General features: G+C 62.3%; 56 protein-coding genes and 1 riboswitch (2 of these 57 only partly in view). Of the genes, 27 read left to right on the forward strand and 29 right to left on the reverse strand.

What is annotated here, in order from left to right; genetic code table 11:
* The 3 genes from cobN to cobU all read right to left on the reverse strand — a co-directional run.
* Positions 1-2343, reverse strand: the 5' portion of a protein-coding gene (gene cobN / locus ASD52_RS30175; protein ID WP_057208739.1) for a cobaltochelatase subunit CobN. 1434 nt of this gene lie to the left of the window's left edge; the window shows 2343 of its 3777 coding nt (coding positions 1-2343); the start codon lies at positions 2341-2343; the stop codon falls past the left edge of the window.
* A 71-nt stretch (positions 2344-2414) separates the two neighbouring features.
* Complete coding sequence (cobW, locus tag ASD52_RS30180; protein ID WP_025427375.1) at positions 2415-3479, reverse strand: cobalamin biosynthesis protein CobW; 1065 nt, start codon at positions 3477-3479, stop codon at positions 2415-2417.
* Between the two features lie 3 nt (positions 3480-3482).
* Positions 3483-4007 carry a bifunctional adenosylcobinamide kinase/adenosylcobinamide-phosphate guanylyltransferase gene (gene cobU, locus ASD52_RS30185; RefSeq protein WP_025427376.1) on the reverse strand — a complete coding sequence of 175 codons (525 nt, stop codon included), beginning with the start codon at positions 4005-4007 and terminating at the stop codon, positions 3483-3485.
* A gap of 137 nt (positions 4008-4144) precedes the next feature.
* Positions 4145-4551, reverse strand: a riboswitch (cobalamin riboswitch).
* A gap of 309 nt (positions 4552-4860) precedes the next feature.
* On the opposite strand from cobU, the gene ASD52_RS30190 reads away from it, so the two are divergent.
* Positions 4861-7089, forward strand: a complete 2229-nt coding sequence (locus tag ASD52_RS30190; RefSeq protein WP_057226416.1) for an adenylate/guanylate cyclase domain-containing protein — start codon at positions 4861-4863, stop codon at positions 7087-7089.
* 25 nt (positions 7090-7114) lie between these two features.
* Here the strand turns inward: ASD52_RS30190 and ASD52_RS30195 are convergent, their stop codons facing one another.
* Both ASD52_RS30195 and ASD52_RS30200 read right to left on the reverse strand, forming a co-directional pair.
* Positions 7115-7738 (reverse strand): class I SAM-dependent methyltransferase, encoded by a 624-nt coding sequence (locus ASD52_RS30195; RefSeq protein WP_025427378.1) that lies wholly within the window; start codon positions 7736-7738, stop codon positions 7115-7117.
* Positions 7739-7862: 124 nt separating this feature from the next.
* On the reverse strand, positions 7863-9320 hold the full coding sequence (locus ASD52_RS30200; protein ID WP_025427379.1) for a cobyric acid synthase: 1458 nt from the start codon (positions 9318-9320) through the stop codon (positions 7863-7865).
* A gap of 250 nt (positions 9321-9570) precedes the next feature.
* Here ASD52_RS30200 and ASD52_RS39485 point away from each other — a divergent pair, with 250 nt between their 5' ends.
* The 4 genes from ASD52_RS39485 to ASD52_RS30220 all read left to right on the forward strand — a co-directional run bounded on the left by ASD52_RS39485 (position 9571) and on the right by ASD52_RS30220 (position 13814).
* Positions 9571-9714: a hypothetical protein gene (locus tag ASD52_RS39485; protein WP_107027614.1), complete on the forward strand. Its 144-nt coding sequence runs from the start codon at positions 9571-9573 to the stop codon at positions 9712-9714.
* Between the two features lie 867 nt (positions 9715-10581).
* Positions 10582-11580: an ABC transporter substrate-binding protein gene (locus tag ASD52_RS30210; protein WP_025427380.1), complete on the forward strand. Its 999-nt coding sequence runs from the start codon at positions 10582-10584 to the stop codon at positions 11578-11580.
* 283 nt (positions 11581-11863) lie between these two features.
* Positions 11864-12775, forward strand: a complete 912-nt coding sequence (locus ASD52_RS30215) for a proline/glycine betaine ABC transporter permease (RefSeq protein WP_025427381.1) — start codon at positions 11864-11866, stop codon at positions 12773-12775.
* A complete protein-coding gene (locus ASD52_RS30220; RefSeq protein ID WP_025427382.1) occupies positions 12768-13814 on the forward strand; it encodes a glycine betaine/L-proline ABC transporter ATP-binding protein in 1047 nt (348 codons plus the stop codon). The genes ASD52_RS30215 and ASD52_RS30220 overlap by 8 nt, the downstream gene beginning before the upstream one ends.
* A 235-nt stretch (positions 13815-14049) precedes the next feature.
* On the opposite strand, the gene ASD52_RS30225 is transcribed toward ASD52_RS30220, so the two are convergent.
* Both ASD52_RS30225 and ASD52_RS30230 read right to left on the reverse strand, forming a co-directional pair.
* Complete coding sequence (locus ASD52_RS30225; RefSeq protein WP_025427383.1) at positions 14050-14916, reverse strand: D-alanyl-D-alanine carboxypeptidase family protein; 867 nt, start codon at positions 14914-14916, stop codon at positions 14050-14052.
* A 201-nt stretch (positions 14917-15117) separates the two neighbouring features.
* Positions 15118-16233, reverse strand: coding sequence for an acyltransferase (locus ASD52_RS30230; RefSeq protein ID WP_158071734.1), 1116 nt, complete (start codon positions 16231-16233; stop codon positions 15118-15120).
* A gap of 375 nt (positions 16234-16608) precedes the next feature.
* On the opposite strand from ASD52_RS30230, the gene ASD52_RS30235 reads away from it, so the two are divergent.
* Complete coding sequence (locus ASD52_RS30235; RefSeq protein WP_082571913.1) at positions 16609-17994, forward strand: O-antigen ligase; 1386 nt, start codon at positions 16609-16611, stop codon at positions 17992-17994.
* A 46-nt stretch (positions 17995-18040) separates the two neighbouring features.
* Positions 18041-19057: a betaine--homocysteine S-methyltransferase gene (bmt, locus tag ASD52_RS30240; protein ID WP_025427386.1), complete on the forward strand. Its 1017-nt coding sequence runs from the start codon at positions 18041-18043 to the stop codon at positions 19055-19057.
* 137 nt (positions 19058-19194) lie between these two features.
* Here the strand turns inward: bmt and ASD52_RS30245 are convergent, their stop codons facing one another.
* On the reverse strand, positions 19195-20349 hold the full coding sequence (locus ASD52_RS30245; protein WP_025427387.1) for a pyridoxal phosphate-dependent aminotransferase: 1155 nt from the start codon (positions 20347-20349) through the stop codon (positions 19195-19197).
* Positions 20350-20407: 58 nt separating this feature from the next.
* Entirely contained in the window at positions 20408-21043 is a 636-nt protein-coding gene (locus ASD52_RS30250) for a PAS domain-containing protein (RefSeq protein WP_057226418.1), read from the reverse strand.
* 134 nt (positions 21044-21177) lie between these two features.
* Here ASD52_RS30250 and ASD52_RS30255 point away from each other — a divergent pair, with 134 nt between their 5' ends.
* Complete coding sequence (locus ASD52_RS30255) at positions 21178-21525, forward strand: hypothetical protein (protein ID WP_025427389.1); 348 nt, start codon at positions 21178-21180, stop codon at positions 21523-21525.
* Positions 21526-22026: 501 nt separating this feature from the next.
* Here the strand turns inward: ASD52_RS30255 and ASD52_RS30260 are convergent.
* The 5 genes from ASD52_RS30260 to ASD52_RS30285 all read right to left on the reverse strand — a co-directional run bounded on the left by ASD52_RS30260 (position 22027) and on the right by ASD52_RS30285 (position 27859).
* Positions 22027-24174, reverse strand: coding sequence for a VWA domain-containing protein (locus tag ASD52_RS30260; RefSeq protein WP_113567277.1), 2148 nt, complete (start codon positions 24172-24174; stop codon positions 22027-22029).
* A gap of 2 nt (positions 24175-24176) precedes the next feature.
* Positions 24177-24704 (reverse strand): RNA polymerase sigma factor, encoded by a 528-nt coding sequence (locus tag ASD52_RS30265; RefSeq protein ID WP_025427391.1) that lies wholly within the window; start codon positions 24702-24704, stop codon positions 24177-24179.
* A 99-nt stretch (positions 24705-24803) separates the two neighbouring features.
* Positions 24804-25553: a phosphodiester glycosidase family protein gene (locus tag ASD52_RS30270; RefSeq protein WP_025427392.1), complete on the reverse strand. Its 750-nt coding sequence runs from the start codon at positions 25551-25553 to the stop codon at positions 24804-24806.
* 407 nt (positions 25554-25960) lie between these two features.
* Positions 25961-26512, reverse strand: a complete 552-nt coding sequence (locus ASD52_RS30280; RefSeq protein WP_025427394.1) for a hypothetical protein — start codon at positions 26510-26512, stop codon at positions 25961-25963.
* A gap of 369 nt (positions 26513-26881) precedes the next feature.
* A complete protein-coding gene (locus tag ASD52_RS30285; RefSeq protein WP_025427395.1) occupies positions 26882-27859 on the reverse strand; it encodes a transporter in 978 nt (325 codons plus the stop codon).
* Positions 27860-27953: 94 nt separating this feature from the next.
* On the opposite strand from ASD52_RS30285, the gene ASD52_RS40830 reads away from it, so the two are divergent.
* Together ASD52_RS40830 and ASD52_RS40835 are read left to right on the forward strand one after the other, a co-directional pair.
* Complete coding sequence (locus ASD52_RS40830; protein WP_025427396.1) at positions 27954-28184, forward strand: hypothetical protein; 231 nt, start codon at positions 27954-27956, stop codon at positions 28182-28184.
* A 50-nt stretch (positions 28185-28234) separates the two neighbouring features.
* A complete protein-coding gene (locus ASD52_RS40835; RefSeq protein ID WP_309239172.1) occupies positions 28235-28465 on the forward strand; it encodes a DUF1254 domain-containing protein in 231 nt (76 codons plus the stop codon).
* Between the two features lie 149 nt (positions 28466-28614).
* Here the strand turns inward: ASD52_RS40835 and ASD52_RS30295 are convergent, their stop codons facing one another.
* Together ASD52_RS30295 and ASD52_RS30300 are read right to left on the reverse strand one after the other, a co-directional pair.
* Positions 28615-29319 (reverse strand): 4Fe-4S dicluster domain-containing protein, encoded by a 705-nt coding sequence (locus ASD52_RS30295; RefSeq protein ID WP_025427397.1) that lies wholly within the window; start codon positions 29317-29319, stop codon positions 28615-28617.
* 107 nt (positions 29320-29426) lie between these two features.
* Positions 29427-31001, reverse strand: a complete 1575-nt coding sequence (locus tag ASD52_RS30300) for a trimethylamine methyltransferase family protein (RefSeq protein ID WP_025427398.1) — start codon at positions 30999-31001, stop codon at positions 29427-29429.
* A gap of 330 nt (positions 31002-31331) precedes the next feature.
* Here ASD52_RS30300 and ASD52_RS30305 point away from each other — a divergent pair, with 330 nt between their 5' ends.
* Positions 31332-32030 (forward strand): B12-binding domain-containing protein, encoded by a 699-nt coding sequence (locus ASD52_RS30305; protein ID WP_025427399.1) that lies wholly within the window; start codon positions 31332-31334, stop codon positions 32028-32030.
* A gap of 206 nt (positions 32031-32236) precedes the next feature.
* Here the strand turns inward: ASD52_RS30305 and ASD52_RS30310 are convergent, their stop codons facing one another.
* Positions 32237-32395: a hypothetical protein gene (locus tag ASD52_RS30310; RefSeq protein WP_025427400.1), complete on the reverse strand. Its 159-nt coding sequence runs from the start codon at positions 32393-32395 to the stop codon at positions 32237-32239.
* Between the two features lie 39 nt (positions 32396-32434).
* On the opposite strand from ASD52_RS30310, the gene ASD52_RS30315 reads away from it, so the two are divergent.
* From ASD52_RS30315 to ASD52_RS30365, 11 genes are all read left to right on the forward strand, one after another.
* The gene (locus ASD52_RS30315) at positions 32435-33055 is read left to right on the forward strand and encodes a DUF1638 domain-containing protein (RefSeq protein ID WP_025427401.1); all 621 of its coding nucleotides are present in this window, start codon (positions 32435-32437) and stop codon (positions 33053-33055) included.
* A 563-nt stretch (positions 33056-33618) separates the two neighbouring features.
* A partial coding sequence (locus ASD52_RS39625; RefSeq protein WP_156613061.1) for a hypothetical protein occupies positions 33619-33858 on the forward strand: 240 nt, incomplete at its 3' end.
* A gap of 213 nt (positions 33859-34071) precedes the next feature.
* Positions 34072-34194: a hypothetical protein gene (locus ASD52_RS40675; RefSeq protein WP_255753466.1), complete on the forward strand. Its 123-nt coding sequence runs from the start codon at positions 34072-34074 to the stop codon at positions 34192-34194.
* A 188-nt stretch (positions 34195-34382) separates the two neighbouring features.
* Positions 34383-34646 (forward strand): DUF1488 domain-containing protein, encoded by a 264-nt coding sequence (locus tag ASD52_RS30325; RefSeq protein ID WP_025427403.1) that lies wholly within the window; start codon positions 34383-34385, stop codon positions 34644-34646.
* 197 nt (positions 34647-34843) lie between these two features.
* The gene (locus ASD52_RS30330; protein ID WP_025427404.1) at positions 34844-35647 is read left to right on the forward strand and encodes a formyl transferase; all 804 of its coding nucleotides are present in this window, start codon (positions 34844-34846) and stop codon (positions 35645-35647) included.
* A 259-nt stretch (positions 35648-35906) separates the two neighbouring features.
* Positions 35907-36209, forward strand: a complete 303-nt coding sequence (locus ASD52_RS30335) for a virulence factor (protein ID WP_025427405.1) — start codon at positions 35907-35909, stop codon at positions 36207-36209.
* A complete protein-coding gene (locus ASD52_RS30340) occupies positions 36202-36810 on the forward strand; it encodes a methylenetetrahydrofolate reductase C-terminal domain-containing protein (RefSeq protein WP_057210906.1) in 609 nt (202 codons plus the stop codon). Before ASD52_RS30335 ends, ASD52_RS30340 begins: the two co-directional genes overlap by 8 nt.
* Complete coding sequence (locus ASD52_RS30345) at positions 36807-37898, forward strand: methylenetetrahydrofolate reductase (protein WP_025427407.1); 1092 nt, start codon at positions 36807-36809, stop codon at positions 37896-37898. Before ASD52_RS30340 ends, ASD52_RS30345 begins: the two co-directional genes overlap by 4 nt.
* 99 nt (positions 37899-37997) lie before the next feature.
* Positions 37998-38963 (forward strand): methyltetrahydrofolate cobalamin methyltransferase, encoded by a 966-nt coding sequence (locus tag ASD52_RS30350; RefSeq protein WP_025427408.1) that lies wholly within the window; start codon positions 37998-38000, stop codon positions 38961-38963.
* A 481-nt stretch (positions 38964-39444) separates the two neighbouring features.
* Entirely contained in the window at positions 39445-39792 is a 348-nt protein-coding gene (locus tag ASD52_RS30360; protein ID WP_025427410.1) for a hypothetical protein, read from the forward strand.
* A gap of 161 nt (positions 39793-39953) precedes the next feature.
* A complete protein-coding gene (locus ASD52_RS30365; RefSeq protein ID WP_025427411.1) occupies positions 39954-42026 on the forward strand; it encodes an ASKHA domain-containing protein in 2073 nt (690 codons plus the stop codon).
* A gap of 54 nt (positions 42027-42080) precedes the next feature.
* On the opposite strand, the gene ASD52_RS30370 is transcribed toward ASD52_RS30365, so the two are convergent.
* From ASD52_RS30370 to ASD52_RS30390, 5 genes are all read right to left on the reverse strand, one after another.
* A complete protein-coding gene (locus ASD52_RS30370) occupies positions 42081-42443 on the reverse strand; it encodes a hypothetical protein (protein WP_234907740.1) in 363 nt (120 codons plus the stop codon).
* Positions 42444-42689: 246 nt separating this feature from the next.
* Positions 42690-43157, reverse strand: a complete 468-nt coding sequence (locus tag ASD52_RS30375) for an SRPBCC family protein (protein WP_025427413.1) — start codon at positions 43155-43157, stop codon at positions 42690-42692.
* Between the two features lie 52 nt (positions 43158-43209).
* Positions 43210-43521 (reverse strand): metalloregulator ArsR/SmtB family transcription factor, encoded by a 312-nt coding sequence (locus tag ASD52_RS30380; RefSeq protein WP_057210908.1) that lies wholly within the window; start codon positions 43519-43521, stop codon positions 43210-43212.
* Positions 43522-43706: 185 nt separating this feature from the next.
* Complete coding sequence (locus ASD52_RS30385; protein WP_025427415.1) at positions 43707-44360, reverse strand: VIT1/CCC1 transporter family protein; 654 nt, start codon at positions 44358-44360, stop codon at positions 43707-43709.
* A 62-nt stretch (positions 44361-44422) separates the two neighbouring features.
* Positions 44423-45346 carry a LysR family transcriptional regulator gene (locus ASD52_RS30390; protein WP_025427416.1) on the reverse strand — a complete coding sequence of 308 codons (924 nt, stop codon included), beginning with the start codon at positions 45344-45346 and terminating at the stop codon, positions 44423-44425.
* A gap of 129 nt (positions 45347-45475) precedes the next feature.
* Between ASD52_RS30390 and ASD52_RS30395 the strand changes: the two genes are divergently transcribed.
* The 4 genes from ASD52_RS30395 (at position 45476) to ASD52_RS30415 (ending at position 48649) form a co-directional block, all read left to right on the forward strand.
* Positions 45476-45781, forward strand: coding sequence for a hypothetical protein (locus ASD52_RS30395; RefSeq protein ID WP_234907741.1), 306 nt, complete (start codon positions 45476-45478; stop codon positions 45779-45781).
* A gap of 97 nt (positions 45782-45878) precedes the next feature.
* Positions 45879-46082 (forward strand): hypothetical protein, encoded by a 204-nt coding sequence (locus ASD52_RS30400; RefSeq protein ID WP_025427418.1) that lies wholly within the window; start codon positions 45879-45881, stop codon positions 46080-46082.
* A 455-nt stretch (positions 46083-46537) separates the two neighbouring features.
* The gene (locus ASD52_RS30410; protein ID WP_057210910.1) at positions 46538-47542 is read left to right on the forward strand and encodes a GlxA family transcriptional regulator; all 1005 of its coding nucleotides are present in this window, start codon (positions 46538-46540) and stop codon (positions 47540-47542) included.
* Positions 47543-48049: 507 nt separating this feature from the next.
* Entirely contained in the window at positions 48050-48649 is a 600-nt protein-coding gene (locus tag ASD52_RS30415; RefSeq protein WP_025427422.1) for a YdeI/OmpD-associated family protein, read from the forward strand.
* A 56-nt stretch (positions 48650-48705) separates the two neighbouring features.
* On the opposite strand, the gene ASD52_RS30420 is transcribed toward ASD52_RS30415, so the two are convergent.
* The 4 genes from ASD52_RS30420 to ASD52_RS30440 form a co-directional block, all read right to left on the reverse strand.
* Positions 48706-49188, reverse strand: coding sequence for a VOC family protein (locus tag ASD52_RS30420; RefSeq protein WP_025427423.1), 483 nt, complete (start codon positions 49186-49188; stop codon positions 48706-48708).
* A gap of 172 nt (positions 49189-49360) precedes the next feature.
* On the reverse strand, positions 49361-50653 hold the full coding sequence (locus tag ASD52_RS30425) for a diguanylate cyclase (RefSeq protein ID WP_244445410.1): 1293 nt from the start codon (positions 50651-50653) through the stop codon (positions 49361-49363).
* A gap of 519 nt (positions 50654-51172) precedes the next feature.
* The gene (locus ASD52_RS30435; RefSeq protein WP_025427426.1) at positions 51173-52006 is read right to left on the reverse strand and encodes a response regulator; all 834 of its coding nucleotides are present in this window, start codon (positions 52004-52006) and stop codon (positions 51173-51175) included.
* A 142-nt stretch (positions 52007-52148) separates the two neighbouring features.
* Positions 52149-53216, reverse strand: a complete 1068-nt coding sequence (locus tag ASD52_RS30440; RefSeq protein WP_057210912.1) for a cyclic nucleotide-gated ion channel — start codon at positions 53214-53216, stop codon at positions 52149-52151.
* A gap of 211 nt (positions 53217-53427) precedes the next feature.
* On the opposite strand from ASD52_RS30440, the gene ASD52_RS30445 reads away from it, so the two are divergent.
* Entirely contained in the window at positions 53428-54837 is a 1410-nt protein-coding gene (locus tag ASD52_RS30445) for an adenylate/guanylate cyclase domain-containing protein (RefSeq protein WP_025427428.1), read from the forward strand.
* A 32-nt stretch (positions 54838-54869) separates the two neighbouring features.
* Here the strand turns inward: ASD52_RS30445 and ASD52_RS30450 are convergent, their stop codons facing one another.
* The 3 genes from ASD52_RS30450 to ASD52_RS30460 form a co-directional block, all read right to left on the reverse strand.
* Positions 54870-55076, reverse strand: coding sequence for a hypothetical protein (locus ASD52_RS30450; protein WP_025427429.1), 207 nt, complete (start codon positions 55074-55076; stop codon positions 54870-54872).
* Positions 55077-55401: 325 nt separating this feature from the next.
* Positions 55402-56070 carry a PQQ-binding-like beta-propeller repeat protein gene (locus ASD52_RS30455; protein WP_025427430.1) on the reverse strand — a complete coding sequence of 223 codons (669 nt, stop codon included), beginning with the start codon at positions 56068-56070 and terminating at the stop codon, positions 55402-55404.
* Between the two features lie 9 nt (positions 56071-56079).
* A protein-coding gene (locus tag ASD52_RS30460; protein ID WP_025427431.1) for a hypothetical protein crosses the window boundary here: on the reverse strand, positions 56080-56557 show its 3' end. It continues 743 nt past the right edge of the window; only the last 478 of its 1221 coding nucleotides appear in the window; its start codon lies off the right edge, out of view; it ends in the stop codon at positions 56080-56082.

Below are 56557 nucleotides of genomic sequence, written 5' to 3' on the forward strand. Positions count from 1 at the left end.
GCGCTCGACAGTATCGCCGGCCGTCCGCCACGGTGCATCGGAAATGGAGGAAAGCATGTCCGGCCGTGCGCCTTCCCAGGGATCGGACATCACGCAATCGAGCGGATCGAAGCCGAGCCCGGCATCCGCGGCCATCGCCCGCTGCAGGCTCTGGTCGGCGCCTTCGCCAAGGCTGCGCGGCACCCGCGCCAGCGCCACGGTCAGGTCGGTCAGCAACCGCCCCTCCGGTGCAACGCCAAAAATGTGCAGGCCATCGCGGATCTGCATTTCCTTGAGGTCGCAGAGATAGGCGTCGAGCTTCTCCAGCGCCTTGTCGTCGCTGTCGCCCTTGTCGATACCGGCATCGTGGTCGAGGCCGATGTCACGCACGAGGTCGAGGATCTGCCGGCTGAGCAGCCTGAGCCGGCGCGGATCGCCGCCGGCCGCGTCGTAATATTCGTCGACCAGCGCTTCGAGATCCTTCAGCGGCCCATAGGATTCCGCCCTCGTCAGCGGCGGCGTCAAATGGTCGATGATGACGGCGCTGGTGCGGCGCTTGGCTTGCGTGCCCTCGCCGGGATCGTTGACGATGAAGGGGTAGACATGCGGTAGCGGCCCAAAGATCGCCTCGGGATAACAGGTCTCCGACAGCGCTAAGGCCTTGCCGGGCAGCCATTCCAGATTGCCGTGCTTGCCCATATGCACAATGGCCTGCGCGCCGAACTGGTTGCGCAGGAAAGCGTAGAAGGCGAGATATCCGTGCGGCGGCACCAGATCCGGCGAATGGTAGCTTTCCTTCGGATCGATGTTGTAGCCGCGCGCCGGCTGGATGCCGACGACAATCTCGCCGAAGCGGGCAAGCGGCAGCGCGAAGGCGCCATCGAGGAAGAACGGGTCGGTTTCCGGCGCACCCCAGCGGTCGCTGACCTCATCCTGAATCTGTTTCGGAAGCGAATCGAAGAACGTATTGTAATCGCTGAACGAAAGAACTTCGCGGATCTCGCGATCGCGGCTCGCCGCGTTGGTCGGCCCAGCCATCAGGTAGCCGATCAGTGCATCGCCATCCTCAGGCACGCCGGCGACGGGATAACCTTCGCTCGCCATGGCGCGCAGCACTTCAACCGTGCCCGCCGGCGTATCGAGCCCGACGCCATTGCCGAGTCGGCCATCGCGATTGGGGTAATTGGCCATGATGATGGCGATCCGCCGTTCGGCCGGACGGGCGCGGCGCAGTTTTGCCCAATTGACCGCAAGCCTGGCGGCAAAGCGGACCCGGTCGGAAAGCGGTTCGTGCCCGACGATGTTGGCTTCGACCTTGGGATCGTAGATCGAGGCCGCCTTGAAGGAGACGGCGCGCGCCAGAATGCGGCCATCGACCTCCGGCAAGGCAACGTTCATGGCGAGATCGCGCGCCATCAGCCCCTGCGGCGAGGCCTGCCATTGCGCGCGCGACGATCCGGAGAAGATCACCTGCAGCACCGGCGCGCCGGTTGATTCCAACACGGTCGGCTGCCTGTCGGCACCGGGCGAGGAAACGGCAAAGCCGGTGGCGTTCATCACCACGTCGGGTGCCGCCTCGGAAAAAATCGATTGCAGCGTGCCGACCGAAACGGCATCCTTGAGGCTGGAGACAAACAGCGGCAACACGCGCATGCCTTCGGCGGCAAGCGCCTCGATCAGCGCTTCGACCGGCCGGGTCTCGCCGCTCTGGACCAGGGCGCGATAAAAGCAGATCCCGACTGTCGGGGGTTCGAATCCCTCCCCCGCGACCATCCGCTCTTGGACACGTGCCTTCCATTCGCTGACGCCGATGACGCCCGCGCCCGGCCACCAGATGCCGGCCTTGAGCAGCGGTTTTGCCGGCTGCGGCTTTTCCGCGTCTGAGATCAACGCCTCGGCGTAGTCGAGGAACAGGCCGGCATTGTCAGCGCCGCCCTCGGTGAAATAGGCCCAGAGGCGCTGGCGGTCGTCGGCCTCAACGGTCGAAAACGGCTCGAGGCCGGGATCGGGCTTGTCGTCGCCGGGCAGCACCGCGATCTGGAAGCGGTGGGTGACGGCGGCGGCATGCAATGCTTCCAGCACATAACGGAAATAGCTGGCGCCACCGAGCGGCCTGACCACGATGAGTTTTGCATGCCTTGCCGTGCGCTCGACATAGGTGTCGACCGACATCGGGTGCATCAGGTTCATCAGGCTGGCGATGCGCAGGCTCAGCTCCCCGTCGCGCCGGCCATGGGCCGCCGCGATCGACGAAAGCTCGGTGTCGGCGGCCGACAGGAAAAGCACGTCGGCCGGCGTTTGCCCCAGGTCGATCGCCTCGTTGCCGTCGGCGATCGTTCCTTTCTGGGCGAGAAGCAGATGCATGTTTCTGTCCGTTCGAGCAATTCCAGGAAAAGCGTGAAATGGCTTTCCTGGAATTGCGTTGCTTCAAGGAGTTAGGCGAGTGCGGTGATGGCGGCGCGCACCGCAGCTTCGTCCATGTCGTGCAGGCCGATGACGACGAGGCGCGTACCGCGCTTCTCGCCAGCCGCCCAGGCACGGTCGTAATACTGGTCGATGCGGGCGCCAACGGCCTGGATCAGCAGGCGCATCGGCTTGCCGGGCACGTCGGCAAAGCCCTTGAGGCGCAGCACGTCATGCTCTGATATCACGCCCTTGAGGCGATCGATGAAACCTGCCGGATCGGCAATCGCGCCGAGCTCGACGACGAAGCTGTCGAACTCGTCATGAGAGTGCTCCTCGCCGGCCTCATGTTCCATCTCGTGGTGAGACTTGCGGTTGGCGATATCGCTTTCCGTGCCGACGCCGAGGCCGAGCAGGATGGCAGCGGCAACTTCGCCGTTCTTCGCCTCGATCATTGTTGGCTTGCGGTTAGTGCGCGAAGCGACCTCGTCGCGCACGGCCTTGAGGCCGGAGGCGTCGATCAGATCGGTCTTGTTGAGCACGATCAGGTCGGCGGCGGTCAACTGGTCCTCGAACAGTTCCTCGATCGGGCTTTCGTGGTCGAGATTGTCGTCCTCGACACGCAACGCATCGACCTTGTCATGGTCGTCGGCAAAACGGCCGGCGGCAACGGCGGCACTGTCGACCACGGTGACGACGCCATCGACGGTGACTTCGCTGCGGATATCAGGCCAGTTGAAGGCGGCGATCAGCGGCTGCGGCAAAGCGAGGCCCGAGGTTTCAATGATGATATGGTCAGGACGATTTTCGCGCTCGAGCAGCTTGGTCATGGTCGGGATGAAATCATCGGCAACCGTGCAGCAGATGCAGCCATTGGTAAGCTCAATGATATCGTCTTCCGAGCAGGCTTCTGCGCCGCAGCCCTTCAGCACGTCGCCGTCGACGCCGAGATCGCCGAACTCGTTGATGATGAGCGCAATGCGCTTGCCATCGGCGTTCTGCAGCAGATTGCGGATCATCGTCGTCTTGCCGGCACCGAGGAAGCCGGTGATGACGGTCGCCGGGATCTTGCCCTGGTTGGCTCTGGCAGTGGTCATGGATCAACCCTTCATTTTCAGCGGCAATCCGGCCGCGACAAAGTAAACTTCCGCGGATTTCTCCGCAACGATCTGGTGAAGCCGGCCGGCATGGTCGCGGAAATCGCGGACCATGCGGTTCTCGGGCACGATGCCGAGGCCGACTTCGTTGGAAACAAGGATGAGGCGCGCCCGCGCCTCCGGCAGGAAAGCGGCAAGGGCCGCGAACTCTGCCGCCATGTCGCGCCCTTCCATCATCAGGTTGGTGACCCACAGCGTCAGGCAGTCGACGAGCACCACGCGGTTCTCGTCATCGATGCGCGTCAGCAGCGAAACGAGGTCGAGCGGCTCTTCATGCGTCGTCCAGCCTTCGCCGCGCCTTGCCCGGTGATGGTCGATGCGCTCGCGCATCTCGTCGTCCCAGGCACGGCCGGTCGCGACATAGTGCATGCCGAGCCCGGAGGCTTCGACGAGCCTTTCGGAAAAGCTGGATTTGCCGGAACGGGCACCGCCGAGGACCAGAACCGGCCCGGCATGGGAAATGCTCATGTGCGTTGCAGCCTCACGCGCTTGGTCGCGAATTCGAGCGGCAACAGGATTTCACCGCGCCGACGGCGCGTTCGGGAAACGATCGATGAGCCAAGACAACCTCCGTGATGGCGTGGGAAGCGGGCTTCCCTTCGGGCGGAATGCCCCTGTCGGACGGCAGGTCTCCTGGCTCACGGCGTCACGAGCCCACCACATCGCGCCCCGCGTGATCACGCGAAGACCGATGCTTGGGCCCGAACGGCCCGCCTCACCTTCCCGGCGTTTTCTGGTTTCGTGAAAGGCGGACGATTCGTAGAAGAAGAGGCGTCCAACCCGGCTGATCACGAAGCCACGCCAGTGGCTTTTCCGGCTGAATTCCAAACCGCCTTCGATTGCCCCATGCAATCGAAAGGAAGCCGGCTATCAGCCCGATGGCGAACCCTGACCGTTCTACAGTCGCGGGGTCGGCTGCGATAAGGATGCCCGATTTGGGTCCATCCGTCACATTCCCAATTATTCCCCCGCATCGCCACGATCCGGGGAAACCATCCAACGTCAGATGATTAGGAAGCGGGCGCCGCAAAGTCAATCGACGCGTGCGACACGCCACCCGTCGAGATGCGGCGCGCGACAATTTGCCGGCAGCAGGCCGCAAAGGCCACTCCTGCATGTTTTTATCCTTAGATGGTATTCGACCTAAGGATAAAAACATGCAGCAATTCAAAGTGTTACAGCGACCTTTGCGCGTCCAGTAAGACGCGCGGCGCTGTAGTCGACGTCGGAGCGGACGCTCCACGGCAACTGAACTTTATTTTAGCAACGTCAGATATTGCGATAGAGTAGCCGAAAGTCGTTTCGATTATCCGGAAGGCAGATGGAACGCAGGCTCACCGCCGTGATGATTGCCGACGTTTCCGGCTATGGACTGCTCACCCAAGCCGACGAAGAGGGTACGTGTGCCCGCTTTCAGGCCGATCTGCACGGCCTGTTCGAACAAAGGATTGCCGCACATCGCGGGCGGTTGATCAAGACCATGGGCGACGGGTTATTGGTCGAGTTCCAGAGTGTCGTCGAGGCGGTCCGTTGTGCGGTGGAGGTTCAGCGCGCGAAATCCGAAAGCCGCGGCTCCGATCAGGGTCGACTGGAATTCCGCATCGGCATCAATCTTGGCGACGTCATCGTTGAAGGCGACGACATTCACGGCGATGGAGTGATCATTGCCGAGCGCCTGCAGAGCCTCGCCGAACCGGGTGGGATCATCATCTCCGGCACCGCCTACGACCAGGTCGAGAAGCACCTCGATGTCGGCTTCGTCTTTCTCGGCGAACAACGCCTGAAGCATATCGAAAAGCCGGTGCGGACTTACCGGCTGGGGCTGAACGAAGCCCGCCCCGGCAGCGTAAAGGTCGCTGGGCGCCACGCGAAGCGCTGGGCGGCACTCGTTACGTCTGCTGTCGTGCTCGGCGCTGCTGCCGGCGTGGCCTGGTGGCGGCCCTGGGAGTCGCCTGTGGAAACGGTCCAGATACAACCACCGAACCTGACCGCGCCGGACAAGCCGTCGATCGCGGTGCTTCCGTTTGCCAACGTGAGCGACGATCCCAGGCAGGAGTATTTCGCCGATGGCATGACCGATGGCCTTGTCACCGAGCTGGCTCAGGTATCCGGCTTGTTCGTTATCGCGCGTAACTCGACCTTCACCTACAAGGGCAGGGCGGTGACACCCAGGCAGGTGTCCAAGGAACTCGGTGTCCGATACGTCCTCGAAGGCAGTGTGCAGCGTGCCGGAGAACAGCTACGGATCAATGCTCAGCTCATAGATTCTCTCAGCGGCGGCCACGTTTGGGCCGGCAAGTTCGACGGTTCACTTTCCGATGTCTTTGCGCTGCAGGACGAAGTGATGCGCGGCATTGCCGACGCGCTTGCGCTTCGGTTGAATCCTGACGAGCAGATGGCCTTCGGACGCAAGGAAACGACGGTCCCGGCGGCCTTCGATGCGTTCCTGCGCGGCTGGGAGCATCACCGGCGCACGACCCCCGAAGATTTTGCAAAGGCAGTGCCTTTTTTCGAGCAGGCGATTGCGCTCGATCCTGCCTATGGACGAGCCTATGCCGCCGCCGCCATGGTCTACGCGCGCGTCTACCTGTGGCGTTGGCATTATCGGCTTGATATCTCGCGGATCGAAGCTAGAGCCAAGGCGCTACAATTTCTAAGGACCGCGCAGAAACACAAAACAGCGCTCGCCTATCAGGCGGCCGCTCTCCTGTCCGAAGCGGCCTGGCAGCATGCCGATGCGCTCGCCGAACTCAAGGAAGCGATCGCGCTCGAACCCGGCGATTCCTGGAGCTACGCGCTGACGGCCTTCGTGCTGACCTCCGCCGGCCGCCCAGCGGAGGCCCTGCCCTATATCCGTACGGCCATGCGCCTCGATCCGCACTCTCCGTCCTTCTTCATTTACGTTCTTGGACTGACGCAGTTCAGCCTGGAGGATTTCGAGGCGTCGGTGGCTGCGGTGAAGCGCAGCATCGAACTCAATCCTCAGGATGACGGTTCTTTCCTTCTTCTCGCCTCCGCTTACGCGCACCTCGGCCGGAACACGGAAGCGCAGGCAGCGATCACTCGTTTCAACGCGCTTCGCCTCGCACGCGGTGGCACTGCCGCCACCATCTCGACCAGCCCGCCCATGGATCTGGCAAAGCTGGCGGATAGCGAGCTCTTCTACCGGGGACTGCGCCTGGCCGGCGTGCCTGAGACCTTGATGAACGCCGACTTCGTAGGCAGGAACAGACTGGAAGCCGACGAAGCCCGCTCACTATTCCTGGGGCATCGGCTGCATGGACGCATGCTGGACTCGGGCGAGGAACATGAGGCTGTCATTTCAACCGGGGGCGTGGCCACTCTGACAGGAGGCTGGGCTTCCCTCGGCGCTGGTCGCATGACCGATGTCGAGGTCAAGTTTGACAGGGACGAGGTTTGCTTCCTGTGGCTCAAGACAACGAACCTCTGCGGAATGGTGCTGCGAAATCCCGGAGGACTTAGCGGCAAGGAAAACGAATTCATATGGTACCACGGCGACAGGGCGTTCACGTTCTCGCAGGTCCGCTAGCCCCTTGCGCTCGCCCATGCTACCGCTACCGTACCCGCTGCAGCGCGCTGAACTGAAAAGCCTGCACTGAATTCCATGGCGTCTTATGCTGGTGCCTGATCGCTTCGACCAGCCGGAAGGACGGCCCGATTACTTCGGCAAGCGCCGCCGGGTCGTAGCGCATCACCGGCAAACCGCTGCAGCGGTTCGGCCCATCCGGCGCAAAGGTGGCGATGATGGCGTGTCCGGAAGGCTTCACGGCAGCACAAAGACGTTCGACATAGGCCGCGCGCTCTGCCGCACCGGTCAGGAAGTGAAACGCGGCGCGGTCGTGCCAGATATCGTATTGCCGCGAAGGCGACCAGTCGGTCACGTCGGCGGCGATCCACTCTACCGCTTCGCCGCGCGCGCCGAGCCGGGCTCGTGCGGCGCCAAGCGCGGTTGGAGACAGGTCAAGCACCGCGACCGACCATCCGCCCTCCTCCAGCAGCCGATCGACCAATCTAGACGCACCGCCGCCGATATCGATCAGCGATGCCGGCAAGCCCCGCCCGTACTCGTGAATGAGCCGCAGCGACACCTCGGGCGTGCCTTCGAACCAGCTGACGCCCGCCTCGTCCTTGGAGGCATAGGCAGCATCCCAATGCGCACGCCGCTCGTCGTCACTCATTGCAAACCGCCTGTTGCGCCGGTCATCCCGTGGTCAGAAGTCTGCATGTGTCGGCGCCTGCGGCACGCAGTCCGCGACGCATCTTAACGCCCCGCGCGCGTGCTGCAAATGCTGCGGGCGGGCCTCAATTGCCGAGCAGTTGATGGAGCCACGTCGGGTCAAGCACCGCCTCGAGCTCCGCGGCGACGTCATCGAGCGCCGCATCGACCGACTGGCGGTAGTTGCCGATGCCGCCTTCGATGCCGAAGCTTTTGAGCAGGGCAGCACGGTAGGCATCGCTGGAAAACAACCCATGCAGGTAGGTTCCCATCACCCGTCCGTCGGCCGAAAGGGCGCCATCGGCGCGATCGTCGATGCGGATCGAAGGGCGGTCGCAGTCAGGACCCGTGGTACGGCCGAGATGGATTTCATAGCCTTCGAGCGGCACGTCGTGTTCCAGCGACCAGGCACGGCTGTTGCGCAGGGTCTTTTCCGGCGCCATTTCCGTTTCGACGTCGAGCAGCCCAAGTCCCTTGATTTCCCGCTCGTTGCCCTCGATGCCGAGAGGGTCGGTGACGCGCGCGCCCAGCATCTGGTAGCCGCCGCAGATGCCGATCACCCGGCCACCGCGCCGCACATGGCGCTTGAGGTCCTCATCCCAACCCTGCGCCCTGAAATCCTTGAGATCGCCGATGGTCGATTTCGACCCAGGGATGACGACGAGAGCGGCATCGGCGGGGATCGGGCTGCCCGGTTTGACGAAGACGAGATCGACCTCCGGCTCGGCGGCGAGCGGATCGAGGTCGTCGAAATTGGCAATTCTCGACAACACCGGAACGGCAACCTTGAGCGCCCGCCCCTCGCCGCGGGCCAGCTTTTCGAGCACGACCGAATCCTCTGCCGGCAGCCGCCCGGCCGCCTTCAGCCACGGCACTACGCCGAAACAGGGCCAGCCGGTGTAGCGGCCGACCGCGGCGATGCCGTCGTCGAACAGCGTGACGTCCCCACGGAACTTGTTGATCAAATAGCCCGTCACCATGCGCCGGTCCTCGTCGGGCAGGATCGCATGGGTGCCGACCAACGAGGCGATGACGCCGCCGCGATCGATGTCGCCAACGAGCACAACGGGGACATCGGCGCGGGTCGCAAAACCCATATTGGCGATGTCGCCTGCTCTCAAGTTGATTTCGGCAGGTGACCCCGCCCCCTCGACGACCACGAGATCGGCACCGGCCGAAATCTGCTCGAAGCTTTCCATCACCGCCCCGAGCAGCTTCGGCTTCAGTGCCTGATATTCCCGCCCCTTCGCCTGGCCTGCGACCTTGCCCTGCACGACGATCTGGCTGCCGACATCCGACTGCGGCTTCAAGAGCACCGGGTTCATGTGCACCGAAGACGGCACGCGGGCGGCTAGCGCCTGCAGCCATTGCGCCCGGCCGATTTCGCCGCCGTCATGCGACACGGCGGCGTTGTTCGACATGTTCTGCGGCTTGAACGGCCTGACCTTCAACCCGTGATTGGAGGCGAGCCGGCAGAGGCCTGCCACCAATACCGATTTTCCGACATCCGAGCCGGTTCCCTGAAGCATGATCTTGCGTGTCATGCGGCCACCGGTAACACCGAATTGACCGGCCGCAAAGAGCTGTATTGACACGTTTTCGCCGCATTTGCGGCGCGTCGATGACGGACTGTTTCGGCCGCTCATCAAGCTTGTCGAGTTTCCCTCCGAAACTAGCATAAATGCGACATCCCGTGACGAGTTTGGCATTCAATTCCATAAGGCGCGAGCCTATATCAGCGCCATCGAAACACACACCGGACGACAAACGTCCGGCCTCTCAAGGTCCATGCCCATGCTGTACATATTCAGCAAACCAAATTTCGTTCAGATCGCCTGGAATTCCAAGGCACCGGTCAGCCAGTCGCGCGTTCGCAACGTCGTTCTCGACGCTCCCTTCGGCCCGCTCGGCTTCATCCGCACGTCCAACGTCGGCTGACCCATCAGGCCCATAGGATCGGGCCCCTATCGGCCACGGCTTCGCATTCCGGCAGCTGACGCCTTCTCCTCCAGCCGTCTCCCTTCGTGGAGGCGGTTTTTTTTGGCCATACGGCGCATGTGAGGCGCTGGGTTTGCGCATGTCGTCGCCGCAGAACCGCCACGCACTTTTGTGCGACACGCCCTTAAACGCGAAAACCGCATCGACCTCTTATCGAGGGATGCGGCTTCCAAAAAACGCTGGTCACTCCGGAAAAACACACCGGAGGTTCGCTCAAACCCGGGACGCTATACCTTGATCCGGGTCGACGGCCGTTTCCCGCCGCGCAACAACAATTAGCCGGACATCGTTACCGGATGGTTATCGAGGATTTAACGAAAGATGAATCGCGGCATTTTTTGAATTTTTTTCGCGACATTTACAAAATGTGCGCGTGGCGCATTCACGACAGGAAAGGTCCTGATTGCAACAGATCGAAAACAAGCATTGCGGCGACCGCTATATTTTACGGCACTAATTGTCGCGAATGCTTAAATTTGGCCCGATGGAAGCCAAAAAAATCCCCTTCCATCATGTCGCAGACAGACGCTGCCCGCAGCCCGGCGCGGCCGTTTTCCGATTCAAGAGGTTGATTTCCCAACGAGAATACTTAGGCTTGCGGAGCGGTATAGAGGAGATCCGGCCGGCGACAGGGTTCCGCGGCCAGGACCAGATCGAACTCCCACACCGCCGCAGCAGGGGCTACCCTTGGCTTGTCTTTTGCCGAACCCCAGGCTGCTCATTTGGCTCGGGTGACCGGGATGCACGGCGTCCCCACGACGCCCGTTTGATCGTAGGCTGCAGTTAAAGACTGGGAGGTCTTGCAACATGAAGAAACTCCTCGCTTCCACCATTCTCGCCGCGGGTCTGTACGCGCTGGCGGGTTCCGCGCAGGCCGCGGAATGCGGTGAAGTCAGCATTGCCGAGATGAACTGGGCGTCGGCGGGCGTTGCCGCTCACGTGGACAAGTTCATTCTGGAAAACGGTTACGGTTGCACCGTGACGCTGGTCACCGGCGACACCATGCCGACCTTTGCCTCCATGAACGAAAAGGCCCAGCCGGATATGGCGCCGGAACTCTGGGTCAACGCCGTTCGCACGCCGCTCGACGCGGCCATCAAGGAAGGCCGGCTGATCGAAGCCGCCAAGATCCTGAGCGAAGGCGGCGTCGAAGGCTGGTGGATCCCGAAATTCGTCGCCGATGCCAACCCCGATATCAAGACGGTGCAGGATGCGCTGAAACACCCCGATCTCTTCCCGGCACCGGAAGACCCGTCCAAAGCCGCCATTCACAATTGCCCGTCTGGCTGGAACTGCCAGGTTTCGACCGCCAATCTCTACAAGGCGATCGATGCCGAGAAGGCCGGCTTCCAGCTGATCGACACCGGCTCTGCGGCCGGCCTCGACGGCTCGATCGCCAACGCCTTTGCCAAGAAGACCGGCTGGCTCGGCTACTACTGGGCACCGACTGCCATCCTCGGCAAGTACGAAATGACCCGCCTCTCCTTCGGCGTTGATCACGACAAGAAGGAATGGGACGCCTGCTCGGCCGTTCCGGATTGCCCGAGCCCGAAGGTCAACTCCTACCCGGTCTCCGACGTCTTCACTGTCGTGACCAAGTCGTTTGCCGACAAGGCCGGCGTTGCCATGGACTATGTCAAGGCGCGCAAGTGGGACAATGGCACCGTCAACAAGGTCCTTGCCTGGATGGATGAGAACCAGGGCACCAACGAGGATGCAGCAAAGCACTTCCTCGAAGAGTTCCCGGACATGTGGACCACATGGGTAAGCCCTGATGTGGCCGAGAAGGTCAAGGCGGCACTCTGATTTTCGCTGACGATGCAGGCGGCCCGCGTGAAAAGCGGTCGCCTGCATCGGCGTCTTCGCCAGCCGGAAAAAATTGTCGGACATGGCAAGCAATACCGGCGACGACGAACAGGTTCAGTTCGCTTCGCATGTCGCATTCAGTAAAGCGGGCGTCACGTTCCGCTGTCACATTCCTCACGCCGGGACCCGAAGAGGTCACCGCAAAGTCTGCGCAGGGATCGGCAACGACCGGTCTGAAGACGCAGTCGGCGTCATAAGACTTCAGGCCAAGAAGGGGAAAAATATGGCATCCATCTGCAGTGTCTTGCCAGAGTTGCTCTGCAAGTTCCCTGCCATTGACGACGGAACGATCCGCCTGGCTCGCAAGACCATCGACGATGGTTTCAAGGGTTTCGTCCGCACCTATGGCGACGCCATCGACACGGTCGTCCAGCCGCTTCAATGGTTTCTGAACTATCTCGAAAGCCTGTTCGTCAGCTCGCCGTGGATCGTCATCCTCGCGCTCATGGTGGCGATCGTCTATTTCGGCAGCCGCAACATCAACATCACCATCGGCACGGCGCTGTCGATGATCGCCATCGGCCTCGTCGGCCTGTGGAACGACACGATGGTCACGCTCGCAATGGTCACCGTCTGCACGCTGATCTCGATCCTGATCGGCATTCCGATCGGCATTCTGATGGCGCGCTCCGAGCGGGTGCAGTCGGTCGTCAATCCGGCGCTCGACGTGATGCAGACGATGCCGAGCTTCGTCTATCTTATTCCGGTCGTGATGATCTTCGGCATCGGCAAGGTTCCGGGCCTCATCGCCGTCGTCATCTATGCCGTGCCGCCGATGATCCGGCTCACCAATCTCGGCATCCGCCTCGTCGACAAGGAAGTGCTCGAAGCCGCCGACGCCTTCGGGTCGTCGGCCTGGCAGAAGCTCAAGAACGTGCAGATGCCGCTGGCGCTGCCCACCATCATGGCCGGCATCAACCAGACCATCATGATGTCGCTGGCGATGGTCGTCGTCGCATCGATGATCGGCGTGGGCGGCCTCGGCAAGAACGTGCTGCAGGCGATCGCCAACCAGTTCTTCACCGTCGGTTTCCTCAACGGCTTCGCCCTTGTCGGTATCGCCATCATTTTCGACCGTACCAGCCAGGCCTTCGGCAGGCGGCTACAGAAGCATTCGGAGGTTATCCATGGCTAGTCACGCGATCGAGGTGAAGAACCTCTACAAGATCTTCGGCCCCAATGGCGGCAACTATGTCGATGCCGTCAAGCGGGGCCTGGGCAAGGCGGAACTCAACGAAAAGCACGGCCACGTGCTCGGTCTGCAGGACATCAACATCTCGATGCCGGCCGGTGGCGTCATGGTGGTCATGGGGCTTTCGGGCTCGGGCAAGTCGACGCTGATCCGCCACATCAACCGGCTGATCGACCCGACCGCAGGCGAAGTGCTCTATGACGGCGTCGACGTCTGCAAGATGAACGACAACGACCTGCGCGAATTCCGTCGCCACAAGACGGCGATGGTGTTCCAGAAATTCGCGCTGCTGCCGCACCGGACCGTGCTCGACAACACCGTTTACGGCCTGGAGATCCAGGGCGTCGGCAAGGCCGAGAGCGAAAAGCGCGCGCGCGGCTGGATCGACCGGGTCGGTCTCCAGGGCTTTGAGAACCACTACCCCAACCAGCTTTCCGGCGGCATGCAGCAACGCGTCGGCCTCGCCCGGGCGCTCACCAACGATGCCGACATCCTGCTGATGGACGAAGCCTATTCGGCACTCGATCCGCTGATCCGCGTCGATATGCAGAGCGTGCTTCTCGACCTACAGAAAGAGCTGAAGAAGACCGTCGTCTTCATCACCCACGATCTCGACGAGGCGCTCAGGCTCGGCGACAAGATCGCCATCCTGCGGGATGGCCGCGTGGTGCAGCAGGGAACGGGCCAGGAAATCGTGCTGTCGCCCGCCGACGACTACATCAGCGCCTTCGTCAAGGAAGTGAACCGCGGACGCGTCATCAATGTCGAGACGATCATGCGGCCGCTTTCCGGCAACCCGGAAGGCATGCCGCTGACGATGGGCACGGTGCTGGAATCGGCGGCCCGCGCCATGACCGGCGCTCATCTCAACGTGGCCCATGTCGTCGACGAAAACGGCCGCCCGATCGGCGCGCTCGATCTGCCGACGATCATCTCGGCCATGGTGACGCCCACCAGTCACGAGGACAAGAGAGCCGCATAGACAGGCCAATCGGCAGCAAGGGCGCTCGGCACCTCCCATCGCGGGAACAGGCCGCAGCGCCCTTCGCATGTCAGGCGGGTCGTATCGTCTGCGGGGTGCAACTCGGAAGACGCACGCTGTCGGCGCTCATGCAGCAATTCAAAGTGCTACAGCGACCTTTGCGCGTCTAATAAGACGCGCGGCGCTGTAGGCCGATGTCAGCCTCGCATTCGCACCAAGTGCTCTACGGCGCTGTTCAGTTGGTCTTCGTCGTTTCGGCTGCAGCCGGCTCGACGGTGCTTGCGGACGAAAGCGTATCGCTGGTCGCCGGGAAATACTTGTCGAGCAGGCCCATCATCTGGGTGTCGCGCTTTTCGGCGGTCTCGCCGCCCATGACGACGCCGACGAGGCGCTTGCCGTCGCGCGTCGCCGACGTCACCACGTTATAGCCAGACGCCGTGGTGTAGCCGGTCTTGATGCCGTCAGCGCCTGCATAGCGGTTCATCACGCCGTTGTGGCCGCGAAGCTTCATGCCCCTGAATTCGATCTTGCGGTTCGAAAACAGCGCAAACTCTTCCGGGAAATCGCGCATCAGCGCAATGCCGAGCGTCGCCATGTCACGCGCCGTCGTCACCTGCTCCGGATCCGGCAGGCCGTTGGCGTTCTTGAACACGGTGCTGGCCATGCCGAGCTGGTGCGCCTTCTCGGTCATCACCTTGGCAAACCCGGTTTCAGTGCCGGCCAGCTGTTCGCCGATGGCAACGGAAGCATCATTGGCCGACAGCACGATCATGCCCATCACGGCTTCGCGGACGGAGACGGTGCGCCCGACGCCGACGGCCAGCTTGAAGGGCTCCTTGCCATTGGCATTTTCCGACATCGTCAGTCGCTGGTCCCACGTCAGCTTGCCGTCGCGAAGCGCTTCGAACGCAAGATAGATCGTCATCATCTTGGTCAAGGACGCGGGATAGTTCAGCTCGTCGGCATTCTCGGCTTCGAGAACGGTGCCGGTCTGCGCGTCCAGAACCAGATGGGCTTTTCCGGCGAACGCGTAGGACGCACCGCCGAGCAACAGACCGAGTGAAACCGCCGCCGACGCGAGTGTCCGGATAGTGAAATGCATGATGTTCTTCTCGTTTGAGGCTATCGATCAGCGCGCGATACCCGCGGGCAAGCTAGCGACTACATAAGTGCCGCCTTTTACAGCGATCACAAGCGAGCCGCAATCGCCTATCGGCTGCGGCTTTTCGTCGTGAGCAATCGCCCCGCTTCCGCCACAATGGCGTCAACGGACAACCTGGCTTCGGCGCCAGATCGAACCTGCCTAACCCTCACGCGCCGCGACAGCCCTCGCCCCAAAAGGCCAGCCTGACAGAAAGGGTTTTTCGATGAAACGGAAGGTCAGAGTAGAGACAACCAGCACCCCACCTATCGCAGCGAGCGTCACCAGCGTCGCGAAGCCCTGGTCGAGCGTCAGAACCGTGTCCCCATCGGGAGCGACGTGGGTCGGAACCTTCAGGCCGAAGCGCAGAATCTGGGTGACCGCCCAGCCGACAATGGAATGGGTCAGGTAGACGCTGTAGCTGACGGTGCCCAACCAGACGAAGGACGGCCACTCGAGAAAGCGGCGAAGACTCGTGTCCTCCTGCAGGTTCGCCACGGCCACAACCGTGACCGCAAAAAGAGGCGGCAGAAGGATTTCCGCGCGGCCGCCGCCGAGGCCCCAGATTGCCAAAACGACGAGCGTCAGCGCCGCTGCAGCCATCGGCGCCGCCGCCTTTCGGGGCAATCGGACGTGGAGCGAAGCGGCCCACGCCCCCAGGAAAAAAGAGAATACGCAGCGGATGATCGCAAAGATCGGATCGGTTTCGAGCCGTCCGCCCTCCAGAGCGAGCAGGATGATGGCCGCTCCACCCGCCAGAACAAGGCACCAGCGCACCGGTAACCGCAGGAGACCCACCGTCAAAGCGAAGATCAGATAGGTCCAGAACTCGACCGAAATGGACCAGCTCGGAATATTGAACCCGAGTTCGCTCAGAACCACGCCCTGCAGCAGAAAAAGATTGGCAAGGAACGCCTTTGCGTCGGACACCACAAAGGCGGGGTTATTGGAGATGATGCCGGTCTTCTGTTCAAAGATGTATTTGAGACACTCTATGCCGAGGAAGATCAGCAGCGTGAACAGATGAAGCGGATAGAGGCGCCAGAACCGCCGGCGCTGGAAGCTTGCGAGCTCTGCGGGGCTCGACAATCTGTTGGCATAGTTGAGAGCAATCACGAAGCCGCTGAGCACGAAGAAGAAGTCGACCATGAGGTAGCCGTGCCGGATGAAGGCATTCTCACTCAGCAGGCTGCCGTAACGGAAATGGTGCAGGACAACCGCAAGGGCCGCGAAACCCCGCAAGGATTCGAGCGCCAGGAGTTTGGGTTTCTTCACCATTGCGGAGAATGCTCCATCGCTGGCGGCAAGCGCCGCCATTTCGTCACGTTGCGCCCGTCGTTTAGACGGTCTGCTTCGAGAAGACAGGTCCCGCAAGGACGATTGGAAGCTACCTTCGCCCGGGAAGCCTTAAAATCCGGTAATGGGCATTCTGCGTTGAGCCAAAGACATTTGGCTTCTGTTGTCGGGGCAAGGCAAAACTGCCCGCTTTGGCAAAAGATGCCCGATTGAACCGAGCCGCCGTTTCATTCGACCTTAACCCGATTGCGCCATGCTTGATGGCAGGTCCCGGCCCTCTGGGGGCAACTGCAGACGGGAACCGCAAACCCGGAGGTGGCGCCGTGTCGGCGACGCCCCAGCAATCTCGGCGCCCTGATGCAAGTACCCCCCGCCACGGCAGACTTACCCACACGTCGGCATCCAGTGCCGGCGCGGGTAGGCTACGACGTTGGGCTCGCACAGCTGACGCGCCATTTGGCTTCGCTGCTATCCGGCCTCGGGCTCTTCCTCATGGTCTTCACGCTGATGCCCTTTCAGGGCGCCATGGAGACGGACCCGAATGCCGCCAACGATGGCAACATCATCAACCAGGTCGGCTACATCGTGCTTGGTGCGGTCTATCTGTTTGCGATGCTGCTCGTGGTCGACAAGCGGGTGCTGGCGCGGCTGGCCTCGCCGGCCTGGGTGGCGATCTTCGCCATCGCCTACTTCTCCTGCCTGCAGTCCTACGATCCGGCCGCCTCCGCCCGTGGTCTGACGCTCAGCCTTGTGGCGATGATCATGGTGGCCGGCGTGCTGGTGCTGCCGCGCAGCGAGGAGGATTTCGTTCATGCCGGGGCAAATGCCATACTGCTCCTCATCCTGATCGACTATGCCGCGCTCATCGTGGCGCCGGAACTGGCCATTCACTCGGCCGCCGGCGGCGAGCCCTGGCATGCCGGCTTCTGGCGCGGCCATCTCCTACACAAGAACGTCTCGGCGCCGGTGTTTTCGATCCTGTGCATGTTCGGGATCTATTGCCTGCGCTCCGGCGCCACGCTTCGCGGCTGGGCCATCACCCTGCTCTCGGTCAACTTCGTGCTGCACACCGGCTCGAAGACCACCATCGGCTTCCTGCCAATCGCCATAACGCTGGTGCTTGCCGGTCGCGCCGTTCGCAGCCCCGGCCTGATGATCGTCGCGCATCTGGTCATGTCGGTCGTCGTCTTCGGCCTGACGCTCGGCACGATCTATTCAGACACCCTGCTTTCGTTCACCAGGGCGATCATCGACGATGCCACCTTCACCGGACGCGACGACATCTGGAAGTTCGCCAGCGCCAGCATCGCCGAGCACCCATGGCTAGGTCAGGGTTACTCCAGCTTCTGGCTCTCGCCCGTCATCATGGGCCTTGAGGCCAACTTCGAGGCGAACTGGGACGTGCGTGGCATCGTTGCCGGCCACAACAGCTATCTCGACGCGGCGCTGACATTTGGCCTGCCCGGCGGTATCCTCATAAGCCTGCTGCTCTTCGTCAAACCGCTCCTCGACTACATCCGCGCCTCGCGCCGGCCGGAGGGTCGGGCCTTTGCCGACTTCTGCGTCATGGTCGTCATTTTCATGACTTACAACGCCATGCTCGAAAGCTTCTTCCTCAACCGCGCCGACCCGATGTGGCTGCTGACGGCGCTGGCCATCTTCGGGCTCGGCCTTGCCGGGCGCTTGGGCCTGCGCCACCAACAATTGTCCCGGCCACCCACGCCGACGCTTGCAAAGACATAAAGATATCTTTATATCTTATTGCATTCATTCTAGCCGGGAAAAGCCGATGACCGCTGCAGCCAACGTTCTCTCCGACCTTATCGCCGAAAAAGGCGTTCTTCTTGCCGATGGCGCCACCGGAACCTCGCTGTTCGCGATGGGCCTCGAAGCCGGCGAAGCGCCGGAAATCTGGAACGAGACCAGGCCCGAGAACATCGCCAAGCTGCACCAGGACTTCGTCGACGCCGGCGCCGACATCATCCTGACCAACTCCTTCGGCGGCACCCGCCACCGCCTGAAGCTGCACCACGCCCAGGATCGCGTGCACGAACTCAACAGGCGCGCGGCCGAAATCGCCCGCGCCGTCGCCGACCAGGCACCGCGCAAGGTCATCACCGCCGGTTCTGTCGGCCCGACCGGCGAACTGCTGATCCCGCTTGGCGCGCTGTCCTATGAGGACGCGGTCTCGGCCTTCGTCGAACAGATCGAAGGCCTGAAGGCCGGCGGCGCCGAAGTCGCCTGGATCGAGACCATGTCGTCGCCGGACGAGATCCGCGCGGCCGCCGAGGCCGCCGCCAAGGTCGGCATGCCCTATGTCTATACCGGCTCCTTCGACACCGCCGGCAAGACCATGATGGGCCTGCACCCCAAGGATATTCACGATGTCGCCAAGGATCTGGGCAATGGCCCGGTCGCCGTCGGGGCCAATTGCGGCGTCGGCGCGTCCGACATCCTGTCCTCGCTGCTCGACATGACCGCGGCAAAGCCCGAGGCGACCGTGATCGTCAAGGGCAATTGCGGCATTCCGGAATTCCGCGGCTCGGAAATCCATTACTCCGGCACGCCGCCGCTGATGGCGGAATATGCTCGGCTCGCGGCCGACGCCGGCGCCAAGATCATCGGCGGCTGCTGCGGCACCACCTGCGGGCACCTCGCCGCCATGCGCGTGGCCCTCGACGAGCATTCGCCGCGCGAACGCCCGACGCTCGATGTGATCATCGAAAGGATCGGCCCGCTGCGCAACAAGTCGGCCAATGAAGCTCCATCGGCCCCGGCCCGGGAACGGCGCAGCCGCCGCGGCTAAAAGCACTTCCAGGGGAAGTGCGAAAAGCACGCAAGATCGACAAAATAACGAAACGCTCCGGCATCATCTGATCCCGGAGCGTTTTCATTTGTAGCGTTCGCTATGGCTCTCGCAACGAGCGGGAATGCCCCCGAAAATCAGGCGCTGCGCTTGATCGCACTGTCCGCCCGAAGATGCTGCCGCCAGGCCTCAAGCCCGATCTCGATGTTCTTGCGACCGAAGCCGACACGGAAGCGATCCTCAGCGACCGGCAGCAGGTCGGACACGAACAGGCTGGATGGCAGCAGCAGCACGCCCGCCTCTTCCACCAGGCGGCGGCAATGGGTCTCGACCCCATCGGCTCCGAGATAGCGGGCAAAACCGACGCAGCCGCCATCCGGCTCCCGCCATTCATAGAGGGCGGGGAATTCGGCAAAGAAGGCTCCGAGCTTTTCGAGGTTCGAGGCGCAAAGCGCCCGATTGCGTGTCAGCAGTTGCTCGCGCGCCTTGAGTGCGATCGTTGCCAGAACCTCGGACGGACGCGAATTGCAGATCGACAGATAGTGCTTCATCTTCTCCATGCGCTCGATCAGCGCATGATCGCGGCAGGCGATCCAGCCGATGCGCAAGCCCGGCAGGCCATAGGCCTTGGACATGACGTTGAGCGAGATGCCGCGCTCGAACAACTCGGCCGCCTGCGACAGCCTCAGCGCCGGGTCGCGCTCGAGCCCACGATAGACCTCGTCGCTGAAGAGATGGATGCCGCGTTCGGCGCAGAGCTCGGCCAGCGCCTTGAAGGTCTGCTGATCGGCGATCGAGCCGGTAGGGTTGTTGGGGAAGTTGACTGCAATCAGCCTGGTGTTCGGCTTCAGCGCCGCACGCACGTCGGCAATATCGAGGCGCCAGTTGTTTTCCGGGCGCAGCGGCACGCCGGTGACCGAAGCGGCGATCGTGACCGGCAGCGTTTCCATCGACTGATAGTTTGGCACGGTGACGATGGCGTGGTCCTGAGGGCCGAGCAGCGCCAGCATGGCGCAGTAAAGCCCCTCCTCCGCCCCGGCAAAGCAGAGAATGTCTTCAGCCGAGAGCCCCTGATAGGTCGACGCAATGGCCGCGCGCAAGGCCGGTGCGCCATAGGTTTCGGTGTAGCCGAGCGTCAGCTTGTCCCAGGCTTCCCGGTCCGCGTCGTCGGCCAGCGCCAGCAGTTCGCCCATGCCGATGGTTTCGCTGTCGCTGGCGGTCATGTGGTGGCGCGCCTTGAACTCCCAGCGGGAGAAATGCGTTTCGAGGCGGAAGTCTGGCAAGGTGGTCATATCGGGTCCTCCAATCGCTGCGTCCGGCGGACGGGCGAAACCATTGTCTTCGTCGTGATCAGGAAGCGTCGCCGCGGGCGGCAGTGAGATAGTTGTAGATCGAGGCGCGCGAGGTGCCGATCAGGCTGGCAAGATGGTCGACGGCGTTGCGGGTCTTGAACAGGCCGCGCTCCTCCAGCGCCGCCACCAGCGCCACCCGGTCCGCCCGTTTCAGCGCTGAAAGCGCGAGCCCCCGCTCCTTCAGCCAGTCATGCAGCGACGCGTTGATCTCTTCGCGCCAGTCACGCGAAAACAGCACCTGCGGCCGCGGCTGCGCAGCACCGGCAAAGGCGGAAAGCAGCTTCACGGCATTGTCGATCATCGAGACATCGAGATTGATGCAGAGCAGGCCTGCCGCGTCGCCCTTGGCGTCGCGCAACACCGCCGAGATGGACTTGATGCGCCGACCGTCGACTCCAGTCTTCTCGTATGGCCCGAGCACGTTTTCCGCGCCCGAAACCACGCCGAACTCTTCCTCGATCAGCGAATCCTCGCCGACCGCCCGGCCGGAGGAGGCATTCCAGATGGCAACGACGGTGCCGCGCTTAAGGTCATGCAGCACCACCTCCGCATGCGGATAGAGCAAGGCGCTGATGGTCGCAGCCGTTGGCGCGTGCATGGCAATGTCGAAGGCAATGGCGGGCTTTATGTTCATGTCACTGGAATGACCGATTCTGGACTTTTTGTCAATTCTAGACGTTTCGTTTAAGTGCATCATTCACCGATGCTTGCGCGCCCTGCCGGCCTGTCCTATCCCGAAGAAAACGAGATTCGCCTGGAGACACTGACATGAATGCCGGACCCGCTTCCTTCCCCGACAGGGACACCGTTGCCGACAAGCTTTCGGCTTTTGGCGAAGCGGATCAGGCCTTTATCCGCCTGCTGGCGGAAAACCCCGAGCAGGACGAGCAACTGATGGAAGGCCTCCATCGCTGCCTCGACATCGCCTCCGAAGCCCGCTTCCTCAACACGTTGAAGCTCGAAAAGCTTGGCCATTGGCTCGGCAGCGAGGCCCCGGCGCGGCTGCAGATGCGCCTGATGGAAGCCGCCCGCTCCAGCCAGCACCCGGCCTACCAGGCGTTCAGAACGGGTTTGACGAAATCAGGCGGCCTGGAGCGCGCGTTTCCGAAGGGTTGAGGTTAGGCGTTTAAAGAGCGCCATGGGGCTCGGCGCGATCACAATGAATCTTTGACCTAGCTGGTTGGTCCGCTGCACCTTGCTGCCCGAGTGGGATTTCTCGCCCTCATTCCTGTGCTTGTCACAGGAATCCAGCAGCGCCGTGTCTACGGCGCGGAAGAGCTTGAGGAAGAAGGGCCACTGGAAGGATCCTTAACTGCGCAGACGCGCCGTTACTGGATTCCTGTGACAAGCACAGGAATGAGGGAAGTGGTACCGTCCGAGGACAAGGAGACGGCACCTTTAGTCAGGACGATGGTTGCCGGGCATCGGACTATCCCTTTCGGCAACGGGGTCCTTGAACTCCCCGACGCCTACCAAACGGACCACGCGCAGAACAGGTTACGTCAGACGAAGGCAGCGCCGTATATCCCTTCTCCCCGCAAGCGGGGAGAAGGTGGCGGCAGCCGGATGATGGGCCACGCCGCGGTAACGGCGCAGCCTCATCCTCCCGCCCGACCCTCAATTGGCCGAGCCGCCGCCCGAAAGCCCCTTGGCGAGCCGCACCAGATTGACGAATTCGCCGCGATAACCGAACGGGTCCGCCCCCTTGGCCGCTGCCGCCAGATCGACGACGGCATCATAGGAATAGTCCGACAGCGCCGTCACACCCGAAAGCTTCTGCCCGAAGGCGGCCACGGCGACCGAGAAGCGCACGTCATTGGGCGCCTCTGCGAGCGATGGCACGGCGTTCGCCTCGGTAACCGGCGTTGTGATCAGTTCGCTTTGGTCGCCATCCGGTTTCTTGTAGCGGATTTTGAGGAAAGCGAGTTCGCCGGTTTTCGTCGTCGCATCGGCTGCCGGCTTCTCCGCCGCCGCGTAGCGCAGGTCGTCGTTCAGCACCGCCGGACTGCCCTTCGGCGTCACCTCGTAGATCGCCGTGACGCTGTGGCCGGAGCCGATGTCGCCGGCATCGACCTTGTCGTTGTTGAAGTCCTCGCGCTTCAGGGCCCGGGTCTCGTAGCCGATCAGGCGGTATTCGGCGATTGCATCCGGGTTGAATTCCACCTGCAGCTTGACGTCCTTGGCGATCGGGAACAGCGATGAGCCCGCCTCTTCCACCAGCGTCTTCTGCGCCTCGGCCAGCGTATCGATATAGGCGGCCGTACCGTTGCCGTTCTGGGCAATCGTCTGCATCAGCGCATCGTTGTAGTTGCCGCGGCCGAAGCCGAGCACCGACAGGAAGATGCCGCTCCTGCGCTTGGCCTCGATCATCTGCTTGAGCTCGTCGTCGCTGGCGGGACCGACATTGAAGTCACCGTCGGTCGCCAGCATGATGCGGTTGACGCCACCCTTGACGAAGGCCTTCTCCGCCAGCCGGTAGGCAGCGTCGATGCCCTCGGCACCGGCGGTCGAGCCGCCGGGCTGCAACGTGTCGATCGCCGACAGGATCTTCGCCTTGTCCTTGACCGCGGTCGGTTCCAGCACCGTGCCGGCATTGCCGGCATAGGTGACGATCGAAACCGTATCCTCGGGCTTCAGTTTCTCGACCAGCAGCCGGAAGGCGCCTTTCAAGAGCGGCAGCTTGTCCGGCTCGTCCATGGAGCCGGAAACGTCGATCAGGAACACCAGGTTCGCCTTCGGTGCCTGCGCCGGCACGACGTCATAGCCCTTGATCGCCACGTGCATCAGCCGTGTGCCGCCATTCCACGGCGTCGGCGTCACCGTCACCGTCGCCTTGAACGGCTCAGTGGCGCTCGCCGGGCGCGGCCAATCATAAGGAAAATAGTTGACCATCTCCTCGACCCGCACCGCATCGCGCTCCGGCATCTGACCCTCCATTAGCGAGCGGCGCACGAAGGCGTAGGAAGCCGTATCGACATCGACCGAGAAGGTGGAGACCGGGTCGGTGGCGACGCTCTTGACCGGATTGCTGTCGGCCTTGTTGAAGCGCTCGCGGTTTTCCTGAGGAGCCGGAGCCATCTCCTCGGCAACAACGGGCGCCGGCATAAAGGTCATCCGTGTCTCAGCGCCCGGAGCTGCAGAAAGCGGTGCTGCGCTATCGCTCATCATCTGGTTGCCCAAAGCATCCGCCTCGGCCTCGGCAGTGGGCGCCGGGTTCTCGGCTCGCGCCGCAGATTGAACCTCGACGGTCTTCTGTTCGCGGGCGCGGGCAAGCGCCTCGGCGGCTGGCTTATCGGCCGGTGGCCGACCCTCAGCATCAACGGCAACCGACCCGCCGACTGCAAAGCCGGAGGTCTCCTGCCTCTTCGCAGCAGCTAGGTTTTCGTCCACCGCCGACGCAGTCGGAGCTGACTTCGGCCGTGGCGCTGCCTTCTGTTTCGGCTCTCCCTTCACCGCGATCTCTGCCCCGGTGTCGCCGGGCAGCACGGAGTTGCGCGTCAGTTCCAGCGTCAGGAACGTGGCGGCGGGGATGACCAGCAGCGTGGCGAGTGCCGATCCGGCAAGCAGTTTCCTGTTCATGATGGGGCTCCATATCCGGTTGAAGATGGAGCTTTGACGAACCGGCAGCATTGATCCTTGGGTGATGGTCGAATTTTCTTCTGCCATGTCGAAAGCCTGCATGGCGGCCGCGAGCGCACGCGCGCGTGCCTCGTTCGAAGCCTTTGGCGGGGTCAGCCCGGAGAGCTTGTCGAAATCGTCGGTCATGATCACACGGCCTCCTTGCCAAGCAATGTCTTCAGCCGCTTGCGCGCCTCGTGCACGTGCCAGGACACGGTCGCCTCGGAACATCCAAGCACATCGGCGGCCGCGGCATGGCTCATCCCCTCGGCATAGACGAGCAGCACTGCGTCGCATTGTTTTTCCGGCAGCGCCCTGACGGCCGTCCAGAGCGCCTCCTGGCGATCGTCTTCGGCCGTCTCGCCGCCGCCAAGAACGGCCTGCTCGTTGGCATAGGCCTGTATCCTGCTGGTGTCGCGCATCTGTCGGCGCTTGTGGTCGCGCGCCGCGTTGAGCGTTAGGGTGTAGAGCCAGGTGCGAAACCGGCTGGTGCCGCGAAAGCCGCGAACGGCGGTACCCAGCCGTACGCAGACGTCCTGGGCGATGTCTTCCGCATCCGCGGCATTGCCCGACCAGCGCCAGGCGACGGCATGGACAAAATCATAGTGCCGCTCGACCAATTGGCCGAACGCCCGTCTGTCTCCAGACACCGCTTTCTCGACGAGTTCAGCGTCCAATGGCGTGCCCGCTCCTAGCTGTTTTGAACCTTAGACGTTGCACGACGACAATTCCTTGGGGCCGCGACGAAAAAAATCGCATCGGCCCCAAAGAAAAAACTAGCGCGGGAATTTTCCGACGACGGCGATCATCGGCCCCATCGGGAACAGCCGGTCGTGCCGGTTGATATCAGGCGCATAGAGGCTGGAGATCGTGCCGTCGAGGAAAAGCGCGTTGGGGCAATCGAGCTCGTCGCGGAAAAGCGTCGCGAAGTCGTGAAACCGCACCGGCCTTTTCGAGACGACGAACACCACCTCGCCCGCAGCCGTCACGCCGACGCCGTTGCGGGTCTTGAGGCTGGTGCTGTCGGGCAGGAAGCGCGGATGCAGCTCGCCATCGATCACCAGCATCGGGCCGGACTGCGTGGCAAACCGGGGCCGGATATTGGCGGCGCGATAGGCGTCCGCCGACATCACCCCCGCCTTGCCGCCATCGACATAGAAGACGCCGTTAGGAAGAAGGTGGAAATTGCCCCAGCCGGTATTGGTGTTGAGCGGCGCCTGCTCGCGCCCCTCCTCGATATGCAGGCCGACCGGCGACAGGTCGTCGTGATACATGCCGCCGTTCATGGCAAAGAGCATGTATTCGTCGCGATGGCGCAGTTCCAGCGACAGCGCCCGGAACGAGCGGAAGGGAACGCCGGCCTGATCTTTGTTGTAAAGACGGATGTCGTTATCGGCGGGGTCGACGGTGCAGGCGATATAGTCCTGCCCGAGATGGCTGACGTCACGGCAGGCGCCGAGCGCCGGGCCGGCAAGGCCGGCCGAGAGAACGGCACCGACGAGAAATGGTTTTGGAAAAAGCGGCATGAAAAACATCCAATGGAATCAGTCGCCCAGCATCATCGAGATTGCGGCGGTTCTGGCGCAGGAGCGAGGAAAATGCTGATGGCAGGCCCGGCCTCGCCGTAGACGGACAGGCCAACCGTGCTCTCCCCCTCACCCCTGTGCTCGTCACAGGGGTCCAGCCACAGCGCGTCTGCGCCGTGAAGGAACCAAAACCTCGCTGTCTGCTGCATGACGCGGTCTTTGCGCGCCGCCGACGCGGGCGGCTGGATCTCTGTGACAAGCACAGAGATGAGGGAGAGGAGAAATCGGCATCCGTAGCCGCAGCCAAACATGGCATCGTCGCGGTGTAGGTAGGTCGCCGTCGCAATTCTGTGCGCACAGGGATGAGGTAAGGAAAGTACAGGGCCTTACGGCCGCGACAGTTCCGCTCAGCCGCCAGCCATAATCCCGGCAATGCCGGCCAGCACAAAACAGCCGGCCGCCGCCGCAAGGCCGAAGATCGCCGCCAGACAGGCAAGGCCGGCAACGCCGCTGCGCAGGTAAGAGTTGGGATTACCGGTGAGGATCTCGCTCGACAGCCTGGTCAGCAATCGCTTTTCCTGCAGCGTGAAGCGCAGGTTGCTGGCGTGCTGGCGCGCCACCCGCTGCACCTCGCCGTAATTGTTGGCGATGGCAAAGAAAGTGAGCAGCAGGCCAATGCAGCCGACGACCAGGGCGGCCTTGCGTAGAAAATCGATCGCCTCCGGCAGCAAGCTCGCGCCCAATATGGAGCTGTCGAACAGACCGTCGAAGCCGGCGATGCAGGCCGCAACCACCGCGGCATGGGCGGCGGCAATCGCCAGCAGGCGCTTGTACGCCTCGTCGAGAAGCTGCGAATTGGCGGCATGAATACTGTCCAGACGCGATACCTGCGCGTCGACTTCCTCCCGCGACAAGCGCGGGGGAAAGTTGCTCACGGATACCACTGGGCTGCGCGTCATGAGATGGTCTCCAATGCCACACCGTCCAAATCGGTATAAATTCGGAAATTTTACGTTTCCAGAACACCTGCAATTTTAGTCATTTTGGAGATTTACACCATCTTTGCGTGCCGGAGCGGAACAGCGAAACAGGCGCTCGGTTTTCCATGCGCACCCAGCTGCGGGGACAGCACCAGTCAATCAGCGCCGGAAGGTGACGGCGCAGGTCGTGTGGATGCCTGTGCCGGCGGTGCCTTGGGATTGTGCGTTACGCACGTCACTTCCTGCTGTGTATGCGGCTGTGGAAAGTATGCCCGAGCGGCCATCGGTGGATGGGCAGGCTGGACCTTGCCGTGTCATTCACGGCCCCGGCCGACGCTTTACCGTCCTCTATTTCATTGGAGGCTTCGGCGCAGGTGAAAACGCCAGCGTCAGCCACACATTCCAGCCTTCCGGGCGGTTTTTGGCCCCGAACTCGTAGTATCCCTTGAGGTTCACATAGCCCGCCGTTTCATCGCCGGCGTCGAACTTGCAACCGAGCTGGGGACCGACCCCGAACACGCGGGACTTGAAATCACCAAGGGTCGCGCCTTCGCCGCTGTCCCCCGTAAGCTGCTGATAGGCGTATCCAACGACGCCGACATGGACATGCTCGTTCAGGAATTGCGATGCGGCCCAGTCGACGTGCCCATCAATGCCGTTCCGATAGTCCGTATCGGGGTTTTTGAAGTTGTAGGTCAGGCCGCCGACAATCGAAAACTCGCGACCCGTGTCCGGATTGAGATAGGTGTATCCGACCCCGCCATCCATGGCACCGTGGCCGAGCCCCAGGTTCGCCAGGCGATCAGGATCGTAGGAACCAACGGGAATGCCGCCGGTCATATAGACGAGATAGTTGTCGACGTCGTCGTTCCATTTAAGTGCCGCCTGGGGAAGGACATCGCCAAACGCGGTTAGAGAATCGCATCTTTCGCCGGAGACCGAACCGCCGAGCGGCCCAGTCAAGGTGGCGTCTACGCAGGCGTGGCTTCGTCCCGCAACGCCCAACAGGCTGAGGGCGAGCTGCCCACCCCATACGGGCTGATCGAAGGTGTAGGTCGGTCCGAAGGCAACCAGGTCGCCGCGCCCGCTCATGCCGACATCGACTTGCCCGGCCCCGCCGCGTGGAAAAGCCTCGCTCGCACCCGCGCTGATGGAGGAGTGGTAGTAGATCGAAGCGAAGGACCAGCCGGGTTTACCCGGCACCGCAGCAAAACTGCCGTATAGGCCAGGCAGCCAGAAACTGACGCCAAATTCATCCGCGCTGGCCTGTGACGCGGCAAACGCAACCACGAACACCAGCGAACCGGCGCACATCTTTCGAATCATGCGACCCCCTGCATTAGCCTACACACACTAGGTTACAATCGGGGCAATTCAACCGCATGTTTCCCGCAACGGCGGCATGTGACGGAGGCTTCAAATGCGCAGGTTCGCCATGGCGATTCTGAGCCTGTTGATCGCGGCGGCCCCGGCCAGCGCCGACGACAAGCTGGTCAAAGACCTTGACGCAAGGACAATCGAGAGCCGAGCGATCGAGGCCGTCAACTGGGGCATGCCTGTCGTCAACTTCGACCTGATGCTGCAGGCGATGATCACGGGCGCCAAAGGCAAGCCCAATCAGATCGTCTACTGGTCTCGCCTGCCGGACTGAAAGAACCAGACACTCACCCCCAATCCGGACGTCATGCATGGCAGTTCCCCCTGGAGGATGTCGGCCCGGCCGGGGTCGACAAGGGCAAGGGCGGAAAATACCTCATCCTGCCACCTGACCACTCCGGCGCGATCCCGGACGGATACATCGTGCTGCCGTCATCGACCTATCAGGGTTACGCCCTGCTGCGCTCCATTCTGAACAGCGGCAGCGAAGCCGACGTTGCCAAGGCGTCGATTACGCCAAACGGATCAGGCTCTATCCATTGTCGCAGGCCGTAAATCCGCCGACGACTTTTGTCGATGCCATCGACGTTGTCTACGATTCGACCATTCCCTACGATCTGCGCTTCTTCCAGTCTTTGAACCGCGTGGTCCAGGCTGAGCCCTGGCTCCGCCCATCAGGCCATAGTTTCGGCAGCGGCGACAGATCAAAGGTCCAGTGCGGACATGTGGAAGCGAAGCTGCGCCGGCGGATAGCGATAGTCCTGCCCGACGGGACAGGCGTCGCGGGCCAGGCATCCGTGCTCGAGACAGCCACTCCTGCCCGCCTCCGTCCTCAGATAGCTGCGACAACGGCCGACATCGAATTGCAGGCGCTCGAGCGCGCCGGCCGGACAGGCGGAAATGCATGGTTTATCCACGCAAGTGTCGCAGGGATGGCTGGCCAACCGCTCGCTATCGGCAGCCAAGGGTTCGTCGAAGGCGAGCGCGCCACGATAGCCGTGCCAGAGCCCGTAGCGCGGATGAATGAGAATGCCGAGCGGCGAAGTCTTCAGCCCCTCCGCCCGCATCGCCCATTGCTGGAATGGCTGCCAGGGTGGATCCGACGGGAAGTAGGCCGTCGCCCCACTGCCTCGAGCGATTTCCCCAATCACCGACTTCGACCACGTATCGAGCGGATCGTTGCCGCCATGGTCCGGCGCACTTTCGCGCCAGCGCACGAAGGGCTGCCACAGCGAGCCGCCGACATTGCCGATCAGCGCGACGCTTGCAGCCGGCCGACCATCCGAAAGCAACGGCGCGGCATCGCCGGAAGCAAAGTTCAGCGTGCCGCGCAAAAAAAGTCCGTGCGGCTCAAGAGCCGCACGGACGGTTTCAAGTCGAGTTTCCGCAGATGCGGAAGGCGCCGTCATTTCGGTTTCGGCCCCTGTAGATCGTAATGCGGGCGCCAGACTTCCTTCTGGATCATGTCAGCCACCTGCGCCGCGCCGCCTTGCTCCCTGGCTCGCTCGGGACCCTTTCAGGTGAAAGCGTCGGGCATCGAGTCCTTGCGCTCGGCGATAAAGGCCTTGAGCGCCTCGTCAATATCAGGATCGAGGTAAGGCGCCTCGTAGTGCTCCAGCCAGCTGCGGGCCAGCGCATTGGCGCGCTGCTCGATGCGCTTTTCGCCTTCCACTTCCCACTGTTCGTAGGAATTGTTGTCGGCGAGCGGCGAACGGTAGAAGGCGGTCTGGAAATTGGCCTGGGTGTGGGCGCAGCCGAGGTAGTGACTGCCCGGACCGACTTCGCGGATGGCGTCGAGCGCCTGCGCGTCTTCCGAGAGGTCGATGCCTTCGGCCATCTTCTGCATCATGCCGAGCTGGTCCTGGTCGATCATGAACTTCTCGTAGGACGAGACGAGACCCCCCTCGAGCCAGCCGGCCGCATGCAGCACGAAGTTGGTGCCGGCAAGCAGCGTCATGTTCAGCGTATTGGCCGATTCATGCGCGGCTTGAGCGTCCGGAACCTTCGAGCCGCAGAGTGAACCGCCGGTGCGGAACGGCAGCTTCAAGCGGCGGGCAAGCTGTGCCGCGCCATAGGAAACCAGCGACGGCTCCGGCGTGCCGAAGGTCGGCGCGCCCGACTGCATCGAGATCGAGGCGGCAAAGGTGCCGAACAGCACCGGCGCGCCCTTGCGGATCAGCTGGGTGAACGAGGCACCGGCCAGCACTTCGGCGAGAATCTGCGTCAGCGTGCCGGCAACAGTGACCGGGCTCATGGCGCCCGACAGGATGAACGGCGAAAGCACACAGGCCTGGTTGTGGCGGGCATAAACCTTGAGTGCGCCCACCATGGTCTCGTCGAAGACCATCGGCGAGTTGGCGTTGATCAGGTTGAGCGTGACGCAATTGTTCTCGACGAACTCGTCGCCGAAAACGAGTTTCGCCATGGCGATCGTGTCTTCGGCGCGCTCGGGTGCCGTGACCGAGCCCATGAACGGCTTGTCGGAATATTTGATGTGGCTGTAGACCATGTCGAGGTGACGCTTGTTCACCGGAATGTCCACCGGCTCGCAGACCGTGCCGCCGGACGAATGCATCGACGGCGCCATATAGGCGAGCTTCACGAAGTTGCGGAAATCCTCGATGGTCGCGTAACGGCGGTTACCCTCGAGATCGCGCACGAAGGGCGGGCCATAGACCGGTGCGAAGATCGTCGCCTTGCCGCCGACCTGGGCGCTGCGCGCGGGATTGCGGGCGTGCCAGGTAAATTCGGACGGCGCCGTTTTCAGAAGCTCGCGGCAAAGACCCTTGGGAAAGTGAACGCGCTGGCCGCGCACGTCGGCACCAGCCTGTTTCCACAGTTCGAGTGCTTCGGCGTCGTCGCGGAATTCGATGCCGATTTCCTCGAGGATCGTATCGGCATTGCGCTCGATGAGCTCAAGACCCTCCTCGTCGAGAACCTCGTATTCGCGAATCTTGCGCTGGATATAGGGCAGAGACGGCCCCGGGCCGCCGCCGGTGCGCGAGGCACGCCGCGCCGCTGCTCCCCGTCCCTCGCCACGCGAGCGGCGACCGCCACCCTCAACCGCGTCCTGTTCTGTCACGTCGCTCATTTACTCATTCCTCTCCCGCGCATTTCGTGCGCCTTCAAGCACCATTTGGCCCTAATGCTACCAAGCCGCAGGGACTGTACGGGTCTCAATGCGCCAACAAGTGGCGCAACTCGAACACTGCGACCTGCGTCATCGCCGGCCAAAAACCGCATGGCGCGAATATATTGTTTTTGTTAAGAATATACAGGCCTCGAAAGAAGGTGCCCTGCCGTCGCTTTTTGTCATATGCGACGTCGCTTTCGAAAACAGATTTTTACGCGTCGACCGCTATTGATTGTTGAACGTGTCCGGATTTTAGCCCGGCCGTGCCAGGAACCGAGGAACCCTACTATGGCAGACGATGAAATCATTCTCGAGGACCTTTCCGACGAGGAACTTGTGCAGCAGATGCATGACGACCTCTATGACGGCCTCAAGGAGGAGATCGAGGACGGAACCAACATCCTGCTCAAGCGTGGCTGGACGCCCTACGACGTCCTGACCCAGGCACTGGTCGAAGGCATGCGGATCGTCGGCGTCGATTTCCGCGACGGCATCCTGTTCGTGCCGGAAGTTCTGCTGTCGGCCAATGCGATGAAGGCAGGCATGTTCATCCTGCGGCCGCTGCTCGTCGAAACCGGCGCGCCGAAGCTCGGCAAGATGGTGATCGGCACCGTCAAGGGCGACATTCACGACATCGGCAAGAACCTCGTCGGCATGATGATGGAAGGCGCCGGCTTCGATGTCGTCGACCTCGGCATCAACAACCCGGTCGAAAACTACCTGGAAGCGATCGAGCGCGAGCAGCCCGACATCCTCGGCATGTCGGCGCTTTTGACCACCACCATGCCCTACATGAAGGTCGTCATCGACACGCTGAAGGAAAAGGGACTGCGTGACGACTATGTCGTGCTCGTCGGCGGCGCGCCGCTCAACGAGGAATTCGGCAAGGCCGTCGGCGCCGACGCCTATTGCCGCGACGCGGCAGTCGCGGTCGAAACCGCCAAGGACTTCATGAAGCGCAAGCACAACCTGCTCGCTGCCGGCTGAGCCCGCTTCACGAACACGAAAGCCGGCCGCAGCAATGACGCTTGCGGCCGGCTTTTCATTTGCTGGCATGAAAACGGAGGGCTGCGCAACCGCGGCGTCTGCTGATGTTCCACGTCGCGACCGCCGCGGAACACCAGGCTGGACACCAGGGGATCAAAGCGTCTCTGGCACAGCCGAATTCGACGCGCGGCGCTTCAGGTCACGGCTCAGTTGGCGGCGTTGGCCACCTTCTTGCCGGCCGACTGTGTCGCGTTGACGGTGTTTGCGGTATCCTGACCGATGCCGCGGATTGTGTTGCCGCAGGCGCTCAACGTCATAAGCGCGATGAGCACGGCTCCGACGGTCGCAACAGTTTGTGTTTTCATGGCCAGCTTCCTTCACGTTGATCACTGGGTGGAATCGAGATGGAAAACGTATCGCGCACAATAGAACGCGCACAACCGGAAAAAGTTCACGTCATCGGTTGCGGCGCAATCGCGCGCGAAATTCTGGCCATCTGCCAGGCCAACAGGCTCGACCATGTCGACCTCTCCTGTCTGCCCGCCATCTGGCACAACACGCCGGAAAAGATCACGCCGGGGGTCAAGGAGGCGATTGCCAAGGCACGTGCAGCCGGCTTCGAGCGCATCTTCGTCGCCTATGCCGATTGCGGCACCGGGGGCCACCTCGACCGGCTCTGCGAAGAAGAATGCGTCGAGCGCATTCCCGGCCCGCACTGCTATTCCTTCTTCGCCGGCAACGATGCCTTTGCCAGCCGCTGGGACGACGATCTGACCGCCTTTTTCCTCACCGACTTCCTCGCCCGCCAGTTCGAGGCCTTCGTCATCGAGCCGCTCGGCCTCAAGCGCCATCCGGAACTCCGGGATATGTATTTTGGCCATTACCGCAAGCTCGTCTACCTCTCGCAGCAGGAAGACGAAGCGCTGCAGGCAAAGGCCAAAGAAGCCGCCGATTACCTCGGCCTCGAATACGAATACCGCTTCACCGGCTATGGCGACCTGACGAAATCACTGCTGAGCGCCTGATCCCGCAGAAGGTATGTGGCGCCCAGCTCAGGTAGAAAAGACCGAGGGAAAGCTCAGTTCGCCAACAGGATGAGCTCGGATCTGGCAGCATACACAACCCGCCTCAATTGAAACTCAATCGACGCGCTATGCTGTGGCAAGTTGATTTGGCCGATGTGGCTTTCGCGGTATCAGAACTTCGAACCGCCCCAATCCCCTAAATTCTCGACAGACAGGCAGGCTCGGCGTCAGTGCTTGCGGCCAACGCGTCTCGAAACAGATCTCGAGCCGTCTGTCNACAACCGCCTCAATTGAAACTCAATCGACGCGCTATGCTATAGGTAAGTTGATTTGGCCGATGTGGCTTTCGCGGTAGAACTTCGAACCGCCCCAATCCCCTAAATTCTCGACAGACAGGCAGGCTCGGCGTCAGTGCTTGCGGCCAACGCGTCTCGAAACAGATCTCGAGCCGTCTGTCCGGCCCATCGCAACGAGCATTTGATCCGTCTACGCCAGCGCGAAATGCGGAGCGGCTGTTGCAGCCGAATTACTCTTACCAACGCTTGAGGAGGACTGAGACCACTATGAACGCTCTATCTTTCACGAAACGCATCATCCGCGGCCCGCGCGACACGTTACCGATCCACCGCTTCCATGTTGGCCAACTTGTCCGCTCCAAGGGGGCGCTGACGAGAGAGTCAATATCTGGAGAAACGTATCGCATCGTTGCGACGCTGCCGATCCGCGACAATGCGCTCCAGTATCGCATCCGCAGCAGCCGCGAAACCCATGAGCGTGTAACGGATGAAGGCAATCTCGAATTGNTTGCGACGCTGCCGATCCGCGACAATGCGCTCCAGTATCGCATCCGCAGCAGCCGCGAAACCCATGAGCGTGTAACGGATGAAGGCAATCTCGAATTGATTGTCAGTGCCGGCAAGGATGGGATGGCATTGGCCGAGCGAGCCTTCAGAACGGCACATATCCTATAACGACCATGCCAAACCGGCCAAACAGATCAGCCACGGGAGGCGATCATGAAATACCACATACCGGCTCAGATCTATCTCTTCGACTATCGCGGTCTGTTTGCCTGGATTGCTCTTTCGGTCGCGGTCTTTGTGGTCATCACCACGATCCTCTTCGGCCGGATCTTGTGATGGCGCGGCACGGAGCCAAACGCCCNGTTTGCCTGGATTGCTCTTTCGGTCGCGGTCTTTGTGGTCATCACCACGATCCTCTTCGGCCGGATCTTGTGATGGCGCGGCACGGAGCCAAACGCCCATCCTCACTCGTCCGCCCGGCCGACCGCTGGCCGAGCTGGCTTATCGCTAAAAAGGATCACACGATGCCACTAAGCTTCCCCAACCAAAGCCGAAGCTTCGACGATACCAGGAACGCTGTTCGCTTCCTTGGCCACGATGGCATGTTCGAAGTGCCCTTCTATGTCGAGGCGGAGGCGCTCTCGCGTGGCGCGCCGACCCGGACGACAGAAGCGGCCTGCCTTCTGGCATTCGACGCTGCACGCAACAAGATCTACGAAGTCGCAAAGGCAGCATATGCCCACGGTCGCAAGACGATCTATGTCCTGACCGCCGCGGACTTCCGTTAGACCGGACAAGCCGGCGCCTTATCTGCCACCATCGAACGAACACGCTCGTCGCGACGCGCTCGGGGTCCGATGCCCCAGCCTCGGCCAAACCGTCTCCCGATGCCACTTCTGGCATCTGCTTCCCAAATACCCGCCATTAAGTCGCCGGTAACGCGCCAGCCGCCATATCTGTTGCGACCAACGCTTCAGGGGCCGGCATGGCGGACGCAGACAATGAGACCAACACCGCGGCCAGGCAGCCGAGCCGCGTCGTCGTGGTGACGGCGGGCGGAGAAAATCCCTGGATCATGATCAATGCGCTCGCCGCACGCTTTGACGATATCGTCGTTCTCCAGGAGCAGCCGGAATCCAAGAGCCTCTTCCTGCGCCGGCGGGCGCGAAAGCTCGGGTGGCCGACAGCGATCGGGCAATTGGCGACAATGATCGCCTCGCGCTTCGGCAAGCGCTTTACCCGGAAGAGAGCGGAAGGCATCCTTAGGCACTACGGTGTATCGGGCGCGCCGGATCCGAGCGTACCGGTTTGCCAGATCACGTCCGTGAACGACGCTGAGGCTGTGTCGCAGATCCGGCAGCTCGCGCCAAAAGTCGTCTTTCTCATCAGTTGCCGCCTGTTGAAGGCCCATACCCTGGCGCAGATCCCCTGCCCGGTCGTCAACTTCCATGCCGGCATCAATCCGGGCTATCGCGGGCTGATGGGCGGCTACTGGGCGCAGGTCAACGACGATGTCATCAATTTCGGCGCGACCGTGCATCTCGTCGACGAAGGCGTCGATACCGGCGGCATTCTCTACCAGTCGCGCCAGACGCCCGACCGCCGCGATACGATGCATACCTATCCGCTGCTGCAGACGGCGGCCTCCACCGGCATCGCCATTGCCGCCGTCGACGATGCCCTCAAGGGCAAGCTGCAACCGCTCGATGTCGCAGGCCCGTCGCAACAGTGGTACCACCCGCCGATCTGGACATGGCTCTGGAATGGAATTCGGCGCGGCATCTGGTAGGAAAACCGGGCGCAGATTCGCCGATGAGGACACGCCGCCTGTGGCCGTCAGAAGGCCCTAAGGCCCTGAAATTTCTGACACTCCTCAACCGATGGATATCCCGAAGTGTGGACTTGCCCGCATTGCGGCAACGCGTAGAGTGCCGGGGGTCTTCGACGTTCTGCGCCGGCGTCGTTTTTGGACACATCCAACGTCGTGGCGAGGTGAGCCACAGCGCCCGGACATAAGCATTGTCGCAGGAAGAGGAGAACGACACCCGATGGCAGATCGCATAATCGTCTACTGGCGCGACATCCCGGCCCAGGTCATCATCAAGAAGGGCCGCACGACCGCCAAGCGCGAGCTTTCGCTGCGCTTCACCGAGGCGATCGACATGTGCGCCATGCGCACCGGCGCTGCCGAAACCGACGATTATCTCGCCGAATGGCGCAAGGCCGAGCCAGAACCCGTCTCCGACGAACTGGAAGCGGAAGCAGACCGTGCGGCCGCCGAGCTCGAAGCCGCCTATGACCGCGAGCGCCTGGTTGCCCTCGTCAAAGCAGGAGGCCGCGACAATGGCTGAGCCGAAGCTCGCAGGTGCAGCGGAGGCGAAGATCGTCAAGGGCAATGCCGCGCCTGCCGCCAAGGCCGCGACCGGCGCCTATACCCCCGCCGGCGTTTCGCCGAGCCGCCGCTCGCGCCACAAATATACCGTCCGCCTCTGGGCCGTGCGCCATTCGCGCTTCCTCGAATGGTTCTACAACCGCTTTGCCGATCTCTTCCTGCTGTTGCACCCGCTGTGGAACGCAATTGGCTACGGCCGCGTCGAGCGGCCGGTGACCTTCGTCGAACGCCACGTCAAAGGCTTTCTTTTCGACTGTCGCATGTGCGGCCAGTGCGCGCTGTCGTCGACCGGCATGTCCTGCCCGATGAACTGTCCGAAGCAGCTGCGCAACGGCCCCTGCGGCGGCGTCAGGGCCAACGGCAATTGCGAGGTCGAGCCGGATATGCCCTGCGTCTGGGTGCAGGCGTGGAAAGGTTCGCAGAACATGACGAAGGGCGATGCGATCATGAACGTGCAGAAGCCGGTCAACCAGTCGCTGCGCGAGACCTCGTCGTGGCTGCGGGTGACGGCGGAAGCCGCCGCCCGCCGCGAAGCCCAGGCAAAAGAGAACCAGGCATGAGCCCCGATTACAATCCATACGACCCCGGCGCGCCGCTCGATCCTCTGCCCGGCCACTCCTCGCGCGGACGGCTCGAGCGCGTTTTGCGTCGCGGCGAATTTGCCGTCACCGCCGAACTCAACCCGCCCGACAGCGCCAACCCGCAGGACGTCTACGAGCGCGCCGCAATCTTCGATGGCTGGGTCGACGGCATCAATGCGGTCGATGCCTCCGGCGCCAACTGCCACATGTCATCTGTCGGCATCTGCGCACTGCTGACGCGCATGGGCTATGCCCCGATCATGCAGATCGCCTGCCGCGACAAGAACCGCATCGCCATCCAGGGCGACGTGCTCGGCGCGTCCGCCATGGGCGTGCAGAACGTCATGTGCCTGACCGGCGACGGCGTGCAGGCCGGCGACCAGCCGGGCGCCAAGCCGGTGTTCGACCTCGACTGCATGTCGCTGCTCGAGACCGTGCGCATCATGCGCGACAATTCCAAGTTCCTCTCCGGCCGCAAGCTGACGACGCCGCCACAGGTGTTTCTCGGCGCCGCCATCAACCCCTTTGCGCCTCCCTACGACTTCCGCCCCTATCGGCTGGCCAAGAAGATCGAGGCCGGCGCGCAGTTCGTCCAGAGCCAGTACTGCTTCGACGTGCCGATGTTCCGCGAATACATGAAGAAGGTGCGCGATCTCGGCCTGCACGAAAAATGCTTCATCCTCGTCGGCGTCGGACCGATGGCGTCGGCGAAAACCGCCCGCTGGATCCGCTCCAACGTGCCGGGCATCCACATTCCCGACAGCATCATCACGCGGCTGGAAGGTGCGCAGGATCAGAAAAAGGAAGGTAAGCAGCTCTGCATCGACATCATCAACGAGGTCAAGGAGATCGAAGGCGTCTCCGGCGTCCACGTCATGGCCTATCGCCAGGAAGAATATGTCGCAGAGATCGTGCATGAATCGGGCGTGTTGAAGGGTCGCAAGCCCTGGAAACACGAAACGCTGCCGACCGATGCGCTTGTCGCCTCCCGCATGGAGCACATTCGCGAAGGCAAGGAAGAAAACCAGCAGGAGATGGCCGAGGCCGCGGCCCACCATCCCCACTGAGGCAATCGCAGACAAAACCGGCGCCGGCCCGTCCGGCCGCCTCCATCGCTTAACGGGTGAGATAACGAAACCCGACGCCACAGGATCAAAGGATCTTACATGACCCGTACCATCGTCGCTTCCGCCACCCGCGAAATCATCATCGGCTTCGACCAGCCCTTCTGCGTCATCGGCGAGCGCATCAATCCGACCGGCCGCAAGAAGCTGGCCGCGGAAATGATCGAAGGCAATTTCGACACCGTCATCAAGGACGCGCTGGAGCAGGTCGCCGCCGGTGCGACGATGCTCGACGTCAACGCCGGCGTCACCGCCGTCAACCCGAACGAGACCGAACCGCCGTTGCTGGTCAAGACGCTGGAAATCGTCCAGGGCCTTGTCGACGTGCCGCTGTCGATTGACAGCTCCGTGTCGGCGGCAATCGAGGCGGCGTTGAAGGTCGCCAAGGGCCGGCCGCTCGTCAATTCCGTCACCGGCGAAGAGGAAAAGCTGGAAGCGATCCTGCCGCTCTGCAAGAAATACGACGTGCCGGTTGTCGCCATCTCCAACGACGAAACCGGCATTTCGATGGATCCGGACGTGCGCTTCGCCGTTGCCAAGAAGATCGTCGAGCGCGCCATGGATCATGGCATCAAGCCACACGACATCGTCGTCGATCCGCTGGTCATGCCGATCGGCGCCCTGGGCGACGCCGGCCGGCAGGTGTTTGCGCTTCTGCGCCGTCTGCGCGAAGAGCTGAAGGTCAACACCACCTGCGGCCTCTCCAACATCTCCTTCGGCCTGCCGCATCGCCACGGCATCAATGCCGGCTTCATCCCCATGGTCATCGGCGCCGGTATGACGTCCGCGATCATGAACCCCTGCCGTCCGCAGGAGATGGAGGCCGTTCGCGCTGCAAACGTTCTGAACGGCACCGACGCCAACTGCACCAACTGGATCAGGACCTACCGCGACCACAAGCCGGCAGAAGGCGGCCATGCCGTGGCGGCGGCCGCAGCACCGGCAGCCTCCGGCGGTCGTCGCGGCGGGCGCGCCGCGCGCACCGGCGGAGCTGCGGCGAGCGAATAGGCTTTTGCTCGGCGCCGTACTGCACATCGAAAGGACAACCAGGTCATGAGTTGCCCTGGTTGTCCTTTGGCTCTCCTTGTCAGATATGCGCTCTTTGAGGATGCGGGCGAGTTCAAAAGGCTCTACGGTGCGCTCAGGACCTAAGGCATGTCGCGCAAAAGTGCGCAGCGGTTTTGCGATAACGACATGGGCAAAAACAAGAACTTAAAGCGCAGCAAGCGAATCCTGGAGATCGCGACGCGCTTTAAGTCCTGCCGGTCCTGTTCGCAAACCTCGCAGTGCTTGCCGTCACTTTCGTTGCGGTTGTCACGAGGAGGATCAACTTTGGTTCCCAGGAACGGCTCATGAACGTCTGTTTCTGGGGTAGCTCGACGACACTGGCGGCGGCGTTTGTCTGGGCAATAGCAGCTGCGAAACTGACCACGGCTCCATAGTCAAGCATCCGACCGTCGCTGTCGCAGCACAAGAGTAGGGATCATCGATGACAACGCGCCGACTTCACCTCGACACTTTCACGCTCTGGTTCGAAGCCCCTTTCGTCATGGCGCTGCGGCTGCACGAAATGCAACTGGCGGCACTGACCGGGAAAACGCAGGATCCGACCGAGCTTAGCCGCATGGTCTCCGAGAAGATCGCGGCCACCGCGGAAAGTGCCATGGCCGTGAACATGGCGCTGTGGCGCACCGGTTTCGATAATGCGGTGCGGCTGATGACCGGCGGCGGCGCATCGCTTGGCCTGGGTGGAACGGCGATCGCTGCCGCCGCCCTTAAACCCTACGGCAAGCGCGTGCGCGTCAATGCCCGGCGCCTGTCGCGCAAGACGTCATGAACGGATACGCCCCGCGAGCGCAACCCTGACGAAATGATGCTCGCAGATCTTTCCATGTCGGGATCTGACAACTATCAGGCAGCATTCCGGTGCAGTCTGAAGACGTTTACCCATGCCTCGGTCCATCGGGCAGAAGCAGGCTTTAGGAAAGACAGAACAGAATGCGCATCGAAGGCACTTCCGAAATCGAGACCAACATGACCGAAGCCGCGCACAAGGATCCCCTCGTTCTGTTCATGCCATCGGGCAAGCGCGGCCGCTTCCCGGTCGGCACGCCGGTTCTCGATGCCGCCCGCTCGCTCGGGGTCTATGTCGAAAGTGTTTGCGGCGGCCGCGCCACCTGCGGGCGCTGTCAGATCGAGGTGCAGGAAGGCAACTTCGCCAAGCACAAGATCGTCTCCTCCAACGACCATATTTCGCCTGTTGGCCCGAAGGAACAGCGCTACGCCTCCGTGCGCGAACTGCCTGACGGTCGCCGGCTTTCCTGTTCCGCCCAGATTCTCGGCGATCTCGTCATCGACGTGCCGCAGGATACCGTCATCAACGCCCAGGTGGTGCGCAAGGCCGCAAGCGACCGGGTGATCGAGCGCAACGCCGCCATCCAGCTTTGTTATGTCGAGGTCGATGAGCCCGACATGCACAAGCCGCTCGGCGATCTCGACCGGCTGAAGGTGATGCTGGAGAAGGACTGGGGCTGGAAGGACCTGCTGATCGCGCCGCACCTGATTCCGCAGGTCCAGGGCATCCTGCGCAAGGGCAATTGGGCCGTGACCGCCGCCATCCACCGCGACATGGACAGTTCACGCCCCTTCATCGTCGGCCTGTGGCCGGGCCTCAAGAACGAGGCCTATGGCGTTGCCTGCGACATCGGCTCGACGACGATCGCCATGCATCTCGTCTCGCTGCTCTCCGGCCGTATCGTCGGCTCCTCGGGCACCTCGAACCCGCAGATCCGCTTCGGCGAGGATCTGATGAGCCGCGTCTCCTATGTGATGATGAATCCCGATGGCCGCGAGGCGATGACCAAGGCGGTGCGCGAGGCGGTCAACGGCCTGATCGGCAAGGTCTGCGCCGAAGGTGAGGTCGACCGCCACGACATCCTCGACATGGTCTTCGTCGGCAACCCGATCATGCACCACCTGTTCCTTGGCATCGACCCGACCGAGCTCGGCCAGGCGCCGTTTGCGCTCGCTGTCTCCGGCGCGCTGCAATATTGGGCGCACGAGATCGACATCGACGTCAACCGCGGCGCCCGGCTCTACATGCTGCCCTGCATCGCCGGCCATGTCGGCGCCGATGCCGCCGGCGCCACGCTGTCGGAAGGCCCTTACCGGCAGGACAAGATGATGCTGCTCGTCGATGTCGGCACCAATGCCGAGATCGTGCTCGGCAACAAGGATCGCGTCGTTGCCGCCTCCTCGCCCACCGGCCCGGCCTTCGAAGGGGCTGAAATCTCCTCCGGCCAGCGTGCCGCACCGGGCGCGATCGAGCGCGTGCGCATTGATCCCGAGACGCTCGAGCCGCGGTTCCGCGTCATCGGCGTCGACAAATGGTCTGATGAGGACGGCTTTGCCGAGGCGGCCGCCGCCGTTGGCGTCACCGGCATCTGCGGCTCGGCGATCATCGAAATCGTCGCGGAGATGTATCTCTCAGGCATCATCTCGCAGGATGGCGTCGTCGATGGCGCGATGGCGGCGAAAAGCCCGCGCATCATCCCGAACGGCCGCACCTTCTCCTACCTGCTGCACGAGGGCCAGCAGCGCATCACCGTGACGCAGAACGATATCCGCGCCATCCAGCTCGCCAAGGCGGCGCTCTATGCCGGCATCAAGCTGCTGATGGAAAAGCTGGATATCGACCATGTCGACACCATCCGCTTTGCCGGGGCCTTCGGTTCCTTCATCGATCCGAAATACGCCATGGTGCTGGGCCTGATCCCGGACTGCGACCTCGACGAGGTGAAGGCCGTCGGCAACGCCGCCGGCACCGGCGCGCTGATGGCGCTCCTGAACCGCGGCCACCGTCGCGAGATCGAGCAAACCGTCAGCAAAATCGAGAAGATAGAGACCGCTCTTGAATCAAAATTTCAGGAGCATTTCATCAACGCGATGGCAATGCCGAACAAGGTCGACGCCTTCCCGAAACTGTCTGCAGTCGTCACCCTGCCGGAGCGCAAGGTGGCGGCAGATGATGGCGAGGGCGGCGGCAGACGGCGGAGGCGTAGCCGGGAGTAGGGCCGAAAAGAAGCAAGCGGACACACTGCGCCCTTTAGAATGGTCTTCAGCGCATCAACGTATGACGTCCATCAGCGTCCTGCGCAGCGGCCCGCCGCGTTCGTCATGAACCACGAGGGAGACCGTCTCGAACAGAACGTCGATCGTGACGTCGTGGAAGGATATGATCCAAAATCGTGGACTGAGGACTTCCCACCGGGCTGTTTCCTCGCCACCAGAGACTTCATTGAACGCCCACGGAAGGACCGGGTATCTGCATCCTGGCAGGCCATCGACATTCATCGGCGTGACTCGGAAATCGATAACGTCACCGAACCTCAGGACCACGTTGCCACCGCCAACCGGGGGCGAGGTCTCGTAGCAAACCAGGGCGTCAATGCCGTCATAGAACACTACGGGGTTTGCGACTGATCCCAATTCGGGAAAAGCCTCCAATGGCGTTGATACCTGCATAATTGATCGCGCGTTGCTTCGGTTGAACGTCATGGCATGCTTGCGTTCAAGTCACTGCATAGTCAAATGTTTTGGCCCAACGGCAAGTGAGGGCGGTGACAGTGCCAAGCATCCCTCCCCCCGCCTGCGGGGGAAGGTGCCGGCAAGCGGATGAGGGCTGCAACAACGCACCAGGGAGCGCGTTCGAGAAAGGCGGTGACGCTTAGAATCTCACGCGGCCCTCGCCGCAAATGCCCCCAGCAGTCCCGTCCATCCATCTTCTGAATCAAGCGCCACGCGGGCTTCATTCGCCTTCGCACCATAATTGGCGAGATCGCGATGTTCGAGCAGTACGGTGGTGCCGCCATCGACTGCGGGCTCGAAGATGACCTCCACCGCGGTCTCAAACTCCGGATCGAACACCCAGTCGGCATTCAGTTGCCATGCAAGGAGGATGCGCCTCGGCCGCTCGCAGGCAAGCACCCGCCCCCATTCCTTCTCCTCGCCGCCATTGCCGATTTCGTACCAGCGGCCGCCCGCAAACGGCTCGACCACGACGGTCCTCTGTCCGCTTGCCGTCAGGCTATGGCTCTTCAGCCACCATTCGCCCATGCCGGCGACGAAGATGTCGAAGGCGCGCTCCGGCGTCGCGCGGACTGTCACGGTTTTGCGCACAGGGGCAGGCTCGATGTGATGCATTTCACAAACTCCCGTTTGCCTCATGGACCGCACCACAAACCATGCCGATATGTCAGATGGCTTCGTCGCGGTCCGCCACTGCCTTGAAGGCGGCGAGTTGATCACCCCAGAAGCGATCGAGCCATTGCCGCAGCGGACCAAGGCCAGCGGGGTCGATCGAATAGATACGGCGCGTGCCTGAAGGCGTGTCGTGAACAAGGCCCGCCTCTTTCAACACTTTCAGGTGCTGCGATATTGCCGGCTGCGACACCGGCAACGACCGTGCGAGATCGGCAACCGAGCAACGACCGGTACCCAGCCTCTCGAAAATCTGGCGCCGCGTCGGGTCTGCCAACGCCGCAAGCACTCTGCCTTCATAAGTCATTACTTATTATAAGCCTACGCTTATGGAAGGGCAAGCACCGCTTGAGCCCGGCGGCAAGACAGCGGGATTGGCACAATGGAACGGCACAAAGTCATGCTGTTTCATGGCGATAAGCTGCGAACGTGATTCAAAATATCAGCAGCGGGTCGGCGCGCTTCACCATCGGACCGAACGTGCTGCGCCCTCTACCCACCAAGCGCGATCGTCACTGCGACAAGTACGGCACCGATCGCTGCCATGGCGAAGGCCATCGGCCAGGGGCTTCGCCCCATATAGCTGCCGAGCCGTGCTCCGACGATAAAAAGCATGATGAGCGCGATGGCGTTCGAAACGCGCATGGCGACGTCGATCTGCTCGATGAACAGGAAGGGAATGCTCGGCGGCAGCGTCGAGATGACGACGAGCGCGAAGATGGCAAGCGCGGCCTTGAGGTCTCCGCCTGTGACCACGGAATGCTGACCGTTGGACGGCAAGGCCCGTACGCGCAGAAGCAGCGCCTCGATTTCGCTTTGCGCTGACACCAACCTGATATCATCAGGGAGGTTGTCGAGAAAGATCTGGCGGGCGCGATCGAGAGGTTCGCGCTGCAGAGCGTCGACCAGGCCGCGACGTCGCACCCGCTCGACCGCGGTCGTTACCACATGCATGACGCCATCGACGATGCCCCAGGCCAGATTGCAGCCGAAAGCGGCGACAAGCACCGCATTCACTTTCTCGCCGCCACCGACGGCCGCACTCATCGTACCGGTGAAGGACAGCGCCATCAGCAGCCCGAAAATGATCTCCGAGAGGCGATCGATCGGATCCAAAATGCGTCGCGACTGGTCATCTCGCGCCATGGCACGCCTTCCCCTTGCGCCGAGATCAACGCATGACGATCGGGTCGCTTTCGGCCGGTTTGTCAGGCAACCGCTGTTGCAAGCCGCGCCTCTCCCGACTGGATCCTCAGTTCCGCGAATGCGTCGCGAACATGATCTGCGACAGCCAGCACCGGCGCCGGCGCATCGTCGATCACCTGCAAGCCGATGTCGTAATGGCCGAGATCCGGTAGGCCGTCACGCTCGCCGAGCTGCACCATCTCACCCTGGACGAGGTAGCGCGGCAGCGGGGCAATCGCGAGGCCCGCGAGCACGGCGGCACGCTGGCCCGTGGTATAGGCGCTGAGAAAGGCAATGCGGAACCGGCGGCCGGCGCGCGACAGCTTTTCCACCGCATCGGCCCGCCAGACGCAACCGTCCTCCCACATCGACACCGGCAGCGGATCCTTAAGATGCGCATTGCCGCATTTGACGCCGGCCCAGACCAGCTTCTCCTGCATCAGGATCTCGCCGTTCTTCGGCGCGACGTCGGTCAGGCTGTTGAAGATCGCGATGTCGAGACGGTGCTCGTCGACGCGCTTGCGCATGGCGCCGCTCATGCCGATCGAGACGTCGACCGTGACGTTCGGATAGGATTCGGCAAAGCGCTTCAACACTTCCGGCAGAATGCGCTCGCCGACATCCTCGGGCGCGCCGACACGCACGACGCCGTTCATGTCGGGCAGCAGGAAGCGAGACACCGTCTCGTTGTTGAGCGCCAGCAGGCGGCGGGCAAAGCCCAAGAGCATCTCGCCCTTGGGCGTCAGCGACACCGAACGCGCATCGCGCAGGAACAGCGTGCAGCCGAGCTGCTCTTCCAGCTTCTTGATCTGCATCGAGACCGCCGACGGCGTGCGATAGACCGTTTCGGCCGCGGTGGTGAAGTTGCCCGTTTCGGCGATGGCGACGAAGGTTTTCAACACATCCATTTCCAGGAGCGGAAGCGCATGGCGCAGCATCATGTTCATGGCGGCATCCTTGTTCAATAAAACTGACAGAATGGTTCACTTCATTTCGTTTGATTGAACATCAGCAAAGACCGATAGTCAAGTTGCAAGGACGCCAAAGGAAGGAAACCAGTCATGTCCGCGACAACAATGGCCTTCTCTGCCCCGCAGGACATCCGGCACGTGAGCAAGGTGAAGCCCAAGATGAACCGCACTCCGGATCATGCCGTGCAAATGGCAAAGGCCCTGCCTGTGAGACAGGTCAATGCCGACGGCGATCTCGTCCTGTCGTTCCTCTCCCGCGTGCAAACGCTGATCGACGGCATTGCACGAAAACGACAGGCAAAACGCATCGCCCGGAATCGGGTGGAAGCCCACCGCGAATTGGCGAAACTACCCAAGCGGGTCCGCAACGACCTCATCTTCGCCGAGACGCTGATTGATCACCATGTTTGATGGAAAACATCAAACATATTCGTTTGAATGATGATTAGGGTTGCGACATATATAGATCGTGGTCGCGACCTCTGAGGCACTCAGAAGGAGCCATGAAATGTCTACTATCCATCTATCACAGACCTCGGAGCGGGCACCCTCCCTCTCGTCCATCCCGGGTCTCTTCAATCTGCGTGCACGCGCCTGGGCTGCCTGGAAGCGCTATGCCAACGAGCGCGCACTTGAAAACCTGTCCTACGACACGATGAAGGACATCGGCTTCCCATCCGTCGACGACGCGGTGCACAAGACCGAACAATGAATGACCGCCTGACCTGTTCTCGGGGACCCAAGACCCCGAGCGCGAACCGCTGAAGGGCATCGTCGAGAAGGCGATGCCCTTCTTCTTTTGTGGTTTCGCCAGATGCCGTCGGGCGTCGAAACGCCCCAAACCGGCCCTTGCGCGAACTTGTCCGATACCGACACCTGGCCCTTTCACCGCCGGCGCGTCGCAATCGGCAAACACAACCCAAAGGCGTTCTTTCTGAAAATTGCGCATCTCTGGCGTTTCTTGTCAGATTACGTCAACGACGCCGGTAAATCTGTCGCATTCCTTACAAAAGCCGCAAAGCCGGCTCGACAGCGGCTTTCCCGCCCCATGTCGCAATGCGAAATGTCTTTGCGGTCGCTGCTTTCCATGTCAATGTCGCAAACAGACAAGCCGGATGGTATCTTCCAAGCGACGAATATACGGCATCGCCAAGCACGGGAAGCCTCATGAACAAGCCCTTGACCAAAAAGCGTTCTCTCGTCTTCTTCCTGGTACCGAACTTTTCCATGCTGCCGTTTTCGGCCGCCATCGAAACGCTCCGCATCGCCAACCGCATGCTCGGCTACGAGGCCTATACATGGCGCCTCACATCGACCGACGGCGAAAAGGTTCTCTCCTCAAGCGGCATCGCGCTTGAGGTCAACTCGTCTCTCGCCGACGAACGCAAGTTCCTGGGCGGGGAAAACCGTCCGTCGATGGTGCTGGTCTGTTCCGGCATCTATGTCGAGGATTTCAACAACAAGTCGGTCAATGCCTGGCTGCGCGAAGTCTACAACCGCGGCGTCGCCGTCGGCAGCCTCTGTACGGGCGCCCATGTGCTGGCCTCGGCCGGCCTGTTGACGGGCAAGCGCTGCGCCATCCACTGGGAAAACCTGCCCGGCTTCTCCGAGAACTTCCCGCAGGTCGACGTCTATGCCGACCTCTATGAGATCGACAGCAACATCTACACCTGCGCCGGCGGCACCGCCTCGCTCGACATGATGCTGAACCTGATCGACCAGGATTTTGGCGAGAACCTCGTCAACCGCGTCTGCGAACAGGCGCTGACCGACCGCGTGCGCGGCCCTCACGACCGCCAGCGGCTGCCGCTGCGCGCCCGTCTCGGCGTCCAGAACGCCAAGGTGCTGTCGATCATCGAGCTGATGGAAGGCAATCTTGCCGAACCGCTGTCGCTCCTGGAGATCGCCGAGGGCGCCGACCTGTCGCGCCGGCAGATCGAGCGACTATTCCGCCAGGAGATGGGGCGGTCCCCTGCCCGCTACTATCTGGAGATCCGGCTCGACCGCGCTCGACACCTCCTCATCCAGTCGTCGATGCCGGTCGTCGAAGTCGCCGTCGCCTGCGGCTTCGTCTCGGCGTCGCACTTCTCCAAGTGTTATCGCGAACTCTACAACCGCTCGCCGCAGCAGGAGCGCGCCGACCGCAAGCTGACGCTGCAGATGGCGCGATAGGAACTGGTGCGAACACACAAAAAGTGCGGGTCATCCGCCCTTTTTGTTGGCAACAGGCCGTCCCTTCTTAACCTATCCGGCGATGTGAGCCCGCCAGCCGCCAAAACTTCCCTCATTCCTGTGCCTGTCACAGGAATCCAGCCAGCCCAAGTCCTTGGGCTGAAATGCCCCCTAACCCGACAGACGTCGGGTCGCTGGATCCCTGCCACAGGGGCGAGGATGAGGAGAACGGGGTGCAAACCTCGTTGAAGACGGTATCGGTCCGAATTTCAGATGGAACCGTCCGCCCAATTTGCGGTTGCGCTTGCCGCCGCAGCGATACCACAGACCACCTGGCCCGCTTTGTCGCCCCTCATTTCCCGCCATTCTGGAACCCGCTCCACCCACGTTCGCGCTTGCGTCGATCCGCATTTTTCGCTTGAACGGAAAAGGAGAACGCGTGGCCGCGCCGCAGCCGGAACGTGCTGGCACGCCTCCGCCGCTTGAACATCAGGAGCATTTCACCCCATGGCACCCGTGATCATCGATCCGAGCAAGGTCCACGAGTTCGAAGACAAAGAGCGTTTCTATGTCTGGCTCGGCGCCAACCATGCCGGCGAAACCGAGGTCTGGATCAAGATCCACAAGGTAAGCTCCGGCCTCAAATCGATCACGCCGAAGGAGGCGATCGACGTGATCCTGTGCTGGGGCTGGATCGATGGCGTGCGCAAGAGCCACGACGACCAGAGTTACATGCAGCGCTACACCCCGCGCGGCAAGAAAAGCATCTGGAGCCAGATCAACGTCGACAATGTGGCCCGGCTGATCGCCGAAGGCCGGATGACCCCGTATGGGCTGAAAGAGGTCGACAAGGCCAAGGCCGACGGCCGCTGGGATCGCGCCTATGGCAGCGGCAAGGAAATGAAGATCCCCGACGACCTGCAGGCAGCGATCGACGCCGAGCCGCAGGCGCGAGAAATGCTGGCAAAACTCAGCGCGCAGAACCGCTTCGCGCTTGCCTTCCGCACGCACAATATGAAAACCGAGGCCGGCCGCCGGAAAAAGATCGAGACCTTCGTCGAGATGCTGAAGCGCGGCGAGACGATCTACCCGCAGGCGCGGAAATAGCGCAGGCCACACCGTCAACCCTTGTCCATGAGCGCACCTGTTCAGCCGGATCTGGCTCAGGTCCGGGCGTGGAAGGCGCGCTCCAGTTCGGCGATATCGAGCTTGATCATGCCCAGCATGGCCTCGGTCACACGCCGGGCGCGCTCGCGGTCGGTATGGGCAACCATGTCGCCGAGCGCTCTCGGCACGATCTGCCAGCAAAGACCCCAGCGGTCCCGCAGCCAACCGCATTGCTCGGCCTGCCCGCCGTTTTCAAGCAGCGCATTCCACAGGCGATCGATCTCCTCCTGACTGTCGCATTGGATCATGATCGAGAAGGAATGGTTGAACGGGTCCAGCGGTCCGGCTTCGAGCGCGGTGAAGTTCTGGTTTCCCAGGGTGAACTCGATCACCTTGACGCTGCCCGCCGGCCCGCTCGGCGAATCCGCCGGCATCACCGTCGTGCGGACGATCGCCGAATTGGGCACGAGCGAGACGTAGAGTTCGACGGCCCTGAGGGCGTCCTTTTCGAACCAGAGATTTGAGACAACTTTGGTCATATGCGGCTCCTCTTCGCAGGCCCGGATCATGTCCGGCTGCTTGGAAGACGTTTCGCCGATGCCGAAACCGACAATGCTTCGCGATTCATTGCAATCATCGCGGCTAGCGGCACTAGCTCGCCACCATGCAGGAACAGGTCCTTGGCCGGACAGCGTCGCGGATTGCGGCTCGCTACGACGCCAGTGCGTCGAGCAGTGCGAGCTCCGAAATCACCCGGTTTCGCCCGGCGTGCTTGGCCATGTAGAGAAACTGGTCGGCCGCATGCAGGTAGTTCTCGAAGGACTCCGGCGCCTCGATGGTCGCAAGACCGATCGACACTGTAATCGACAGTTCCTCGTCATCCGCAACGATGCGCGATCTCGCAAGCTCGATGCGCAGCTTCTCGCAGAACGTGAAGGCGCGCTGGACGTCGAAGCCGTTGAACAGGATGCCGAACTCCTCGCCGCCGAGGCGGGCAAGCAGGTGTTCGTCGCCGACCAGCGTCGTCAACCGCTTGGCCACATGCTTCAACACGACGTCGCCGATCTCGTGGCCATAGGTGTCGTTGAGGCGTTTGAAGTGGTCGATGTCGAGAATGGCGATGGCCGTGGTCTCGCCGCGGCGCAGGCACTGCTCGACGAGGCGCGGGCCGGTCAGGAAGAAATGGCGGCGATTGTAGATATCGGTGAGATAGTCGCTCGCTGCCTGTCGCTGCAGCGTCTGCAACCGTTTCTGGATGCCGGCGGCATAGGCGATGCGACCGTTGAACTCTGCCTCAAGGAATGGCTTCTGGATGAAGTCCGTCCCGCCGGCCTCAAGGAACCGCGCTCCGATCCGGCGGTCGCCGCTGTCGGAAAGCGCGATCACCGGCAGCGCCTCATCGCCCTGGCGCCGGCGCACCTCGGCAAGCAGCGCTGCCCCAGTCATGTCGGACAAATCAAGATCGGTGACGACGATATCGATCGCCTCGCCGGAATCGAGCACCAGCAGCGCATCGGCGGCGCAAGCGACCTCGCACACCGAAATCCGCTGCCGGCGCAGGATGCCCGCAAGCTCGACCCGCGACGGCGTGTCGGAATCGGCAAGCAGCACCGTCGTCTTGCCATTGGTCAAGGCCCGGTCCACGGCGCCGATCAGGAGATTGATCGATTCCGGCTGGTTCTTGATGACACAATCGAGCGCGCCGCGACCGAGGATCTGGTCGCGCGTGTTGTCGTTGAAGGCCGCGGTGAAGACGACGGCCGGAACGTTGTTGGCGAGGATGAAGTCGAGCGCCTCACAATTGGGCGCGTCGGGAAGATTGAGGTCGAGCACGGCGAGCGAGAAGCTATCCGGCGCTGCGGTCATTTCCTGGCGCAGCGCCTCCAGCGAGGCGCAATGGGTGACACGAATACCATGCACCGTTTCCAGGCCGTATTTCAGCGCGGTGGCAAACATGCGGGAATCTTCGATCAGCAACATGCGCTTGTCGCTGTGCTTCTGCACAGAATTGATCCGACCTGGCGTGCGGCGCAATCTCACGTCCCTGCAAATCCCGATTTCGAGCCGCAGGCGTGCTGTCCCAAAAAGGGCGACGCTGGCTCCCAATATACAATTATACCCGGCACGGATCGCGCCAGACATTTTGTCTTGGCATGACCAGGCGTTACCGGGCTCCCCACTTTTGTTGCGGCCGATTGAAGACGGTCCGGATTGCAATTTCGTTAATGCGGCAACCGTAAGAGGGCTTTTCTCGCGACCCCGGCAATTTTAGGGGTCGCAAGCGCAGGAAAGCGGCAGATGCGCCGGCGTGTGTAGCCGACGGATGAGCGCCACCGCCTCGAAACGGAGGTGGCGGGCGGGATCAAGGCGCCGACAAACGGCGCATCCGGCAACCAGGTTCGCGGAGTTCGCAGGCGCGTTAAAGCGCGTCGCGATCTTTCAGATTCGCTTGCCGCGCTTCAAGTTCTTGTTTTTACGCATGTCGTTATCGCAAAACCGCAGCACACTTTTGCGCGACATGCTTTAGGCCGGAACTTTCACCTTTTCGCTCAAGGTCTTGATCTTGATCAGCGTGTCGAGGTTCTGGTTGACGCGGCAATAGAACTCTTCGTTGACGAAGGGGCGCACGACGAAATCGTTGCCGCCGGCCTTGAGGAAGCGTGCCGACAAGAGCCGGTTGGTCGAGGACGAGACGCCGATGATGCGCAACTGGTGCGGCCCATAGGTGCCGCGAATGCGCCGCGTCAGCTCGAAGCCGTCGATGTCGGGCATGTTGTAGTCGGTGATGACGAGGCCGATATCCGGATGGTTCTTGAGGATTTCGAGCGCCGTCGCACCGTTTTCTGCCGTGCTGGTGCGGAAATTGTAGCGTTTCAGCTGCGTCGTCAGCAGCGCGCGCGCCGTCGGGCTGTCGTCGACGATGAGCACATGGTGCTTGTGGTTGGTGAGAAACCGGCAAACCGATTCCGCCAGCATGTCGACGGCAAAGACGCTGTCCTTGATGACATAGTCGACGATCTCCTTGGCCAGGATCTTCTCGCGCGTACTTTCCTGGAAGGAGCCGGTGAAGACCACGGTCGGCACGCTCATCTCGATGAGATAATTCAGCGCCTCGCCATTCTCGGCACCGGGCAGGTTGATGTTGGAAATGGCCAGCGACGCCGGGAATGTCGCATTTTCGACGGCAAACTGCAGATCGTCATAATCGCGGCAGACGATGACGTCGATGTCGAACAGCTCTTTCAGCCGCTTCGAGACCATCGACGAAAACAGATTGGAGTCCTCGGCAAGCACGATGCGGTGCTCAGCAAGAGATTCACCGGAATAGTACATTCCGGAAACGCCGAAAAATGACATTGATCGCCTATAAGAAAGAGTGTCCCCGAAGCCATGCTAGAGGAGAAAGACTTTCCCGGCTGTTAATGAGGTAGCCGTGAAATGCTGCTTGGCGCGCTTGCATTCAGGTCTGCGCATACGACCCAATAGCCCTGCGGGGCCGTCAAGCCTTCGGCGTCGCTCCGCGCCGCTCGAGCGCAGTCTTGCGGATGATGTCCGCGATCTCCGGGTTGCTGCTGGACAGCATCTGGAAATCCTCCGAATACAGCGACAACAGCGAGACCTCGGTCGCCGCGCTGACGGTCGCCGAGCGGGGCTCGCCCGTAATCAGCGCCATCTCGCCGAAGAAGCTGCCAGCGTCTAGCTCCACCGGGTTCGGTGTCGCGATACTGACGCGTCCCTCGACGATGAAGAACATCTGGTCGCCGGCCTCGCCCTTGCGGCATATGACAGCGCCCGCCGGCACGACGCGAGGCCTCAGCGCCCGCACGATCTCGACGAGCGCCGACGAGCCAAGCCTCTGAAACAGTGGCACGGTCGCCACCAACTGCCAATTGCGCACGAAGTCCCGGCGACGGACCTCTTCGTAGAAGCCGGTGGCGAGGATGCCGGCCCAGAGCGCAAAGATGCCGATGCCGCACATCATGACCAGCCCGGCAAGGACGCGGCCGGCGAAGCTTTGCGGAATCTCGTCTCCATAGCCGGTGGTCGACAGCGTCACCACCGCCCACCACATCGCCTGGGGGATGCTGCCGAACGTGTTAGGCTGGACGTCGCGCTCGATGAGATAGGCCGTGAGCGCCGCACCAAAAAGAACGATGCCGAAGATCGAGGTGATGCCGATCAGGTTACGTGCCTGTTTGCTCAGGACGCTGCCCATAAGCCGGAAGAAGGGCGATCCGCGCAGAGGCTTCAGCAGCCAGATGGCACAGTAGAGGGTCTGATCGCGCGTGCCGACAAACAGCACCGCGGCGAAAGGAACCAAGACAGCAAGCACATCGATAGCAATCGCCGGCAGCCTGTCCCAAAAGTCTCTCTCGCGCGCGGCGATCAGCGTCACGATCAGTTGCAGGACATAGATGGCCCAGATGAGAGCAAGCAGGACCTCCAAATTGAGCCTGGTTCGTCCGGTCATGTCCGGCGTCGTGAGTGCAGCGACCGCCACGAGCCCAACCACGGCGAGCAGCCCGCCGAGCGGCGCAGAAATCTTCGAGAACGGCCGTGCCGACATTCAACGCTCCCGCGGCCTACCACCCTCTTAGCATAAGATGCTTCAGGCCAAGCGCAATGGGGCCAACGAGACGACCCTGGAGCAGAGTTGACCTTGGCAAAAGCGTCGACGCGGCGCCGGCTCCCATCGGCTGGTCGAAGAGCCGGCTCAGTTTCTCAGCCCGCCAAGACAAGGCGCTGACCGCGCGCCCATTTCAGTATAAGATACCACCATGAGCGAAACCCAGGCCCTCTTCGACGTCCTGCGCCAGTCGGCGGCACCCGCCTTCGCCGATGCCATCGAGCGGCACGTGCGCGACGCGCCGGACCGCAAGCTCGGCCGCATCAATGCGCTCGCCTTTGCCGCCGAGCACGGGCTGGACGAAGAAAAGACGATCGCCGGTTTCCTGCACGCCTCGCGGCTTGGTCTGTTCGAACTGTCCTGGAATGTGCTCTGCCCCGGCTGCGGCGGGGTGCTCGACGCCAACACCTCGCTGAAAACCGTGCAGAGCGAGGCCTATACCTGCGCGCTTTGCGCAGCCGGCTACGAGCCGACGCTGGACGAGATGATCGAGGTGACGTTTACCGTCAGCCCGCGCGTCCGCCATATCGAGGCCCACAATCCGCACGAGCTTCCAGCCGCCGAATATTTCCGCCAGGTCTACTGGGGCTCCGGTGTCGACCTGCCTGAAGACGATTACGAGGCGAAGGCCGAGGAGTTCATTCTCGAGACTCTCGAACTGCCGCCCGGCGAAAAGGCCGTCATCGCGCTGCAGCTTCCGGCCGAGTTCATCATCATCTTCGAGCCGGTGACACACGCAGCGCAGTTCATCGACGTGTCGGGAGAACCGACGAAGGAAAGGCGCAACCTATCCCTGGTGTTCGATCGCACCCATCGGCATAACGAGACCATCAGCATGCAGCCGGGTCCGCTGCGGATCCAGGTGGAGAACCATGCGGAGGTGCGCACGCTGCCCACGGTCTGCGTCGCCGGCGAAGCGCTGCATGCGCTGCTCGGGCGCCGTCGTCCTTTCCTGACGGCCAAGCGGCTGCTGTCCAACCAGACATTCCGCGACATCTACCGCACCGATACGATCGACGTAGACCAGCGCCTGAAGATCACCAGCATGACATTCCTGTTCACGGACCTTCGCGGCTCGACCGAGCTTTACGAGCGTGTCGGTGATCTCGCCGCCTTCGATCTGGTCAAGACCCATTTCACCGTGCTCAACGAGATCGTTGCCGCCGAAGCCGGCGCCGTGGTCAAGACGATCGGCGACGCCGTCATGGCAACCTTCCCGACGCCCGATCGGGCGATCGCCGCGGCCATGCGGATGCGCGACGCCATGCGCGAGCTCAATCACGAGCGCAGCAGCGAGGACCTGCTGTTGAAGATCGGCATCCATGAAGGCCCCTGCATCGCCGTCAGCCTCAACGAGAGGCAGGACTATTTCGGCCAGACGGTCAACATCGCCTCGCGCGTGCAGCACCTCGCCACCGCCCAGGAGATCTTCGCCACCAGCACGGTGCTGCGCAATCCGGCCGCCGCCGACCTGCTCAGCGAGCGCGGCCTCAACCCGATGACACACAACGTCACGCTGCGCGGCATCACCAACGAGATCAGCATCTTCGCCATACCTTGATCGTGATGTCGGCAAGCGCGTTCAGCGCGCGCTCAGGATCCCAACAACTCCAGGAAATCGAAAAACATCGAGGGCGAGTAGGCGAACAAAACGCCGCTGCCGTAACCGATCAGCCCGTACAGGCTCGCCCCGACCCAGCCGTGGCTTTGCCACCCATAGACAATACCTACAGATGTCGCCGCGCTGATGATGGCAAGGACCCAAACACCGTGAATGAAGGACTGGAACGTCCTAGCCATTCTTGCCTCTTCCAAAGCGCCGCCTATTACTTGGCGCAAACGAACGTCGCGGCCACGAGACGGATTTGCGGGCGCCGATTTTCGTCTCTGCATTGTAGGTAGGTACGCCTGCACGCTTTGACCAGAGGTTCGGCGCGTGAGCGTTGCATCGCTGAAGCCGGCCTGACAATTCGTTGAGCCGGCACCGATTTGAAAAGAGACTTCGGCAACTGATGCAAGACGTTACGGCGTCCTTGTCGCGTCAGCGTAGGCACGCGACGCCGCGACGAGGCGACAAGGCGCTCTGCTATTCCTCACGATGCGCGGGACATAGAGAGAGCGTGGATTATTTGCTTCTGGCGCTGCGGTCGGCGGCCTCCGCCCGCTTCGGCCGGCGGATGGCTCTGACCTTGCCGCTTGCGCCTCCGCCGCAGAAGAAACGGTCGCCGCCATCGGCCTCAAGCCCCGACACGCCCATGCCGGCCGGCATGTCGAGCCGCTCCAGCACCTCGCCCGTTTGCGGATCGATGCGCCTGACATCGCTGTCGTCGCCTTCCCAGGTGCCGTGCCACAGGTCGCCATCGACCCAGGTGACGCCGGTAACGACACGGTTTGACTCGATCGTGCGCAGGATGGCCCCCGTCTCGGGATCGATCTGATGGATTTTTCGCCCCCGATGCTGGCCCACCCACAGCGTACCTTCCGCCCATGCAAGGCCGGAGTCGCCACCGTTGCCCGGCGCCGGGATCGTCGAAAGTACGCGGCCGGTCTTCGGATCGATCTTCTGGATGCAATCCTCGGCGATCTGGAACAGGTGCTCCCCGTCGAAGGCCGTGCCCGCATGGGCGGCGACATCGATGGAACGCACCGTCTCACCGCTCTCGGGGTCGAGCGCATTCAATTTGTCGCCGGTGGCAAACCAGACGTGATGGCCGTCGAACGTCACGCCATGCACCTGCTCGGCACCGGGAAAGGGACCATATTCGCGGAGAATTTCGGCTGAGGCTTTTTTCATGGTTTCATCCTAATCGCTCGGCAGCGGCCCGGGGAGTAACAACACTGTCGGGAAACCCGGCACCGGCGGCGTCATCCATCGGCGTGCACGTCCCCGCCCGATCGGCTGCACCTTGCCAGCCGCGCAAAGCGCGTCAAGCGCCCGCTGCACCGTGCGCGGGCTCGCCCCAAGCGCAATCGCCAGCGCCGAACTCGCCCACGCCTCGCCATCAGCGAGCAAGGCAAGCACCGCGCCGTGCTGTCCCTCGACGGGCGGCGCCAGCACGGCGACCTCGCGAGCGTGCCGCGGCACCAGCACAAAGCCGCGCGCTGTCGCGCTTACCTCGGCCACATCCCGTAGCTCAGCGCGAAGCCGTCCGATTTCGACGCGCAGTCGCGCCCGGTGCGATTCGTCTGCGTGCCTCGCCCGGAAGGCGCGGGCGAGAAGCGCGCTCCTCGAAGCATCCCCCGGCCAGGCTTCAGCCAGCGTCCTGGCAAGCGCAAAGAGA

This window comes from Ensifer sp. Root142 (genome assembly GCF_001426785.1).
In the GTDB taxonomy this organism is placed as follows: domain Bacteria; phylum Pseudomonadota; class Alphaproteobacteria; order Rhizobiales; family Rhizobiaceae; genus Ensifer; species Ensifer canadensis.

Coding starts and splice junctions, on each gene's coding strand:
- cobW (WP_025427375.1), bottom strand. CDS start 3,479: ATGACCACTGCCAGAGCCAACCAGGGCAAGATCCCGGCGACCGTCATC.
- cobU (WP_025427376.1), bottom strand. CDS start 4,007: ATGAGCATTTCCCATGCCGGGCCGGTTCTGGTCCTCGGCGGTGCCCGT.
- ASD52_RS30190 (WP_057226416.1), top strand. CDS start 4,861: ATGGAACGCAGGCTCACCGCCGTGATGATTGCCGACGTTTCCGGCTAT.
- ASD52_RS30195 (WP_025427378.1), bottom strand. CDS start 7,738: ATGAGTGACGACGAGCGGCGTGCGCATTGGGATGCTGCCTATGCCTCC.
- ASD52_RS30200 (WP_025427379.1), bottom strand. CDS start 9,320: ATGACACGCAAGATCATGCTTCAGGGAACCGGCTCGGATGTCGGAAAA.
- ASD52_RS39485 (WP_107027614.1), top strand. CDS start 9,571: ATGCTGTACATATTCAGCAAACCAAATTTCGTTCAGATCGCCTGGAAT.
- ASD52_RS30210 (WP_025427380.1), top strand. CDS start 10,582: ATGAAGAAACTCCTCGCTTCCACCATTCTCGCCGCGGGTCTGTACGCG.
- ASD52_RS30215 (WP_025427381.1), top strand. CDS start 11,864: ATGGCATCCATCTGCAGTGTCTTGCCAGAGTTGCTCTGCAAGTTCCCT.
- ASD52_RS30220 (WP_025427382.1), top strand. CDS start 12,768: ATGGCTAGTCACGCGATCGAGGTGAAGAACCTCTACAAGATCTTCGGC.
- ASD52_RS30225 (WP_025427383.1), bottom strand. CDS start 14,916: ATGCATTTCACTATCCGGACACTCGCGTCGGCGGCGGTTTCACTCGGT.
- ASD52_RS30230 (WP_158071734.1), bottom strand. CDS start 16,233: ATGGTGAAGAAACCCAAACTCCTGGCGCTCGAATCCTTGCGGGGTTTC.
- ASD52_RS30235 (WP_082571913.1), top strand. CDS start 16,609: ATGCAAGTACCCCCCGCCACGGCAGACTTACCCACACGTCGGCATCCA.
- bmt (WP_025427386.1), top strand. CDS start 18,041: ATGACCGCTGCAGCCAACGTTCTCTCCGACCTTATCGCCGAAAAAGGC.
- ASD52_RS30245 (WP_025427387.1), bottom strand. CDS start 20,349: ATGACCACCTTGCCAGACTTCCGCCTCGAAACGCATTTCTCCCGCTGG.
- ASD52_RS30250 (WP_057226418.1), bottom strand. CDS start 21,043: ATGAACATAAAGCCCGCCATTGCCTTCGACATTGCCATGCACGCGCCA.
- ASD52_RS30255 (WP_025427389.1), top strand. CDS start 21,178: ATGAATGCCGGACCCGCTTCCTTCCCCGACAGGGACACCGTTGCCGAC.
- ASD52_RS30260 (WP_113567277.1), bottom strand. CDS start 24,174: ATGACCGACGATTTCGACAAGCTCTCCGGGCTGACCCCGCCAAAGGCT.
- ASD52_RS30270 (WP_025427392.1), bottom strand. CDS start 25,553: ATGCCGCTTTTTCCAAAACCATTTCTCGTCGGTGCCGTTCTCTCGGCC.
- ASD52_RS30280 (WP_025427394.1), bottom strand. CDS start 26,512: ATGACGCGCAGCCCAGTGGTATCCGTGAGCAACTTTCCCCCGCGCTTG.
- ASD52_RS30285 (WP_025427395.1), bottom strand. CDS start 27,859: ATGATTCGAAAGATGTGCGCCGGTTCGCTGGTGTTCGTGGTTGCGTTT.
- ASD52_RS40830 (WP_025427396.1), top strand. CDS start 27,954: ATGCGCAGGTTCGCCATGGCGATTCTGAGCCTGTTGATCGCGGCGGCC.
- ASD52_RS30295 (WP_025427397.1), bottom strand. CDS start 29,319: ATGACGGCGCCTTCCGCATCTGCGGAAACTCGACTTGAAACCGTCCGT.
- ASD52_RS30300 (WP_025427398.1), bottom strand. CDS start 31,001: ATGAGCGACGTGACAGAACAGGACGCGGTTGAGGGTGGCGGTCGCCGC.
- ASD52_RS30305 (WP_025427399.1), top strand. CDS start 31,332: ATGGCAGACGATGAAATCATTCTCGAGGACCTTTCCGACGAGGAACTT.
- ASD52_RS30310 (WP_025427400.1), bottom strand. CDS start 32,395: ATGAAAACACAAACTGTTGCGACCGTCGGAGCCGTGCTCATCGCGCTT.
- ASD52_RS30315 (WP_025427401.1), top strand. CDS start 32,435: ATGGAAAACGTATCGCGCACAATAGAACGCGCACAACCGGAAAAAGTT.
- ASD52_RS40675 (WP_255753466.1), top strand. CDS start 34,072: ATGAAATACCACATACCGGCTCAGATCTATCTCTTCGACTATCGCGGT.
- ASD52_RS30325 (WP_025427403.1), top strand. CDS start 34,383: ATGCCACTAAGCTTCCCCAACCAAAGCCGAAGCTTCGACGATACCAGG.
- ASD52_RS30330 (WP_025427404.1), top strand. CDS start 34,844: ATGGCGGACGCAGACAATGAGACCAACACCGCGGCCAGGCAGCCGAGC.
- ASD52_RS30335 (WP_025427405.1), top strand. CDS start 35,907: ATGGCAGATCGCATAATCGTCTACTGGCGCGACATCCCGGCCCAGGTC.
- ASD52_RS30340 (WP_057210906.1), top strand. CDS start 36,202: ATGGCTGAGCCGAAGCTCGCAGGTGCAGCGGAGGCGAAGATCGTCAAG.
- ASD52_RS30345 (WP_025427407.1), top strand. CDS start 36,807: ATGAGCCCCGATTACAATCCATACGACCCCGGCGCGCCGCTCGATCCT.
- ASD52_RS30350 (WP_025427408.1), top strand. CDS start 37,998: ATGACCCGTACCATCGTCGCTTCCGCCACCCGCGAAATCATCATCGGC.
- ASD52_RS30360 (WP_025427410.1), top strand. CDS start 39,445: ATGACAACGCGCCGACTTCACCTCGACACTTTCACGCTCTGGTTCGAA.
- ASD52_RS30365 (WP_025427411.1), top strand. CDS start 39,954: ATGCGCATCGAAGGCACTTCCGAAATCGAGACCAACATGACCGAAGCC.
- ASD52_RS30375 (WP_025427413.1), bottom strand. CDS start 43,157: ATGCATCACATCGAGCCTGCCCCTGTGCGCAAAACCGTGACAGTCCGC.
- ASD52_RS30380 (WP_057210908.1), bottom strand. CDS start 43,521: ATGACTTATGAAGGCAGAGTGCTTGCGGCGTTGGCAGACCCGACGCGG.
- ASD52_RS30385 (WP_025427415.1), bottom strand. CDS start 44,360: ATGGCGCGAGATGACCAGTCGCGACGCATTTTGGATCCGATCGATCGC.
- ASD52_RS30390 (WP_025427416.1), bottom strand. CDS start 45,346: ATGAACATGATGCTGCGCCATGCGCTTCCGCTCCTGGAAATGGATGTG.
- ASD52_RS30395 (WP_234907741.1), top strand. CDS start 45,476: ATGGCCTTCTCTGCCCCGCAGGACATCCGGCACGTGAGCAAGGTGAAG.
- ASD52_RS30400 (WP_025427418.1), top strand. CDS start 45,879: ATGTCTACTATCCATCTATCACAGACCTCGGAGCGGGCACCCTCCCTC.
- ASD52_RS30410 (WP_057210910.1), top strand. CDS start 46,538: ATGAACAAGCCCTTGACCAAAAAGCGTTCTCTCGTCTTCTTCCTGGTA.
- ASD52_RS30415 (WP_025427422.1), top strand. CDS start 48,050: ATGGCACCCGTGATCATCGATCCGAGCAAGGTCCACGAGTTCGAAGAC.
- ASD52_RS30420 (WP_025427423.1), bottom strand. CDS start 49,188: ATGACCAAAGTTGTCTCAAATCTCTGGTTCGAAAAGGACGCCCTCAGG.
- ASD52_RS30435 (WP_025427426.1), bottom strand. CDS start 52,006: ATGTCATTTTTCGGCGTTTCCGGAATGTACTATTCCGGTGAATCTCTT.
- ASD52_RS30440 (WP_057210912.1), bottom strand. CDS start 53,216: ATGTCGGCACGGCCGTTCTCGAAGATTTCTGCGCCGCTCGGCGGGCTG.
- ASD52_RS30445 (WP_025427428.1), top strand. CDS start 53,428: ATGAGCGAAACCCAGGCCCTCTTCGACGTCCTGCGCCAGTCGGCGGCA.
- ASD52_RS30450 (WP_025427429.1), bottom strand. CDS start 55,076: ATGGCTAGGACGTTCCAGTCCTTCATTCACGGTGTTTGGGTCCTTGCC.
- ASD52_RS30455 (WP_025427430.1), bottom strand. CDS start 56,070: ATGAAAAAAGCCTCAGCCGAAATTCTCCGCGAATATGGTCCCTTTCCC.